The sequence below is a fragment of the Borreliella californiensis genome, from assembly GCF_014205885.1.
In the GTDB taxonomy this organism is placed as follows: Bacteria; Spirochaetota; Spirochaetia; order Borreliales; family Borreliaceae; genus Borreliella; species Borreliella californiensis.
The window spans coordinates 57,672-104,980 of the sequence record NZ_JACHFB010000003.1; the positions used below are offsets into that span (position 1 = coordinate 57,672).

The following is a 47,309-nucleotide window of genomic DNA, read 5'->3' on the forward strand; positions in this document are numbered from 1 at the left end:
AAATCAACGAATGCAAACAAAAAGAATGATTTATTCATCTTTAGATTATAAAAAAGAAAATATAGAGACATTAAAAAAAATTCTTGAAACACTTAGAGAAAATCCCGAACACCAAAACACAGCTGTAAGATTGGTTACTCTACCATGGAGCATTCAATTCAAAATAGAAAATCTTCAATTCAAAATAGAAAATCATTTAGCATCAATACAAAATAAAATAAACAATTTAAACCAAGAAAAATCCACATTATTACTAATGGAAGTAAAATATAACCTACAGCTAAAAGAAAGGTTTAAAAAAACCTTAAACGAAACTATTGAAGCTTACAATAACAATACTAACAAGATTAAAAATGATGTGAAAATGCTAGCAGAACACGTGAATAAATATTACGAAAACTCTAATTCTTTAAAACCTATCTCCTAATAATCTTAAGAAAAAAATAATATGTTGCACTTGATATTTTAAAAGAGAAGTTAATTCTTCTCTTTTTTTTTAGGCTCATAATCTAAATCTAAATAAATCTAAATAAATCCAAACAAAATACAACAATAAATTTAATCTTTAATTATTAATTAATAATGTTGTTATTTTACAATTATTGAAATATAGTTATATTATTATTTTGTACTAGAATTAATTAATAATAATTCTAATTTATAAGGAGAGTATTTTGACAATATCTAAACTAAATTTAATTAAGCTTAATACCATTGCAATGATATTAACTTTAATTTGCATCTCATGCACTGCTAATCCAATTGCCTCCAAAGCCAATGAAAACACTATATCAAAAAACAACATTAATACAAAAAAACCCAACAATCTAGAAGAAAATACCCAAAATTTTGAAGATGACCCTAGAAATCCAAAGTCTTCCTATCAAAATTTTGAAACTACAATCTCAGAATTAAAAGCAATGGGCAAGAATCTGGAAAACCAAAAAAATGAAGAAAGTACACAAATAGCTAAAATTGCTAATGAAGTTGATTTCCTAGAAACTTTTAAAGTTGGTCCCTACGACATTATTGTTGAAGATCAACAAATGCAAACAAAAAGAATAATTTATTCATCTTTAGATTACAATAAAGAAAAAATAGAGACATTAAAAGAAATTCTTGAAACACTTAGAGATAATCCCAAACACCAAAACACAGCTTTAAGATTGGTTACTCTACCATGGAGCATTCAATTCAAAATAGAAAATCATTTGGCATCAATACAAAATAGAGTAAACAATTTAAACCAAAAAGAATCCACATTATTACTAATGGAAGCAAAATCTAACCTACAGCTAAAAGAAAGGTTTAAAAAAACCTTAAACGAAACTCTTGAGATTTACAACAATACTAACAAGATTAAAAATGATGTGGAAATGCTAGCAGAACACGTGAATCAATATTACAAAGAATATTATTCTTTAAAACCTATCTCCTAATAATCTTAAGAAAAAAATAATATGTTGCACTTGATATTTTAAAAGAGAAGTTAATTCTTCTCTTTTTTTTTAGGCTCATAATCTAAATCTAAATAAATCTAAACTAAAACACAACGATATTTTTCTATTTTTATAAGAGTTTAAATTTATACTTTAAATAATTTGATATACATTTGTAATATGTAAAATAACAAGATCAAGCAGCAGAAAAATAAAAAAGAGTGAAAGACTTTGATCTTTTTTATTTATATTTATTGATTATTCTATAATTTGAACTAAGTTTTTAATAATTAATAATTAATTTTAAATTTTAATTAATTTTGATTATTAAAATTCATTAAAAAGAAATCGAGGAATTATTTTGAAAATCAAATCATTAATGCCTTTAAAGCTCCTGGGATTGTTTTTGTTTTCTTGCACAATTGATGCTAATCTAAATGAAGATTATAAAAGCAAAGTAAAAGGAATGCTCAATAGAACAACAGATGATCAAGAAACAGCAGATGTTAATACAAAATCAAATACTGCAAAAAATATACCAATAGCTGATACAGTAGCAGCGGAGCTGAAAAAACAAGAACAAGCAGCAGCACAAGCTACAGCAGCCAAAGGATTGCAAAATCAAACAGAAGCAGAACAAACTCTGCAATTACAATCCTTCGGGCTTAAAGTAGATTTATCACATCTGCCAAAACCAACAAATACAAACATAAACCTACCTCAAACAAAGGTAGTGACAACAACAGCCGCAACCGTTGCACCGCCAAAACAAATAAAACCTATTCAAGTGGTTAAAAATGTGCCCAAGAGTACAAGAACTTTTAACAACAAAAATAGCAGTATACCAACATTTGCCTTAAGTTACAGCTTTAGTCAACCAACAAATTCAAGCCTTGCTGTACAAACAACAACATCTTCTGGCAATAGCAGTAAATTACAAACATTAAAAAATGAACTTATTAGAACAGTTTCTGTAGAAAAAAATAAAACACAAAACAACTTTGGATTTAGAGAAACTTATGATCAATTTAAAATGAAAGATTCTGCATTTGAGCTACTAGATGTTATTTCAAGTGCTAAAGTTTTTGACAGAAGTTACGCACCGCAGCTTAACTCCAACACACCAGAAGCAGAAAATGAAAGAAATAAATTCTACGCACTTATGGATTTTGATCAAAACAAAACTGAACAATTTGGATCAATAATGGAAACTCTTTACAATGAGAATCAAAATCATAGCTTAATAAGAGAATTAATAATATCAGGACTTGGAATACAAATTTCTCTTGAGCTTGCACTAGAAGAAATAGATAACAAAATTAAACTCTTTAACCAGGACTACTTAAACACTAAAATTAACAGCTTTGATTTTACCTTTAAGCTAAAAGAGCTTAAATCAAAGCTAAATCAAATTTTATCTAAAAGAGACGAATGGTCAAGACAAGCTGATGGGCTTATTGCTAATGCAAACTCTAATTCAAACTTAAGCGATTCTAAATCTTTAGCAGAGTACATTCAAAACAAGTATCTAGATAACATGCAAAATGCTCGACAGTCTGTTCTTGAAACATACATTAGCATAACAGAGCTCAAATAGTTTATTTAAAAAACTAAAATAAACTATTTTACAACTATTTAATCAAAAGAAGAGATCTGGACTCTTCTTTTTTTTTTATTGTTCTATTTTAAATTTGAACTAAATTTAAATCATTAAGTATTAATTTTAAATAATTAAAATTACTTAAAATTTTTATTAAAGGATTAAATTTTGAATAAAACGAAATTATCAATATTTATAACATTAGGGATAATGACACTTTTCTCTTGCGATCTAAACAATAAAGACAATAAAACCAAAGTAGCAAGCTTTACAGAAACAAAATACGATAAATTAAATCCTCAAAAAGACGAAAAAAAAGAAACAAAAAAACAAGAACCTCAACGATCAACAAAAGAATTAAAAGTTTCAAACAAAGGAGAAGCAGATCTAATTGACAAGCTCTTTGAGATTTTAGCAAGAGAAATGACAATAATAAAAAAAGAAAAACTTCAAACGGAAATACCTAGCCAATTTGGACTAAAAAATAGTATGTTTGAATTACTTAATGTTTACAAAATTGACACCCAAAATGGCACAAGGCTTCAAGAAAAAATGAACTCAGGGCTTGCAGAATCTCAAAAAATGAGAAGACAATTTTATTCATCACTAAGCTACAACACCACTGATATTTTTAATTTAGCAGAGATTGTAAACAAGCTTTACAAAGACCCAAAAGCCCACGATACAATAAAAAAAATATCAGGGGGCATACGAATTCAGCAAGGATTTGAAGTTGCGCTTGAAGACTTGGCAATTAACATGGACAAGCTAAAAGAAAAAGATTTTAATAAAAAAACTTTAGAAAAAATTTATAATTTAATTGTTGATTTAATCTTAATAAAAAAAGAATGGCTTAGCACAATAGAAACATTGATTAAAAGCTCAAATGCTACCTTGGAGCTACAATACAATACAGAAAAGCTAAACGACCACATCGAGCAACTATATAAAGACACTATGATTTCTCTTTGTTTGAAATCCGAGCAAACATTAATTTCTTTAGATACATTATTTAAATTGAATAATAATTAAAAATTATTAAAAAATAAAACCTTTTACCCAAAGAGAGCTTGCGCTCTCTTTTTTTTTGAATTCTTATTGCACAATAACAATTTTGAATTAAAGTTATTAATTGGGTAATTAAAATTATTAATTAATAATTAATTACTTAAAATTTTTATTGAAGGGTAACATTTTGAAAAAAAATAAATTAATTGCAATATTTTTATTGCATATATTAACTGTGCTAATTTTGCTTTCTTGCTCTCTAGAGGTCAAAGACAGTAATGAAAATAAAAAGCATAAAAAAGAAAAATCAAATATCACAAAAAACGAAAATAATTCATTGAAAAATAAAAAGGTGTCTAAAAACGGCAAATCAAAAATAGACAATCTGCTTATTGCCATTAATACTTTAAAAAATCCGCCAAAAATCGCAGCAAACAATAAAAAAAACCCAAATTCAGCAGCCTTAAAGCAAAAAAACAGTCCCAATGCTAATAATACTGCTCCAAAGCAAACAGTAGATCCAGAAGCCACAGAGCTAATACAAAAAATATTAGATAGATCTGAGAATATTATTCAAATAAGCGAAATTGATTCTTACAAGGGCGAGCCTGATGACCAATTTGGAATGAAAGCAGAAATATTTAGCAAAATATTTTTCAATGCAACCTCAACAGCGCATTTTGACGAAAATGAATTTGTAAGTGAAAGAAGAATGTTTTACACATCTTTAAACTTCAACGAAGGAAAAATTGTAGATCTTGGAAAAATTTTATCAAAACTCTCTCAAGACTCAAACTACAGAAACTTGGTTAAAGAAACCATTATAAACAGAGGTTTTGGCATTCAATTAGCAATGGAAGAAATAAGTGCAAAAATACTAGATGTAAAAGACAAACTACAACAACTAAACAAAACTAATTTGAAAGCACTCTACTACGATTTTGAGAAACTTACAACACTTAAAGAAAAATGGCTAAAAGACACAGATGACCTTATTAATGAGTACAATACTAACCATGCCTTACAAACTGACATTTCAAAATTAAATGCCACCTTAAGATTAAAAAATTCAAGAGCTCAATTTGCAGACATTCACGATATAATTTTGAATTTAATAAACACAACTACCAACATTCTTGCCCCAATTCAGTAATATTGGTTTTGCATTCAAAAAGGGATAGGGGTTTTAAAGCCCTCTCTCCCCTTTTTATATTTAATTTTAATATATTATTTTAATTTTTCTAAATAACAATAATAAATAATAAATAAAAATGCTTAACTTTTATTGAAGATTAAAATCCAAAAACTTTTTTAATAAAATTTATTAAAAAAGTTTTTTAAAATAGTTACTAGTATTGTATTTAACTTATTTAAATTAATTTAAAAGCAAATATTGTTACTTTTTCATTGGCTTTGTCATCGGTTTCATGCTTTTGTCTGGCATTGACTTCATCATATTTTTGTCTGACATTGGAGCTGTAACTTTTGAATCTTCATCGCTAGTATTTTCCATCTCATCTGAAATTCTTGTAGTTTCGCAAGCAACAAATAATATTGCGCTTAAAAATATAGCGTACATTAATTTTATCATTGTTTATTCTCCTTCTTTAGAACTTATATTATATTAAAATATAATCTTGAAATAATCAATATTAATTGGTTTTTTATTCTAAATAAAAAAAGTATTAAATAATTCACAAACTATTGATAAAATCCGTATAAAATGATATCTTATATAAATAAATTTGGACTGAGGAATAATTAAATATTTATATGTATACAACTTTAAATATTTAAAAAATAATTTAAATAAATTTAATATTACAAGAGATAAATATGAATGCAGTTAAAAACAATCTAATTTACAAAAGCGAACATATAAAACCTTTAAACCCTATTCTTTGTGCACAGTTTTACATTAGAAATTACGCTGTAGATTCAAACGCAACAATTGAAATAAAATCAGAAGCTCAATATTTAGAACATTACGATAAAATTACACTAACAAAAGGCAAGCTAAAATCAATTAGTATATTAGCCCACAAAGACAGTTTGGATAAAAAAGGTTTAAAAAACCTGCTTCAATTAAAAAATCACAAAGATTTTAATTATTTTTATGAAAATAACTTCATAAGATGTTGTTTAAATTTCGAAGATAAACACAAAAGAGAAATAAATTTAATGCCCTTGTTTCATTATCACAGTTTATTAAGCATCAACAAGGCAATTCTAAACAAAGATAAATATGGCGATTTACAATTTGGAAGCTCATTTTACGTATCAACCAATCACAGCTGGAAATATCTAAGCTTTGCCAAATTTCAAAAAAGCCTAAATAAAGTTAAACTTATCTATTCCCCTTATTCTAATAAAAATTATTACATTAAAGTAAGCCAAAACATTTACAATACACTAAAAATATTAACTAATGCTTCAAATCTAAAAGAATTCATTAAATAATTTTATTTATTAAAATCAAATTAAACACTTCCCACACATGTTTCAAAGAGGCTCTCAGATGGAGTCCTCTTTGTAAATTTTAAAAACAAGTAAAATTCATATTTTAAAATGTGAGCTATACTTTAAAGTAGCTATATACTCAAAATCAAAGCGTAGCTTATTCAAGCAAGAAATAATACTGCTTTTAAACTACCTCCAAAGAAGTTCTTTTTTGCATTAGAGAACTTCTTTTTGCAAAAATCAATTTTTTATATTTTTAATATTTTTAATCAAATAAGCTTTAAAACAACTTATTAATTATTAATATTAATATATAATAAACAAGTCAAAAAGGCTAAGGAGAAATAAATGAGTAAAAGAGTAATTTTAATACTACTAGAAATTTTAATCTTGTCTTGTGATTTATTTATAAATAAAGAACAAACTCCTGAAAAACAGGAAAAACACAAAGAACAAAAACCTGCAATAAAAATAATCCCTGCGGTATCAATTCAAACAGTAGAAATAAGACAATCAAATCAAGTCCCAATAAGTACTCAAAAATACTACAAACAAGCTTATCCAATTCAAACATTCACTCTTGATTTTAGCATCAAAAGAGAAAAAGAATTCCAACAAGCAGAAGATAAAATCTTATCTGCTAAGGGGAAAGTGGTATCTTTGAGCATCTTAATAAATAAACCATTGTTGGACTTTAAAAATCCAAAAAACTCAAAAAACTCAACTTTAAAAAATCTCAAAGATATTGAAAATATTGAGAATTTTTTCCAAAATCAAGATTTATTATTTGTCTTAAACCTTAAAAATGAAAATGATGACAACATTATTAACATTATGCTCAATCCCCCAAACGATACCAAAAAACCCAAAAATTATGTTTTACAGGACCTTAAAGAAACGATTAAAAAGGGGTTAAGTGAGAAATACTTAAATCCTATCTATAGATTTCAAATAAAAAATAAAAAAGATTACCATTCAATAGATTACAACAAAGTGACTATTAGTGAAAAAATAATAGAATTAGACCTGCTACCACACAATCAAGTCTTTCAAATGAATAAAAATTTCACTCAAATTTTAGATGTGATAACAGACATAAATAATCTAAAATCAGTAATTCAAAAAGAATATATCTAAAAATTAAATTAGACTTTAAAAATAAATTACATTTATTTGATTAATATAATTTAATGATATATAATTATGTTTGAATTGCTTAGGTTAAAGGAATGATTAAATGGTTAAAAAAATAATATTTATTTCATTTTCAGTATTTATTATGTCTTGCAGCGCAATTGGACGTGGAATTTTAATAGATTCAATTCTTCGAAATGTGCATAAAGAATTAGAACAAGAAAAAAAAGATGAAAATGAAAAAAAACAAAATTCACAATCAAAGCCCGCAATAGAAGAAAATACTGAAAACAATCCTGAAGAAGATGATGATCAAAATGAAGAGATTGAGTAGGGTAATCAGATCATTTTACTTTGGAAACATTTTATTAGCTAATAGTTAAAATCTCAAGTCTACATTTAAATATATTAATATATTCAAAGGAACATCGAATTACACCCGATGTTCTCCTTTATTAGTAATCTGAAAAATTCAAAGTATGCTATACACTTAGTACAAAGCAAATCTTTTGTATAAAAATAAAATAAAGAAGAATGGTGCTGATAATTTTAGAAAAATTTATAAAATAAAAACCAGCACCACCACTTCAACACCAAATTACAAACGGACCAAAGGCGACAATTACAAATTATTAAAATTTTAATTCCTGCAAAACAGGAAGAATAAACATTTAAAAATAATAACACAAAATCTATGATACCCCCTTAAATCCCCTTAACAGGGGATTTTATATTTAAAATAAAATCAAAATCCAAAAAATGTGGTATAATGTTTCTCAATATTCTTGTTTTAAAGGAGCGTAAGGCTTTGAAAAGCAAGCTTAGAAAAGCTATAAAAATTTTAACATTTGCACCATTGCTACTAGTTATTAGCTGTAATGCAAACATGGATACAAATGATAAAAACAAAGCCTTAAACGAATATAAATTACAAAATATCTCAGAAGTCATTAAGAACAGCTTGCAGCTTGAATCAGACACTAAGTTTAAAAAAGAACTTGAATCAAAAATAAATCAAAGTACACCTCCTATTTTAGAAATTGAAAAAATTGAACCCGGGAAACAAGAGATTGCCCTACAATCTGAATTTGACAGCGAAGGCCCAATACCCCTAGAAGTACTAGAAGAAGCAAATATGGCAAAATCAGAAGAAGAAATTGCAAAAATACAAGAACAATTATTGTTAATCGGGGCTTCTGATGAAATTACAGGTCAAGAATTAGGCGAAAATATCCAAAAATCTTTACACCCAACTACAATAGAATTTAAAATTTCAACAAGCGACAATGAGGTAATACTTACCCCAATTGAAGAAGAAAAAATTAATAATGATAAAGACAAAATTTTTGATCAAAAAGAAGAAAATGACACTTTAAAAAATGACGCCTTTAACAAAAGCAAAATAAACCCTACACAAAATCAACAAAATCAATTCCAAAAACACAGCATTCACTTAAGAAACAATGACAACTTCATAACAAAAGAATACGCAAATCAAGTTAGAGACTCTCTAGATAAAGCACTAAATGCAATAAAAAATCTAGAAACATCTAAAGAATTTAAAGAGCTTGAAAATTTACCAAAGGATCTGGAAAGCTCTCTAAACAAATCAAAAAACTCAATTGAAAGCAACATTGACAACATTAATACCAAGAATATAGAAACAACAAAAAATAGATTGCTCGAGGAGTTAAAAAACAGTGAGCTTGTTTTTGAAGATACTAAAGATCCCCTAGGAACAAGCACAATAAAAAGAGTAATGGACGCTGCTAAGAAATGGGGAGAAAAAGAAAACACAAGTCAAATAGACTGGAACTTAGGCTTTAAGTTTCATCCAAACCCAAAACTTTACAATAAATTAATAGCTCAAGAATATAAAATTCTAGCCGAAAAATTTACTAAAGTAAAAAATGAATACAAAAACACAAAAGAACAACTAAAAGCTGAGTCTAAATTAACAACCAATAGCATCAGCAAAATAATTGACGCAACAAAAGAGTTTGCAAACCAAGTGAGAAACTTAATCTTATTAGTAGAAAACAATCATCAATAGACCTTTGATAGCAAAGTTATATTAAGAAAAGAAAAAGCAAAAATAAAAAAACTACTTCAAGAAATCGGGCCTGTTTTTCCGGTTGTGGTTGTTGGCGCACCACTACTATTCACATAAGTTAAAGTACCAGAACTGTGCGTATGATTTTCAAACTTAGTTCCATTAATCTTTAAATTGCCTTTAATTTCAATATTGTCTACATCAATAATCAATTTTTTTGCTTTAAATTTTATATTCTCGCTTTGTGAATCAAACTCTTGCACGCTCAATTTAAACTGATCAAGCTTAATACCAATTTTCTTGGGATTAAGAACACTTAGAATGTAAAAATAATTTTTATCAAAATGATTATTATCGTTTTCTTGGAAAATATTAAAATTACTTTGAAGTAAAACCACCTCATCTTCTGCTGCTAAATCAAGATTAAAGTTAGATATACTGCAAGTACTAATCTCTAACCCTTCGTATTCTTTAATGGCAACAACACCCGTTTGAGTTTTAAAGTCAAAGCTTTTAATAACACCTATTCTGCAAATAAAAACATTCTCAAAAAGAAACTGCTTTAACAAACCAGCAGAAGAGGCCTTTAGGCTGCCTGGCTCAAAGCTAAAATTATTATTTTGCACAATAGATTCCTTTTTTATTCTCTGAGTAAAGCTCTAGATTTAAAACACACTCTCTGGTACTGCTTAATCTGGCGCTGGTGGTTTTAACCTTGCAGTTTAAGGTATTTCCATGTCTATCTTTAAAGCTTAGATTATCTGCAATCTTAATATTGTGAGTAAACATCACTTGCGCTTGATATAAGCTTAACCCAGACTTAAAGCTTAAAGCATCTTTTTGGGGTACAAAAAAAAGCCCATAATCTTCAAGTCTTTTGTACTCACTAGAAACAAATTGTCCAAAATTCATAAAAATAAACTTTGAATCAACATCTTGCCCGGGATCTCCAATCTCAACAATGACAAAGTCAACGTATCCTTGTCGCCTTAGGTATTCTATTAATCCTTTTGGCGAGTTGCAAGCAAAGCTCTCTTTGATCACTTTTGTTTTTTCAAGTTCATTCATACAAAAGATTGCCTTGTCCTTAAACACATAGTTTATTGCATCAGCAATAGTGCTGCCTTTGAAATTTTTATACTCAAATTTTCTCTCTAAAAATGTCGCTCTGGACAAAAGATACAATTCACACTCAAAACTAAAATTCTCAAGCCCACCAATTCTCTCAACAGGCGCTCCCAAATACCCAGCCATAATAAACTCGTAATCTTGCTGATCTGAAAACTTCTTATAATAAATTTTTACAATATCTGCCGTCTTAAAATTAGAAAAATCTAAAGGTACATTAAAAATTTGAAGTTTGGCCTTTTTACTAATTATTAAATTATTCTCAGAATATGTATTTTGAATAAAAATATTCAAATCAGGCACACCATTTTGAGTAATAATAACAACTTTAGGCCTTGAGCCTGCAAGTTTGCCGTCAATGCTATTTTTAGAATCAATTGTATTGTAAAACTCAACTTTAAAATCGTACTGAAATATTAACATCTTTTTTAAATAAAACTCCTTTTTAAATTAACAAACTATTAATTGAATTAAAAATTAATTATAAATCACCATTACAGTAAACCATTAAAAGTTACATTATGCTCAATGTTTAAAATATTCTCAGATCCTATTTTATTAATTGCATTTTGAAGGCAGTAAGAATAAAGATTAAACCTTAAAAATCTTTTAAAGTAAATCAAAAAAATATTCAAATTAAAAATCAAATTAAAAAATTTAACTAAACTGACCTTCAAGAGAATCAAAAAACTCATCTTCGCTTTGATCTTCCTTAAACACATCATATTCATTCTCACTCTCATCTTGATATTCATTCTCACTCTCATCTTGATATTCATTCTCACTCTCATCTTGATATTCACTCTCGCTCTCATCTTGGTATTCACTCTCGCTCTCATCTTGGAAGCTGCTTTCTAGTTCGTCTAAGTCTTGGTCTGGATCGGCCAAAAACTCACCTTCTGCACGGTTAAGATCATGCTTGCTTAAGATTCGTCTTTTGTTACATTTTTTTTCACCTTGTGGTCTTTTGGAAGGTTTAAAGCTTGAAGCCTTTGAACCAACAAATCTTTTAGTTTTACCCTTTAAAGACTTTAAGTTGCTCTGATTATCAATTCTTTTTTTAATATTTTCAAGAGATTTTACATTTTTAAGCCTACTACTAGATTGAAAATAGTTTTCTAAAAAAAAAGCTTTTTTAATAATTCTCTCTGCAATAAGCTTTGTATATTCTGGATTTTCAATAAGGCTTTTATTTTTGTAATTTCTTGTTAAATATTTATATTTTTTAAAAATCTTAAGCAATGGTAATTCCACCTCTTTTTTAAATCTGCTTAAAGTAAGTCTTTTTTTTATTATTTTCTGCAAATTATTACAATAAGCATTTAGCGCATTAAGCTTGGTTAGTATTTCTTGCCTTTTAATGCTACCGGCTTTATCTTGAGATTTAATTAAAATTCCATTGTCGATGTCATGCATTAATACATATGCCAAATCTATGTCTCTTTTGAAATTCCACTTTTTAAAATCAAATGGTCTTGCCTCGCTTGCATATGTTGTTGAAACAATAAATAAAAAAAATATTAAAATAAACTTAAATTGTCTCATTAATATTCTCCTAATATTTAGATGTTTTTAATTAATATTTTAACCTTTATAAGTTAAAATATTAAACGTTTTGCAAATTTTTACTTGCAAACTAATTTCCACCTCCTCTAGATAGACTGTGTCCTTAAGCTTTAATGAACTAATACTTACTGCCTCGTGAAATCCTACTGAAGGGCTGTACATACTGTAGTAAACCCCTAGGTTAAACCTTTGCCTGAATTGCATTTTTATAAAATTACTATTAAATTCTAAAACACTGTTCATAAAAGGGGTTTCTCTTAAAGCTCTTAGCAAAGTTTGGTCATAAATAGAGGACAAAATTCCTTTATTAATTGTTATAATCTCAGGCCTTGGAGTAATGTTAAAGTTCACATATTCACTTTTTGTATTGGTAAAATCAATTACCGCACGGTCTGAGCTTATACTTGAGAGATTTTCTTCTATTAAATCGTGCTTTACAAAAATAAAAAACAGTTGGGGAATGTACCCAAGACCTTTAAAATCAAGCCTTGGAAAAAGTAAAACAAAATTAGAAATGCTTGCCAAACTTGAGATTTGATTTACAATATCTTTTATTAAATTACTGGCTTGCTCTTTAATCACTTGAAACCTCTTTTGCACTTAAGGCATTCTAGAATCATCATCAATTCCTCTTGAATTAAATTCACTAACACTATTTAGTAAACTTGTAATGTTCTCAACCAAAGGCAAACTTTCAAAAGCTTGCGCCAAAATAATGCCAAGATTTGAAAAAGTACTTTTTAAAGGGTCTAGCACACTACTAGTAAAATCGTAATTTTTAGCCCACTCTAAAAGTTCTAAAGTTTTTTCTAAGAGCAACTCTAATCCAGGCTCAAAAGCAGCACTTATTATTTTACTATTTAAAACCTCAGGCTCACTTGGACTTTTTAAAGAAATTGTTGGCATTTTCAAACTTAAAACTTTTTCTAAACCATTCTCACCCTTTAGGAAATCACTTACCAGACTAATGGCTTTTGAATCATTTTTAGCATGCCCTTTGTTTTTTAATTTTTGTGCAAGCTCAACCATAAAAGAGAAATCATTTGAATTTGAATTTGAATTTTGTGAATTTTGAAGAATATAAAGTTTTCTTAAAAAATCATTTCTCTCAAGCTCTGTTTCAAAAGATCTTTCTCTTTTTAGTATTTTATTTACACTTTCTTTTTGACTATCTTTGTAAAGAAAATTTTCAAGACTTAGCTTAGTCTTTTTGTCTTTTAAATTTTTAAATTCTCTTAAAGAAGAATTTAAATCATTAAACCCATTTTTTATATCAAAAAAATCAACAGGATTTGGATCTTTTAAAAACCCTCTAAAAGTCATCAAATTTTCCCCAATGATCTGACTACTGTTTTTGTTTTTAAAACCCTCCAGATTTTGTAAATCCTTAAAAGGAATCTTGTTAAAATTGGAATTTAATCTAAAGTCTTTTGGCACATTAGTTTGATTTTTACCAAAATTATTAATAAAATTTTGCTTAAAAATGTTTTTAATATTTTCAGTCTTAAAATATAAATCCTGGCTAGCACCAAGATCCAATTTATCTACCTTTGGCTTTAAATATGGACTTGGACTGCTTTTATTCTCATTTAAGAATCCAGCAGTCAAATCACTTTTGTCTTTTAAATCAAAATCAAAAACACTAAAATCTTTTAAAACACTCTTAGGAGTGTTTTCCCGAGAATCATCAAAGCTTAGAAAATCCTTAAAAGAATTACTTTTGCCAAAAACATTCAAAGATTTAAAACTTGATGATTTTTGAAGATTGTCACTTTTGGGTCTATTAAGCCCCTTAAGTCTTGAAAGACTTAAAGATAAAAAATCCTTACTACTTTTTCCACTCAAACCATAAAAACCCATTTGACTGAAAAAATTTTCCCTTTTTAGGCTTAAAAACTCTTTTTTTAAATTACTCTTAGTAGCATTCTTATCAAGAACACCTTCTAATGTAATTGTGAATTTATTCTCATTATTGTTTTCTTCGTACATAAAAACCTTTAAAACAAACTTTAACACATACTACTAAAACAAAAACCACTCGTATATTTCCTTGTTAAGCTTTAGGCTGGCTACTCGGTTAACCTCTACAAGCTCTTTGTAGCTCATTTTTTTAACGTCTTTATATGTACAAATGCCCATTACAATAGGGAAATAATACTTATTAGCTTCTCTTGTTAAATAGTCTATATATTTAAAATAATTGGTCGCAATCTCTTGCTTATTCATTGACACCTTCTTGAATTAAAGACTCAAAACCGGTTTCTAAAGAATCTTTTTGATCTAAACCTGCAAAATTGCTTGTAATTAAAAAATCATAACTCCAGCGATCATCAATGTAGTCATACTTAATGTAATCTCCGTTTTTATCTTGAAAGCTTTCAATGTAAACTAAACTGGGCTTTTTAAACCCTTCTATTGTTTCAAAAAGTGAATACTGTACTGAAAAAAGAATTGTAGGAAGAGCATACTTGTAAAGCTCTGAATATCTTCTCTCTTGGTTTAAGATTTCGTAAAATTCATCTAAAAACCCTCTTGAAATCATTAGTTTGGTTATCTCTTTTAATGTTCGCAGATCATTAAGTTTGCTAATAAGTTCGTCTCTTTCAATATCAAATCCTAAAACACTGTCCCACTCATACATGGGAATATCTTTTAAAACGTATGTGTGTATTTTGGCCTTGGTTAATATTTTTAACTTGTATCTCATTTTAAATTCTTATCCTTTAATTAAAACATTTTTAAAACATTTTTATTGTTCAATCAAATTGCTTTTAACTTGCTTTCTCAACATCACAATTGATTGCATGAATTGTAAACTTAACAGTATCATTATCAGCTGAATACTTTCTAGTTGGAATTTCTGCAAAAAAAGCACTATTTGAAATAATTTTAAGTCCCATCTGATCATTAAACACTAATCTTTTTAATTTTTTAGATTTTGGTACATTCTCGTAAAATTGTTCGTTGCTTAGCTTTGTTAAGAGTTTGTAATCAAGAGATCCTTTACTTACTTCTAAATCAAAAATATGAACAACGGTTCTTGGATCTCGAAAGCTTGGAATTGGAAAATTTCTGTCTTCTGTGCTTGCCTTAGCCATTACATTGGGCTCTGTACTGTACTCAAGAGTGCCTGTATCTATTAAATTGTCATTAAAGCTAAAAAATATTAAATCAAGTGAATAATATTCTCTCATTATGATGCTCTCCTTAAATATTCGCTTATCTCTTGTGCTGTTATTACTAAATTAACACTATTAAAGCTGTCATTGTACTTAAGTGCAACTTCTAAGCTTAAGCTTAAGCCTTTAGAAGAATTAACTTTAAGTTTAATCTGTTTATAAGAGATAATAAGACCTTTTTGTTTAAGTTCATGGAAAAAACATTCAAGCCCTGCTGTGTATTCGTTTGGCAAATTGCCGTCCAAATTTAAAGCGCCAAGCTTGCTGTTGGCTCTATTGTTTTTATTCCAAACCCTAATAAGCTCTTTTGTTGCTTCATTTTTAATGTAAAAAAGCGTAAAAGCCTCATCAATAGGATCACCCGAAAGACTAACTCCTTCTTTGAAAGCTAAAATGCCGTCATTGCTGGTTTCATTTAAAAGAGAGTAAAAATTAATATTGGATTTTCTAAGAGAATCAATTAGAAAGTCATCGTAAATAGGAGAAGAGTTTAAAATCATACCATAAGGATTAACCGCGTGAAAAATGCTTGCTTGATGTAAATAAACTGCTGCAAACTTAAGGTGCAAATCTTGACTGCCTCCGCCACCGTAAACAGCAATAACATTTTTAAGCTCACTTTTGTCTTTGCCTTTTAAAAAATTTGGTAAGTTGCCATCTTTAGTGGAAATTATAATAAAATTGCAAACTTTTCTAATCTCTTCAAAATCACTACTAATAGTATCTTCTGCTTGATTTACAAAAACTACAAACGGATGTAAATTGGATTTTAAAAAATCTTTAATCTCTTTAATCTGATTGTAAACATAAAAATCAACAGACCTAAGTCCGTCTTGCCCAAAAAAATCTTGCATTGATTTTTTTAAAACGCTTATTTGCTCTTCTGCTATTTTTTTCTTAGAAGAATCAGACTCCTGGGTCTTTTGCATCTCAAGTTTTTCAAGCAGATCCTGTAAATTTGTAACACTTAATGCCAAGTGCTTGCTTGCCAAAACATTGCTTTTGTAAATTAAAAGCGGATTGTAATAATTAATATTATTGAAATCTAATCTGTTTTGCACCAAACTAATGCTTATTGTATCTTTTGGCATTTATCCTCCTTTTTAAATTTCTTTATTTAATTTTTATTTTATTTTTTTTAAATTTTTATTTTATTTCTTTTTATTTCTTTTTATTTCCTTTTATTTTCTCAAAAAATTTACCTCTCTTGTTTTAAAACCTGTATATTTGCAACAAAAATCTGATTAAAACTAAAACACATATTGGCATGCATATTAGAAACGCCAAGTAATCCATCATTATTTAAATTGCTAATCGAGCACAGATAATAAGTTAAAAACAAAGAAGAACCATCCTCAAGCTCTTTTGTAAACTCAAACCTAAATCTATTCTCGTGTAAAAATTCTAAAAAGTGCTCATACACTTTGCAAATGTTCTCATAAGCATCTCTGTAAGCTTTAAACAAAACAAAACTTAAAAAATAAAGCGAAAACCTTAATCTAAACTCATTAAACTCTTTAAAAGAATTTCTACCCCCTAGATTTCTAGGAGTAAGCCCTTCGAAAGACTCACTTTTTAATACAAGTAAATTACTAGTATTTGTAGCAAACTTTTCCAAATATGGGTGGTTATAGGTATTTAAGATTTCTAATTCTATTTCTTTAATATCTAAATATTTTTTAAAATTTGTAAGTATTTTTATTAAAAACTGTACAGATTCATTTAGTCCTACAATCATGATTATCCTTTTCTTTTGCCTTTAAAAGACTTGGGGTTTTAATGCCATTAATAAAGCTTTTAAATTCTTTGGATTTTTTAGCCTCTTTGGCCTCTTTAGCTTTAAAAGCTTTTTTTAAGCTTGGATTTATTTGCAAGCTAAGTGAATAATTTTTATAAAAAATCTTAAACTGATCTTTTATTTCAACAAGCCCTTTTTGAATAGATTTTCTAAAAGCTGTTTTTATTCCTTTGTTTGAAAAAACATTAGAATAAAATTCTTTGTAAGCAGCTTTTGCTAGTTTAAAATCAAGCTCTCTTTTAAGTTCTTCAGATTTGATATTAATGCTATTTTCTGCATTAAAAGTACTGTCTTTAAATTTAATTCTTACACTCAACAAGAGCTCCTTAAAACCAGAGTATTGTAATTTAGGCCTTCTTTGTAGCTCTTTTGCACCCCTAAGATAGAATAAACATCATCAAAAACCTTAACCAAATCTCCGTACTCAAATTCCAAATTCTCAAGAGTATAAACCTTGGCGTAACTATTTTTGTCAAAAATATTTACACCTTCAATCTCAACTACTTCTTCTGGATTTATTAATAATAACATCCCTTTAAAAACAACAGTATCAGAACTTTTAAATCTAGTTTCATAAGATGCATTTATTGGATCTTTGATTGTTCTAAACTTACAGAAAAAAAGTTCTTGTGAATATATACTTATAATATTACTTAAACTTGTATTAATCATCTCTAAAGATTTCATTTAACTACTCCTATTAGAGCGCCCTTTGCTCTTAAATCTTTTATTAAACTATCCAAACATTTACAAAAATCCCCCCCACAGCTGCTAGAATCAACATTTGTGGGGAAATATTCTAATGATATCTCTTTGAATTTTTCGGACTTGATGTTATTTAAATTAAAACCTTTTAATCTGTTTCGTTTTTTTAGCTCGCAACCAATAAAATAATAAATTAAAACAAACATTGTAGAATCATTTAAATTTTTAATTCTTATTCTCTTAAAAATTAAAATATTCTCAAGTAAATTTAAATATAAAGAAAATTCTTTAATGCTTAGATCTTTAAAATCAAGCATTAAAAGACTAAGTATTTGCTCATACACTGTTTGCAATGACTCTGGATTTTCACTCTCTAGAGTTTTAAAATTTGCATTTAAGACCTGATTGGTATCTACTTTGTTGTCATTCATTTTTAGCTCAATTTTATTCTTAAGATTGAATTTTTTGTTGCCAAAATTGTTCCAATAGAAAAGTCAAGAAAACTTGTTCTGAAATTACTACTTGAAACTTCTGTGTATGAATTTAATATCGGCTGATGACCGTCTTTTAAAAGCAGTAGTTTGCTGCTTCTTGGATATATTAAAATTTCATCGTCTAGTAAATTTGTAGTCTCAAGCTCAATATCTGCATCATTATTAATTGCGCTTATAAAATCAAAAAGCATGTCTTTGTATGAATAATTGTTGTTTGGAAGCCTTTCAAGAAGACGACCTTTAATTTTGCTAGTTGTAAGTATTTTAAAAGGCACCTTTCTCTCGTCTTCTAAATTAATCTTTGAAAGATCATCATTTATTGATTTTATTTGATCTAATATGTTTGTCTGTTTAACTGTTTTGTCTATTTGGTTTGGGAGATTCAAAAGTCCGTACATAGTTTCATTGTTAAACTCATCAACAAGAAGAGTTCTTTTGCTGCCTCTTGAGAGTGTAAGCCCGCCTCTTAAATAGTGCACACTCATTAGCTTTTGTATCTCAATTATTGCACCTAAGAGACCTTCTCTCATGTTAATATTTGTGTTTGCCTCTACACTAACTTTTCCATCTGGTGCATAGTACGTAAATGCATACTGAAAAGGCAAATAATTAATTTTTACTATTTGTCTTTGGAACTTTATTGTTGATACTGTGTTAAAATCATTAACCTTTAATGTGGGAATGTCTGTTAAATTAGAATACCACTTGATAATTCTATCACTTCCAAGAGAAATATTACTACTTTGTATTTGCTGTGAATCTAAAAAATGATAATATTCCGGAATTGGGCACTCCTTAACCAAAACATCCCTTACTGTGTTTACATACTCTTCGTTATTTAATATGCTCTCGTCCATTTCAAATTCTCCTATTTTAAATTACATCTTTTATTTGCTTGACTAAAAAAAGAACCCTAACACCATAAACATCTCTTCTGTCTTTAAATTCTAAAGCAGGACCTAATGCTAAAGCATGAATAAATGATGCATTCTTGCTAGATTTTTCTAAAACACCTTCGCTGTTTATTATTAATTTGTCTTCTGCTTTGATAGTTTTATCTTTAGTAATCAAAACACATTCAAAACTACAAGTTATTGGAACAACCGTACCAGTTCTTGAAAAATCGTCAAAGTCTACACAAACCCCATAAAGCTCGCTACCGCCGCCTCTTGCTATTTGTAAATGTGAACCGTTAACAATAAGCTTAACCCCATATTTATAGCAAAAATCTTGCGCCTGGTAATTTTCAAACTTATCAGCAGGAGAGCTTTTAAGTCCGCCTTTTTGAGAAAAATAAAACCCTTCGTCTTGAAATTTGGAACTGCTCTCAAATACTGGGTAACTACTAGCAGCAACGCTTTGCAGCTTGTCTAAAACAATTTTTTGAGCTTGATTTTTCTTTAAACTTTCAAGCTGACTCTCAAGTTCTACTTTTGATGCTTTTAGTTTTTCTATCTCTTTTTGAAAATCAATTGAATCACTCATTAATAATCTCCTTTTTTAAATTAATTTTTTATTTAATTTTTATTTAAATTTTTCATTAAAAGCTTAAATTACAAAAATTCAAACAAATTTAATAAAATTTAAGCTAATGCTTTTTTATTACAATAAAATTCATTCTTAACCTCTTCCCATTCATTAAGCATTGCCTCTCTTAAATCATTATACGTGTTAAAAAAACCATTTCTGGATCTTAAATTATTTTTTTGATCTAGGTTTATTCTTTGAAAATTTATCACTTTGTATGAATTTTCTAAATTCTTATTCTGATCAATATTGGTCTTTGCAAGCCTTATTAGTATTGCACGAGAAGATGAGTCAATCTCATCAAGCTTGCAAGTTCCAGCTATTGCAAATATTTGGGCTGACTTTACATACTTTCTAATAAGCTCTTCGGCTTGTCCTTTTACAACCTCTTTAAAAGAATACCCTTTTGCTAAAAGATTTTCTGTATTATACTCAAAACTTAAATTATCATTTGCAAGTTTATTTATCTCAACAGATTCTCTTAAGTCATTGTGAGAAAAATTAATGGCCAAGTTATTACTTGCACTTTTGAGATTTTTATATTCTAAGAACTCCTTAACCAAAGTATCGCTTAAAACTTCATTGTTTTTGTTTCTAGACTCTTTTAAATCTTCTTGGCTGTCTTTGTCTGCATTTGATGCCATTTTTTCCATAATTACTCCTTTAAATAACCAAACTTAATTGTTCTTTTAAATTTTCTTTTGCCTTGTCGCTTAGATTTTCATTTTTAATTAGCTTTAAATATTTAAAATAAACATCAAGAAGCAAATTGTCTCTCTCAAGTCTTTGCTCATAGCTTAAAGCTTCAAGCTCATTAAACTTCATATTTAATCTATAATATTTGTTAAGCTTGAGATTACACGCATTAGCAACAGATTCTTGTACACCTTTTAAATAATCATAATAATTACTTTTGTCTCCCTTGCCACTGCTACCAAGTCCTTTGACTTGCTCATTAAAGCTTCTAGTTAAAGGCTCTTTAGTATCAGCACCAATTTTTGCTTTAACAAGTTCAAATGCGTCTTTTAAAAACTCTAAATCATATTTTATTACCTCTAGACGAGCATTCTCTGATGCTGTATAAAAAATTCCATCATTGTTTAGAGCGCTTTTAATCTTGCTAAGCTCTCTGCTAAGCTGATCAGAAACACTACTTAATTCTTGAAAACTTTTGTTTGGCCCTTGAGCTTTAAAAAAGGTAGAAAATATTTTGCCTTTACTGTTTGTTAAAGCATTAATTTCTTCTTTTGCAATTTCTAATGATTCAACAAGTCCTACTAAATGTTCGTCTTTGTAAAACAAAAAATTATAATTTCTTATTCTTTTTTCTATTTCTAAATAAATTTGTTCTAAAAGACAAATGTTAAGTAGCAAACTTTGCGTGTAAGCAGGTTCTTGCACGCCTAAAACATAATCATAATTTTCATAAATTATTACTCTGCTTTTATCTATTCTTACAACTCTTGCTTTCTCAAAACCATCCAGGTCTTTTGAATTAGAAAGGTACTCTATGTAATTAGAATCTCTTTTGTTAATAATTTTTTGAAAATCTAAATATTTAAAACCTATGGGTAATTCGCTGTTAACCTTTTTGCTTAAATCTTCATCTTCGCTTTTGGATTTTACTAAAATATAACCTGCTCCATTAAATCTATAGCTTATCATTGCTTCAAGTAGAGCTTCTTTTAGCTCTACCTTTAAACTTAAAAGAGAGTTGCTCCCCTCTTCCAAACAAGACTTTTCAAGCAAGCTTAAATTAATCCCATTCTTAAGTGCATCTTCTGCTGTACTTTCTATGTAATTCCTGAAAAAAATCGAATATCTGTAAACATCAATAGGATTAATTTTGGATTTATTGTTTTTTATTTCCATTTTAAATTCGTTAATCATTTTTTTAAATATCATTATATATTATTATATCAAAAACAGTATTTTATGCAAATTGATATTATTTAATATAAATTATCAAATAATACTGATATACAAAATGTAAATATTAAAATTCATTTAAATTTTTATAAAAAAACTAATACGTTTTAGAGTATTTATGCTAATATTAATTAAAGAATATAAGTAAAACTTATAAAATATTCTGCTTACTTTTGCTCGCTTTGTTAAAAGATAAACATTGTAAAATGATATTAAAAAGAAAATTAAATTAATACTTTATCCAATCCCAATAAATATTAAAAAGGTAGAGAGCTGTTTCTCTACCTTTTAATATTGAAATACAGAAAACCCAATTGCCTAAAACTAAACATAAAAAAATAAAATCTGCTTACCTTCTATTCCCTGTTGGGCAATAAAAGCTGACGCTAAAAGAGATGCTCTTATTGCTTTTATTAAAGCTTTGTCTGCTTGAAATGTGGATTTAATAACCAAAAGCAACCCAAAGAGAAATTCTCTTTTCTTTGAATTTTTAATACTGCTAATCTCTTCTTCAGCTGATTTTATTCCTTCTTCATCTTCATGTAAAAAATTAATTTCTTTTAACCCCACTGAGTCAATTTCACTTACTGTATGAGAATCAAAATTGACTATTGTCCAATAAAATACTTTTAAAATCTTGTCAACAATCCTTAATGTTACAGGAATATCAAAATCAGAAATTTTATCAAATTCTAAAAGCAGGTGGTTGTTTAGCTTTTTGGCTAGCCTGACTGTAGAAACAAGTCTTGACTTTAATTTTTGAACCCTTAAATGAGCATCATGTAAATTATTTGTATTTAAAATTTTATTTAAATTGGTCTCTACTTCTAGAGCAGAATTGATAATTTGAGTTGATAATTCCTTGGCAAATTCCACATTACTAAATTTAAAATCTTGAAAATTGCTCTTTGCGTTATTGTTATCACTCATGCCCCAATAAAGATCTAGCCTTAAAAGATGCTTAAAAGTCTTTTAAAGAAAATATAAAGACACGTTCACAATAGAACCTGTCTTTATAAAAAGTATATCCCAAATATTTAAACATTTCCGAAATTTTTTAAATTTTTCAATTCGTTGTTACTCTCGCTTTGGGTAAACACTCTTTTGATTACTTTAAAAATCTCTTCATTGCATTTCTCAGGCTTTTGAACGCTCTCATCAGTACCTTTTTTGTACTCATCAACACCAAACGCATCAGCTACCTTCTGGAAAAATAAACTTAAAGCCTCGCCAGTACTCTTTTTAATCTTGTAACAAACATATTCTTTAAAGCCTAAAGATTTCTGCTCAGTAGGTCTTTGCCTTTTACTTGCATCTACTGCTTTAGATACAATACCGCAAACATTGTCAAAAAAACTTACAAACTCTTTTTGTCTGTCAACATCCTTAGAAAGCCAATCAAAAAATTCTTTATAAGATTTCTCGTATTCAGCTTTTAGACTATCTTCTCTACCATTAACGTCCATCGCATCTTTTAAAAAGATTTTTAAAGTCTCTAACTTTTCAGACTCCTCGGGTGTTAAAGAAATCTCTTTAGGAATTAGATCTTTAACTACATCGCTAACAACAAGAGGAATGCCATTCTCAGATTCAATTTCTGTAAGCCCCCTAACATCGCCAAACTGTTTACAAGAAAACACCGCTAATAACAATAATAAAATACTTATTCTTTGCATCACAACCTCCGCTGAAATAAGACGTCATTATAGTTCATTTTCTAGCATTCTCAAGACATACAAATAAAGGTTTATTTTTATTTGAAAAAAACAAAGAGAGATATATACTTGTCTATTGTTATAAATCAACAATTCATTGAAAACTTCTTTAAAACTACAAATAGGGTCTCAAGGCCTTATTTGTAGTTTTAAAACAAAAAATGTACCCTTTTTTAGTTTTTTCCTTTGAATTTCCTTTGAATAAAAAATATTTAATTTATCAAATAACCAAAAAATAACAAAGCTTTAGAGTGCTAACAAAAACATAAAATATTTTAAAAAATTATATTGCAATATATTTTGCTATTAAATATTGCAAATATAAAGGAGGTGCAAAGGATATGATAATAAAAAAAAGACTATTTTTAATACTAAACATTGCTGCTATAATCTCGTGTACAATTTCTAAAGAAAAAGATGATATTATCTTTGGCGTTGGAATTGGAAAGAGCCCAACATCACTTGATCCACAATTTTCCAGCGATAAAATAGGCAATTTAATTATAAACGAACTATTTGTAGGACTTTTAAGGGGGGATCCTAAAACGGGTGGTTACAGGCCAGGACTTGCAAAAAATTGGGACATTTCTTACGATAACACTTGCTACACATTCCATTTAAGAGACGACATTTATTGGAGTGACGGCGTTAAAATAACAGCAAGTACTATTAGAGATTCCTACATAATGGCATTAGAAAATGAACTTGATGTGCCAAATATTAGCCTACTAGTATCAAAGATAAAAAATGCAAAAGAATTTCACGAAACAAAATTCAATGCAGATGAAGTTGGAATAAGGGTTATTAATGAGCAAACTTTAGAAATAACTCTCTCTCGCCCAACAATATATTTTCTTGATATGCTTACAAACCCAATATTTATGCCTATTCCTACTCACGTTGTTAAAAAGTTTGGAAATAAATGGACAAACCCTGAAAACATGGTTACAAGTGGGCCTTTTAAACTAAAAAGAAACATCTTAAACGAAGAAATATCTCTTGAAAAGAATATCAAATTTTATGATGCTAAAACCGTTGCTATTAATGAGCTTATATTTGTTACTATAAACGATGCCCGCAGAATTTACAGCATGTATGAGCACAATGAAATAGATGCTATTTTTAACAACATCCCCTTAACCCTTATTAATGAACTTATTTTAAGAGAAGATTTTTATTCAGCTGACATTAATCAAATTGGGTTTTTATCATTAAATACAAATGCTAAACCTCTTAACAATCCAAAAGTAAGAGAAGCATTGGCTCTTGCGGTTGACAGAGAAACTCTAGTCTACAGGGTGCTTGATAACAACTTTAAAGCAACAAGAAAAATAAGTCCCAATATTAACAACTATAATTATGGGAAAAAGCTAAAGCCATACAACCCACGAAAAGCAGAAAAACTTTTAGCCGAAGCTGGATATCCTGATGGAAAAAATTTTCCAACGCTTACACTAAAATACAATAAAAATGACCTTGAAAAAGAAGTTGCCAATTTTATTCAAAGCCAATGGAAAAAAGTTTTAAATATTGATGTAGAAATTGAGCCTGAGACGTGGACTAATCACATATCAAACATTCTAAAAGGTCAATATGAGATCTCAGTAAATTCCTGGCAAGGAGATTATTTAGATCCCATGACATTCTTCAACATATTTGAAACTAAAAGCTCACATTTTGTATCTTACGGATATTCAAATCCTGAACTTGATGAGCTTATAATAAAATCTGATCTTGAAGGGGATGAAAAACTTAGATTAGAAATATTAAAAAAGATAGAAGAAATAATTATTGAAAATGATTATCCAATAATTCCAATATACAGTGTTGCAGGAAACTATCTTTTTAAAAATGATAAATGGACGGGGTGGAGTACAAACAATTCAGAAAGATTTGCCTTATCAGAAATAAAACCTTTAGAGGAATAAATGCTTTTTTATAAATAGAGTCAAAAATTTTTGATTCTATTTATAAAAACTTTATTTTTGTATTAACACTAAAGAGCCTTCTTTTAAAGAAATCAAATCCTTTAAAGCCTTATCAAAGTCAACACTGTTGCTAAGAATGCAACTACATATTTCTCTTAATTTTTCATCTATATCTGAATATTTCTGATTTAAAAGTTTCAATTCTGGCTGTGGATCATGAACGGCATAACTACCCCCGCTTAACATATTAAGTTTGCTTAAGCTACTGCTACTTTTTTCCATTAGCCCATGCTGTACTTTTAAAATCTCTAATATTTTGTTTAAAAGATTAATTTTTTGTTCACTAAATTCACTAAAAAAATTACTAACTTTAATCTCATTATAATTAGTGATTCGGGAGTTTATTTTATCAGTTAAACTTTTGAATTTTCTTTGAATTTTTAAAATAGCACTTTCTCTTTCAGATAAAGAAAGCTTAGAAAAATTTAAGTCATATTTATTATTAGAATTGCTTTTTTTCATACTAGAAAAATCATTTAAATAACAAGAACTTGCTATTACTGCAAATATATATACATAAATATATCTCTTCATGTATATTCTCCTAATTAAAATTTAATTTATTTCAAAAGCACAAAATTATTTTAAATAACTAAAAAACATACATCTTTTGCATAAATTCACCATTCAATTTAAATATATTACTTAATATTAAAATTGATTTTAAATTTTTAATAAGTTTATTAAGCTTAATAAGTTTAATTCTTTATAGTTAATTTTAAGTTTTTTTGTTTCTACGATATCGCTCTCTAGCTCTTAATTTAAGTTTTTCTCTGTTTTTCTGATAATATTCTCTATTATAATCTGAAGCTTTCTGCTTATTTTTGGATAATAAACTTTTATTGCTTGATTTATTAAAAGAACTACAACTCAAAAGACACATTAAAAAAAAAAGAAAACTGGCAATTCTCATATTTCTCTCTCCTTGAAATACATTTGAATAGATAAATTTTAAAAATACCTTGCACTAGACAAATTTGGCAAACTTGGCAAATTCTTCTAATGCTAATCTAATAAAATTCAATCAAAATCTAATCAAATTTGATGTAAAATAAACTCTCTTTTTTAAAAAATCAACTTGCTTAAAATATCTTCAATTCTAAGACTCTTGAAAGAAAAATAAAAAAAATATGCTTTTCATAAAATCTCCTTTAACGTAAAAAATAATAAAAATTATATTATAAATCATATCAACAATATTTCCCAAAATAATAACCTTTAAAAATAATTTTTCAAAACTTTTAAAAGATTGAATATTAACTTTTTATTTTTTATAAAAAATTGTATTTTTTAATCAAATATTTTAATTGCTTTAAAAATTTATTTAATATTGCCTTGGCCTTTAAGGCAAAAAGGAATTTTTAACAAAATCAGCACAAAAGACAAAAACTTTTTAAATAATTATCAATCATAATAAACTTAAATTGATAAATATCAATTTAGATCAAATTATAAATATTTAAACTTGCCGAAATGAAATAATTTTTCTTTATAATTTAGCGTTAAAAGAAGATATGCATTTGCAAGAGAATCAAGTGCATCATCTTTTGTTTTGCCGTCTCCTTTGTAGCTGTAAATATCAGATACTACATTTTTATTTATTATTTTTAAAAATTCTATCTTGCGGCTTTCAAATAAAGGAACAAGAGCACATATTCTTTTAAATTTATTGCTCAAAGGCTTTATTGGTGCAACTTTAAAATAGTGAATGCTTTTGTTTCTTAAAAAAAGAATTGTTTTGGTTAAAATTCCATCCCCTTTGATACTGTCTCTCTCCTCAATGTAAACAGTATTTACATTAAAATTTTCTATTAAAACTTGAATGGAGGAAAGCATTAAACTATCACTTACTGGTTTTTGATCTTGATAAATATATGCATAAAACTTTTCAAAAGTACGCTCTAAAACACAAACAGCTGTATTGTCTCCACCTACTGAGAATGCGGGATCAATGTACATTATTGGGCTTTTAAATTCATAATCTTGATTGAAAATCATCTCATTAAATAGTGTAGATTCATTTAAAATCCACTCTCCGTAAAGCACACGAGCCTTATAAGCGGGAAAACGCCTGTAAAGTCTCTCCTGGGTTTGAATAAAATCTGCTGAATTTAAGGGGTTATCGTACGTTGTAAAATTATATGTTTTAAAAACATCTGTATTTTCAATATAGTCTGTTTTAAAATAATGCACCGGACTTTCCGGATTTGTATCAAAAATAATAATCTCTTTGCCTTTTCTAAGCCTTTTTATTACCTCAAGCAAAGTTTCTCTGTGAATTACTGTTGCTTCATTTACATAAATTATTGCACTATTGCCCCCACGAATCTTAGAAAAAGCATCTCTATTTTTACCTCCGTAAATATTAAGCTTAAGACCTGCTATTTTGCAAAAAGACTGCCCACTTTTCTTTTTCTGATAATCAATTCCTAGCAAGCTGCAAATTTTCTCTATTTGCTTTAGGGTATTTGTCATCAATAAACCAATAGAATTACCTATAATAAAATTATTGGTATCTTGCTCATAAAAAGATTTGTTTTCAATAAGCTTTTTAATAAGCAAATATGAGGCTAAAAAAGTCTTGCCACTTGAAATCCCTCCGCTAAATATTACTTTTGAATAGTTGTTACTTTCTATGTCAAAAAGAACTTCCTTTTGCTTAGCAGTTAAGTATTTGTTTTCAAAATCTTTAAAACAAATGTTGGTTGATTTTGGCTTAATATAATCCAAAATGTTAATATTAAACTTATTTTTAAACTTTTTCTGAAGATTAAAAAATATTAAGGATCTGAAAAATTTCAAATCTTACTCCAATTTTAAATTCTTACTACTTAAAACAGATTTAAGCTTAACAAGAGCATCAAAATCCTCTCTCATGCAAATAGTAATAATCTTTTTTTCAATCTCTTCTCTTTCTTGAATCCTATCGGCAAGCTCTCTCTCAAGGCTTTCTTGGCTATTAAGGCCTCTTTTTTTATTAAAACTAATCTCGCCTTGAAGTTTGCTAATTTTTAAATCCAAGATTAATGATTCCTTTTTTATTGACGCTAAACTGAGATTTTTATATTTATTGTGAGAATCAATAAAAGAACAAACTATCTCATAAAACAGTTTTTCGGATTCGTTTTTAGCATTTTCAAGCTCACAAGCCTTTTTTGTAGCAAGTAGCACTAAATTGTTAAAATTATCCTCATTGAAAGACACGTTAGCAATATTTTCTCCTGCTGAGTCGATAGGAAAAGGGTTCTTTTTGCAAACAGAATCACTAGATTTAAAATATTTGTTTCGGGCTTTTGCTACAAAAGATTCACTAACACCTAAAATTTGAGCAATGTCTAAATCTTTTAAACCTTTTTTAAATAAAAAAATATATTCTTCTTTTCTATTTTTAAATATCATTATTTTATTTTAATTAAGTTCTTTTAAAAACTCAAGAAAAATTAATGTTTTTTATTGTGAATAATTTAATTAACGAGATATATTTTTTATATAGAACAAAATTAATAAAAATAAATGGTACAAGGAGAAAGAACCGTTTAAAATAAAATATATTTTGTTGCCAGCTATGATATTGTCTTGCAATATGTACAGCAGGGTTTTACTAGAGAGCAAGAAACAAAAATCAGAAAATCGTTGTTAACGAATAAGCTGAAGGATTAAAACGCTCAATAAAGGCTGCTGGAAACAATACAACTAATGAAAGTTTACTAGACACATAATTAACGGAAAAAATAAAATAGTCTCTGGAGCAAGTAAAACAGGACAATTCTATAGGCCCAAAAGATGTTGTTATGCCCTCTAAAGCCTGCCAATCCCGTTCCTGCTCCTTAATTAAAACAGTGTCAAAATAGTCAAAATACTCAAAAGAGAAGCCAACAAATTGCGGGAGCATGGCTTCTCTTTTATTTTTAAGACCTAAATTCTTTTAGATCTTTGTTTTAATTTACAAAATATTACAAAATAACCAATTTGCAATATTTTGACAAACTGGAAATAAATCTCAAAATTACAAGCTCGCTTAAAAGGCCAACTTATAACTCCAAACAATGTTACTGCTATATTTGCATAAAACAAATTTATGCTCCCTAATAAAAATAAAATTAAAATTGGTAAGGCTTTCAAATAAAAGGTTTTGCAATTCAGTACAAATACAATAATTGTATAATTGTATTAACCTTATTGACTCATTTATTTTATTTTATTTTATTTTATTTTCAATAAACTGGGCTAAAATTTAGACTTAACTAAATTTAATATAGAAAGGAGATAACAAAAATGGAAAAATTAAATTTAATATAGAAAGGAGGTAACAAAAATGAAAAGATTAAATTTAATCGTTATAGCTTTATTTTTCACTCCATTGCTTGCATGTAATCTTGGATTAATAGAAAAAACAAAGCTCGCGCTTGAATCATCCTCTAGGGATTTAAAAAACAAAATTTTAAAAATAAAAGAAGAGGCCGCTAAAAAAGGTGTGCGTTTTGCAGCTTTTACAGACAACAAAACTGGCTCTAAAGTGTCAGATGGCGGGCTTGCTTTAAGAGAAGCAAAAGTACAAGCTATTGGTGAAACAGAAAAGTTTCTCAAGATAATAGAAGAAGAGACTTTGAAAATTAAAGAAACTGGCAAAAGTAGTCAATTCTTGGCAATGTCTGACTTAATGCTTGACGTCGTAGAATCACTAGAAGAAGTTGGAATAAAAGACGTAAAACCCCGTGTTTTAGAGGACGCTAAAAGTAATCCTATAAACACAGCCGAAAGATTGCTTGAGGTTAAAGTTCAAATAGAAACTCAACTAGAAGCAATTAAGGCAAAACAAAATATTGAAAATGAGGAGAAAAAAAATAATAAAAGCAAAAAAAAGAAATAAATATTAAAAATATTTTAATTAGAATGGACTAAAAATAAAATTTTTAGCTCGTCCTAATATTTACAATTTAACAATATTAATATTGATTTATTGCTTTTATTAAAGTTCAAAAAAAGGATATTGTTATGATTAAATATAAAAAAACTTTTAAAAATTTTAATTTTAAAAATTTATTTAAACTACCTTTACTTATTAGCTTGTTTATATCATGCGGCTTAACAGGAGAAACAAAAATTAGATTAGAACGAAGCGCTAAAGATATTACAGACGCAATAAATGAAATTAAAAAAAAGGCCGCTGCTAGCGGCGTAAAATTTGAAAACTTTAGAGAAAAACAAACAGGTAGCCAGGTATCAGAAAAACCTGAATTCATATTAAAAGCAAAGATGCAAGCTACTGACGTGGCAGAAAAATTTGTAACAGCAATCGAAGAAGAAGCTACTAAACTTAAAGAAACTGGAAGTAGCGGCGAATTCTCAGCAATGTATAACTTAATGCTTGAGGTCTCAGCCCCACTAGAAGAAATTGGAATACAAGACATGAAAAAAACAGTTACAGGTACGGCCGAAGAAAACTCTACAACTACAGCTGAAGGAATACTTGAAATCGCAAAAGCAATGAAAACAAAATTACAAAAAGTTCATAAGAAAAACAAATGCGCCCTCGAAAGGAAAACTAACACTAATAATACTTCTAACGACTGCAGCAAAACCAATTAACCGCTATTTTTATATGTAACTTAAATTATAAGACCAAACCCATTTAGGTTTGGTCTTATAATTTAAGTTTTAGCTTTGCAATGCATATCAACAAATAACAAGCTTTTTACCCAACAGCCAAAAAACAAAATAAATCACAGTTAAAACAACTGACTTAAAGGATTTAGAATTTAAAAATGGTTTAATTATTTTTAAACAAAATAATTAAATATTCTTTTTGATATTATTTGGAATTTCTTTCCTTTGGAATTTAAGTCAAGACTATCGTAAATTACCTTATTGTTATCCATTACAAGAAAATGAATAAACGCTTTATCTTTCAGCTTAACCTGTGTTATTTCAAACTCTCTGCCAGCCTTGGGTAAATAAAGCGGACTTTCATATCTAACCTTAGAAAATACTTTATAATAACCAAGAATTTCACATGGATTTAAAATATAACAATCGTTTCTAATGTAGCCTAATTTTAAAAACCGCTGATAATTAAAATTAACATCTTTTACTGTAAAATCAAAACCTGTTAAAACAAATATCCAATAGTGCAAAGATAAAAAATAACATCCAGACTTTTGAATATCTTTAAACAATTCTGCATTACTTTGTAATATTTTCTCAATAAACATTTTTAAATAAACAATTTTTAAATATAATTTTCAAATAATCAAACATTCCTGACCAATTTTTATTTAAACTTTAGAATCCAAAAGCTTAATAAGAAAACATTTAGGTTTAAAAATCTTTAATATTGTTAAAACCAAGCCACTCAAACCCATTGTTTTTAATGGCAAAAGTTTTAATTAAAAATTTGTAGTATTCTTTCCTTTTGATCTTATTAAGCCTTTTCATCTTAACTCCTAATATAAGTTTTTTACTAATAATATAGTATAAAAAAATTTATGTTTTGTAAATACTTTTCTAAATTTTTTCAAAATTATTGTTAAAAATAACGGCTTTATATTAAAAGTTAAAGGGTTTATTGGAATTTCTTTCAAAAGAATCCCCCAATAAACCCTTTAAGGTAACAGGTCCTTATATTAAGAGCGACACATTGCGTGTCAGTCTGTACCTATAAAGTATACACTAACTTTTCAAGTTTTGCAAATAAATATTTCATTTTCGTTTATTTCTTAAAGTTTCAAATTCTTTAATTATTTTTAATAAAAAATCTTTTTCCTCAAAAAAAATTTTTTCCAAAAGAAAACTTGTAAGTTTGGCATTTTTTTTATAAAAAGAATAAGATTCCTCCTTTTTAAGCTGAAATCTTAGTGGTTTTATTGGGTTTTCATTAGATTTTTTTAAACTTGAACTCTCTTTTGTTTTAAGAAGACAAATTGTATCATTGATCCCGTTTTTAACCACATACTTTTCTTCAATTAAGCCTTCTTCTATTGCTGTTGCAATTTTAAGATACTTATACGTTTGAGTTCTGGCAAGTCTATAATCTTTTGCAAAATCATCAAAACTAGAATAATTATCAAGCTTATAATATTCTTTGTCTTTAATTTCCTTTAAAACTTTCATTGCTTCTAGTTTGCAATAAATTTCTTTTTGGAAATTAATGTTTAATTTTTCTTTAAGTTTATTATAATGAACAAGAGCCTGTTCTTCTTCTATAACACTCTCAGATAAATTTCTTTTATTTATCTTTATATCCACCTATCTCCTCCTTTACAATCTGAGTACACTTAGTGTACGTAACTTGATTTATTTAAAAACGCAGTAAGCGTATTTTGGTACTCTATTATGTAATCCTTCGTCAAATCAAATCTGTCATTTTTTGCTATTCTTTTATTTAAATCTTCTCTCTCAGATATTGTGCCTAAGAAATTACTATTTTTCTCCAAAACCCTTAAAAGTTCTCTGTGAGTGTTGTTTTTTTTAAATTTAGTATTGATTAAATACGTCGGCAAAGTTAATAATAGCTTATTCATAAAAAAATTAAACAAATCTAAACTTTCAACAGCCCATTTCTCTGCTGTTATTGGTATTATTATATAATTGCTGCACACAAGAGCATTTGTTAGGGTAAAATCTAAGCTGGGATTTGTATCAAGTATTATATAATCGTAATGATTGCTTATTAGCTTTAGCTGTTCTTTTAATTTAAATTCTTTATATGGAATAGATTCTGAATTGAATTTATGTAATGTTAAATAACTTGGAATTAAATCTAAATTTTCGTTAATTGTTATTAGTGCATTGTCTATATGTAAATTTGATATTAATACCTCATATATATTTTTATTTATTAAATCTACATTATTATCTTTAATTTTACTAAAGAAATAACTTGTTGTTGAGGCTTGAGTGTCAATGTCTATTAAAAGAACCTTGTATTTGATTGAAAGCAATGTGGCAAAAATTAAACTTGTTGTGCTTTTACCAACACCACCTTTTATGCTTGCAACTGTTATTACTTTTGTCTCTTTTTTATCCATTCAGGAATAATTCCCCCTTCTGACAATTTTTTATTATAAAAAGTATGGAGTTCAGTTTCTAGTTCTAAAATGATATTTAAAAGCGTGTTGTAATAGGGGCTGTTGACTCTATCCTTTTTAAGCAAAATATGAAGACCGTTTAAATAACAAAAAACAGATCCTTTTTTATACTTAAATTCAATATATTCACATTTTCTAAGTGTATATGTTTCTTTCTTATTGAAATTCTTTACAATAAAAGCTTTATCAAGCTTTCTTATTCCGTAATAAATTCCCATAAATTCATCATCTTCTCTTAAAGAAAATAAATGAAACATGCTTATGTCTTCTATATTAAAGATTCCCCTTAAAGAAATGAAAAACTTTGTAGGTTCATTTTTACTTATCCCAAATGTATAGAAGTCATTAAAGATTTTGGTATGGTATATCTTTCTGCCTTTAACTTCCTCAATCTTAGAAAAGACATTAGCTTTTTTTCCTTTTTTGGAATTTTGTTTGTTGTCTGTGTTTAATTTTAATTCTTTTTGTTTTTGCTTTAATCGTTCAAGTAAAGCCGTCATTTTTTTCCTTTTTCCTTAATAGTAAAGCTATCCTGTACATTTTCTCTTTAGCTCAATAGCTTACTAGTTCACTAGCTCACTATTTCAATCAAATTATTATAGTAGGAATTGTCAAATACCTTGCTATATCTAAGATCAGGCTCATTTTCAATGAATTTTTTTAAAGTAGGAATTAACTTATCTTCATCTACTTTGTACCTTAACTGTTCTAATAATATACTAAAAATGTTGTTTTTTATACTTTTTAGCTTCATCATTTTGTCTTGAATTTTGGGGATTTCTGTTTTTGCTCTTTGGATTAAGTTATCTAAATCTGAATATTTTTTGTGTTCTATTATGAAATGAGGTTTTGTTTTATAAATTTCGTATGTTTTGTTAAAAAACTTTTCAAGATCTTCCTTTTTATATTGTTCATTTTCTAATTCTTTTATTTTTTTTTCAATTATTTTTTTTAAAATTTCTTTCTTAGTTTTGTATTTCTTTTCTGTCTTTTTTATTTTATCTATTATTTTTTTATATCCGCTGTTTTTGAAAAACTTACAAAGATATCCTGGATTGTTTACATTTTCTCTTATTATATTTGAAAGGTATTTTTCAATGTTTCTAGAATCTATTTCTTTAAGGTCATTTTCAATGTGTTTTAAGTTTCTTAAATGATATATTTTAATGATGTTTGTTGTTTTTAAATTCAATATTAAAGATGGAATTTTTGTTTTGAAGTTACATTTACTCAAATACTTTTTTATCATTTCGTTATTTGTTGTTTTTTTAGAATTTTTGTGTATATTTCTATACTCTTTATATTTATATATATTATTAGTATTATTAATACACTCCCATTTTACACTACTATTTATTTGATTAAATTTTTTTATTCTTTGCGTAAATTCGTCAATTTTATTGATTATTTTTTCTTTAAAGTATGTGTTAATTATTAAATAGCATTTTTCTTTTTCGTATTTAAGTTTATAGTAAGTTTCACTTCCTGAATTTCTTCCCAAATGTTTACAGTAGTTTAGAGTGACTTTAAATTTTTTATCTAGTATATATAAATAGTTTTGTAGTGTTTTTAGTTTTATGGGTTTTTGTTTATTTCTTTCAAGGTTTTTATTTAGGAAATAAAGTATGTTTTTTTGTGTGTATTTTTTAAAGTTTAAGTTGATAAAGTTAAGAGTAGAGATTAAGACAATCAAGTTGTGTTGGAAATTTATTGTAGTTTTTTTTGCCTTTTTTGTAGTGTTTGGTGATTTTTGTTTTAATGTTTTCAATTTTATACTCCTAATATAAGTAGTTTCTTTAATTATAACTTAATTAATAGTACAGTTTCTTAAAAAAGTAAAGTATTTTTATATAAAAAATATAAAAAAAGTATATTTAATTCAAATTTGTTAAATATGCTTTACAAAAGTAAGTTTTTGTAATAAAATGTAATGAGTAATAAACTTATATTAGGAGTAAATTATTTTTACGCGTTAATTTTTATTTAAAATAGTGAGCTGATTAGCGATGGGTTTAATTTTATTAAGAATTTAGATTATTTTATTATTTATCCTTCATTCAAGAGTTAGGCTTGAGTGAAGGAATTAGCCCTATTGATTTTTTTAAATTGTGGGTATTCAGGTTATTATCGTTTTTATTTTGATTTTAAAAACTTAAAGATTAAAGTTAAAGGTTGAAGACCTAAATAGTTTGACTTGTATATTGTTATGTTTTCTCTTTTTTTATAGAGAAAAAGTCTCCTAAGAGACTTTTTCTAGAAGTAACAAATTGAAAAATATATAAATTCAATTTTTAGGTTGTAATAAACCCTTCCTACATTAGCTGCTGCCTTGTAGGGTGGGGGTTTACTTATTATTTTTTATTTTAAAGCACTTTTAAGTTCTGAAAGGTCTTTAATTTCAGCTGCTGATCCTTCAAGTGCAGTGCCAGCTGTGTTATATTTTTGTACTGTAATTGTACCGTCTGTTAAGAACACTAGATCTTTAGTTTTTTTGCTGTCAGCACTAATTGTTAAGGTGTTAGTAGCTTCTTGCCAAGTAGCTGTTTTTTTAGTAGAACCACTTGCAGTGTCATTCAAAAAGACTTTTACTTTTCCATCTTTTTCAATTTCTCTTGTAAGAGTAACAGTACCTTCTACTAGCTTCAATGTTGTTTTACCGCCTACAAGATTTCCTTCGAACTTAATGCCATTTTTTAGAGTTTCTACTGCTTTTGTAGCATTGTCAGCATCTGTCATTTGTGAGTATTCAAGCACAGTGTCGTTTGATCTTGTTATTTTTTTTGAGTCTAATTTATTAGCTTTGAGAGTTTCCTCTGTTATTGACCCATGTTTTTTAGTAACTTTGCTTGAAATTTTTTGGTTGCTAGTATCAAATGTTTCTACAGTTATTGTATTTAGATCGTCAGCAACTGTTAATTTTACCTTACTCTTGTCAGATTTTACGCCTTCAAGGCTTCCAGAACCATTGTTTTTATCGGAAGTTCCTTTAAGCTCAACCTGATCAATTGTTGTTCTTAAATCATATTTACCAGAGCTGTTTTTTTCTTTGCTTACGAAAATTTCATTACCACTGAATAGAGACACTGAGTTTTCTGTCACTGTAGGAAGGTCTTGTTTAGCGTCTTTTGGTGCTTTGTTTGAGTCAATAATTTCTTGATCATTGTACTTTTGAGAAGTATTTTTTGGCTCAGCACCTTTTTGTGCACATCCTATTAAAGCTAACACTAAAGCAAATCCTATTAAATATAGTCTCATAAATTCTCCTTATTTTAAAGCGTTTTTAAGTTCATCAAGTGTTTTAATTTCGACTGCTGTGCCTTCTAAGTTGGTACCTGCTGAGTCGTATTTTTGTACTGTAATTGTGTCTTGTTTTGTAAATACAAGATCTTTAGTTTTTTTGCTGTTTACACTAACTGTTAAAGTTGAAGTGCTTGAATCCCATTTTCCAGTTTTTTTAGTAGCAGCAGTTGTTGAAGTGTCATTAAGATCAACTGTTACTTCTCCGGATTTTGAAATGTTCTTATTTAAAGTAACGGTTCCCTCTTTAACTGTCAATATTGCTTTTTCAGTAGTTAGAGTTCCTTCAAGAACAAAGTCCTTTAAAGTTTCTTTAGCTTTTCCGGATCCATCGGTTTTAATTTCTGTGTATTCAAGTCTGGTTCCGTTTGATCTTTCCATTATTTTTTCAGTTAATTCACCTTTTTCATTGAATTTTTCTTCTGTTGATGACTTATCTTTGGAAGTTTCTTTTCTTGATACTAATGTTTTTCCATCTTCTTTTAAAACTTCAAGTGTGGTTGTGCTTAGATCGTCAGAAACTGTTAATTTTACTTTACTTTTGTCATCTTTTACGCCTTCAAGTACTCCAGATCCATTGTTTTTGTCGGAAGTTCCTTTAAGCTCAAGCTTGTCTACTGTTGCCATTAGACTGTACTTGCCGTCTTTGTCTTTTTCTTTGCTTACAAGAACTTTCATTTCACCAGGTAAATCTACTGAAACGCTGTTTTTCTCATCAAGGCCGCTAACATTTTGCTTACATGCTATTAAGGCTAATATTAGACCTATTCCCAATAAATATTTTTTCATAATATATTCTCCTTTTATATTAATATAACTTAATACAACTATAATTATAGTATAAGATTAATAAATAACAAATAGAAAATTGAAAAAAAATAAAATGATAATAATTTTAAAATAGTTTCAATATCAAATAGTTTTAATATTAATTAAGTTTAAATTAAATGTAGACTTTTATTTTTTTTAAAAAAAAAGTCCCACAATTGGGACTTTCAGGAAAAAGAAAAATTAAATGTCTTTAAGGTATTAAGGTATATTTTTTGAGTATTTTTTGTAAATTTGCATTGCAATTGGTTTTATTTTGTCAATATGATTCTTTAAAGCAGTAATGTTTGTTTTGATTGATTTTAGAGTTTGATCTTTTTCTAATTTACTTGTGTCAAAAAGCTTAAACTCAGGATAATTTTTGTTATTTACTTTTTGTTTAGTCTTCACAAGAAATGTTTGTAAATACATAATATAGCTTGAAAGATGCGCTTCATATAAACTTAAAGCCTTTAATGTTGATTCTTTTGGGGATGATGGCTCTTCTGGAAGGCTTGCTATTGTAGAGCATGAAAAGATTATAAGAATGTTTAATAAAAACAAAAAATGGAAATTTTTAATTTGCAATTTTATCTCCTTTATCTTCTTTTAAGTTTTGGGTTTTGTTACTAGTAGTGTTTGGATTTTCTGAGAACTCTTTTATTTGTTCTTGGAGTGCTTGGGTTTTGATTGTCATTAGTTCATTTCTCTCTTCTCTTAAATGTTCAATAATACTTAAATCTCTCTCATCATTAATGCTTGATATAAGTTGAGTAATTTTATTGTTAACATTTTCAATTTCATTTAATATTTTTATTGATTCTTCCTTCTCAAGGGTTGTGATTTTATCTTTATAGATGCTCATTATTAGGTTGTAAAGATTAAGCCCTAAATATATACCTTTTTCCACTTTGACTTCTGTTGGAGAATCGCTGCTTTTTAGAAAATCATATAAATTATTTAAAGCCTCAATGCCAGAGTTGATATTCATTTTACTGTTCATTTTATGTCCTTTTTATTTATATTTTTTAAAAGTTTTTTGATAAGAGAATTTAAATTTTCTCTAAACTGTGGTTTTATTGCCAAAATCATTGGCAATATTGCCAGCAAAATAAATCCCCCCAATATAATTAGTTTTGTATTGTCAATTGTTGACAAAAAAATAAGTATTGTATCCATAAATATCTCCTTTTATTTATTTTTTATGCTTTGTTTAGTATTGGCATTTCTTCTCCCCTGCCTAGTTTGCCTGATCCAACGTAGTACCAGCCATTATAAATTGGTGTTTTAAGCGTGGGCATGTTTTGAGAAGAAAATGAAGCTATTAGAATTTTTTCAGAGCTTTTTTCAAATTGAAGGTAAAATTGTTTATTGTGATCATCTGTTGAGCTTGAATACCTAATTTCTGCATCTATTTGTAAGTAAATGTAATTATCTTTATATGATTCGTTTATTACAATTGATGTGCTATTTCTGTTTTTAAGTACAACAGTTGTAGCTTTATTTTTATATTGGAATTCTAATATTCTAGCATCATCAACTATTGTGTGAAGTCCCCCAAAGCCGTGTGGTTTTCCTTGCCACCAAATAGGAATGTCTACAATTTGTGGAATTCCGTTTTGATAACAGCTTACAAGATGTTCATTTTTTGTATCAAGAGTTTGTTTGGGTATTGATTTAAAAGAGTTTTGAAATGTATCTGTAAAATCGTTTATTTGCAAGCAACTTGTTAGGTCGCTTTTAAGTTGATTTACTTCAGATTTTTCTGCAAGAACTTCTTTTAAACTTTCAACCAAGAGTTCAAATTGAATAAGTTCAATGTCTTTTGTGTCTGAGTTATAAATTGAAATTTTTTTTGAAGATGGTTTTGTGTTTGTGTGCTTTAAACTCTCAATAAACGTAGATTTAACTTTTCTAAAAACAGTATCAAAATCTATGTTTTCAAATGGTGTGCTTAGTTCTAAAAGCTTTGAGATTACTTTGATATAAATGCTTTTTATATATTCTTTGTTTTCTAAAAGTTCCTTACTAATTACGTCTTTTATTGCTTTTTTAAAGCATCCAAATTCGTTGTTATAAAATGTATCGTTTTGTATTTGTTCTAGGAGATGTTGATATGTAATTGCGCAAGTGTCTTCTACTATGTCATCAATAGGAATAAGATCGCTTGGATTAACTTTTGTTTTTCTGTTTAAGTCTTTTATTTGCACACTCTCTTGTGGTTCGTTGGTATTCATAAATTCTCCTTTTTAATTTTTTAAGTTTTAACTTTTTATTTACAATTTAGTAGGCGGCAAATCAAAAAAAATGCTCTTTTGTGCTAAAGTTTTTTATTCTTGTGCCTTTTATTTCTATTTGTTTTTTGTCTATGATTTTAACTATCCTGCCTGTAGGAATTAATATTTTGATAAATTCATATACTGAGTTTTTGTAATCTTTGGGCATATAGTTAGAAGTTAGAGCTTTCTTAAATCCAGAGTGCTTTGCTGTTATTTTTTTTAGTTTGTTTTGATTTTTTGCTGCAATATTAAATTCAATCGGGGACTTAATGTTTCCAAGCAATTTTATTATTATTTCGCCTGGAGCGTTTTCGTTTGAGCTGACTTCTACATTTGCGTGTAAAAAGGCTTTAAAGAGTACAATAAAGCTCTCGTCAGTGCCAATAGACTTGATTGCAAAAATAATGGCATCTAGAGAGGTAACAAGATTTTTATCTAGCTCTTTTTTAAAGTGAAATGCGTTAAATATTGAAAGCATTAGTAATACAATGTATTTAGAGTTAATGCTCTTTTTAACGTTGATTGTGTTAAAGTTTTCAAGCAGTTCTTTTAGTTCTTTTAATATCTCTTTTTTGTAATCAAGCTCATTGTAAATGAATTTTTCAATTTGGGTATTTTCTAAAAATTTTGGTATTTCTTTGTTCATTTTTATTCTCTGTTAATAAGCAGTCTTTTGTTTGTATCAAAAATAATAATTTCATCCTCTTTGGTGTTTTCGTCTTTATTAAATGTGAAATCACTGTCACTAAGTTGGGTGATTTTTGTTGTCTTGTCATTTTTAATACAAGCCCCGATTTTAAGCTCTTTTATTCCCTTGATAATACTAACTGGTGCAAGAAAGTCTTGATATCTAAGAGATGTTCCCATTTCAATGTATTTATCGGCTAATATTTTGTTGTAAATGTCTCTAATTTGAGCATCGATATCTTTGTAGATTGCGTCTTTTGCTTCTGTTTTGTAGGCTACTTTAAGATATGCATATTTCTTTTTACCTAAGCTGAATTTGTATGTTTTTTTTTGGTTGTGTTTGTTTAAAAACTCAATCCCAATGTCACCTTTAAAAACTGTTCCGCTTGGTGCTGTATAGTAAATTGCTTGCCAGATATTTTGTTTAGTTTCAATTTTGATTTGCTTTTTTTCTTGGTCTTGAAAGCAATCGTCTTGTAGTATTAAGTAGAGATTAATTGTTCCAGGCCCACTTAAAATGTTTATGTGCTTAACCCCTTCAACATTTAGTAGAGCTTTTCTTATTGCTTCATAAGTTGAGCTTTTGGGTGTGCTTAGGTCTTCTTTGAGTGCATTAAAATAGCTTCCATTTTCTTTAATTTTGGAAAAAAGTTCTTTTAAGACTTCTGATATTTGCTTGTCAATACTTGAGCTTGGAAAGTTTATTATGTCGTAAATTGAATTATCTTTAATGTTTATGCCGTATTTTGTTCTAAGTATATGTTTTTTTTCATTTTGAATTTCTTCTATTGTTTTTTCCAATATTCCTAAGTTTTTATCAAAAATTATACTCATATTTTAAAATCCATTTTTAAAGTGTCTTTTCCTAAAAAGAAAAAATTTATTGTTATCGTTTTATTTTTAATGCTTGGTTTTACGTTAATAAGGTCTATTTTAAGCTCTCTTGAAAGGTTTAAAAAAAAGGTTTTAATAGATTCTAGTTTATTAGCTTTGCAAAGCTTAAAGTAAAAGCCGTAGTCAAGCCCATAATTTGGATTTTCTTTTAAGCTGCCTTTTGGGGTCTTAAGGTAAAAAAACAAACGCTGTTTTTGCTCTTCAATGTTTTCTATTAATTTAAGATCGTTGTTAAATACTATATTAAATTTTTCATCAATTTTAATTTCCATTTTTAACTACCAAAATAATTTTAACATATTTTATTTGATATTTCTATAAAGTTTTACAAAATGTTTATTATTTTAAATGTTGAGATATATTATAATTTATATTTTTTTTAAAAAAGGTTATTTAATTTTTTAATTTAAATATTTGCGTAATCGCAGTGTGGGAGACTGTATGAAAAATATTTTATTATTTATTATTTTATTATTCTTTTCTTGTAAAGAATTTAATTATTCTGATATTAGGAGAAGGTCTTCAAAGCTTTTAAATTCTTCTAATAGCATAGCAAATCAAGAACTTAAAATGTCTTTTGTAGATTCTTTAAATGATGACCAAAAAGAAGCTTTGTTTTTTCTTGAGCAGGTAGTTCTTGATAGTAATCCAGGTAAGTTTAATCAAATTTTTAATTTAAATGAAAAGAAAATAAAAGAAATGCTTGCTACTGTTGTTAAGTGTTTACAGGCCAAAAGAAAGGCCAAAATGGATCTTGAGAAATCAAATGATCCAAATGTTGCCAATGCTAAGCATCAGCTGTTACAGGTTGAAAAAACTTACATAGATAATTTGCGACAATCTTTTATGACTACTAAAAACATTGAAGAGGCTTGTAATCTTGTTAAAAATTACGATGCATCTGCTTCGTTTTAACTTTTTTATATTTTAATTAACCCTAGATTAGCTCTTATGTTAAGAGTTAATCTTTTTGTTTATGTTTATTTATTTTGTTGCAAATATATCTGGATTTGAAAATTTAAATTTCTGTGATTTAGGCCGATGTTAATAATTTTAATTTATATGTGTAATTTATATATTGTTAAATAACTCAGATTATTAATACTTTTTGCTTTAAAAGGCATTGGTTTGGTTAATTTATGCTTAATAACTTATTTAAGTTATTTTAACTAGGTTTTTTGTTTTAAAAAATAAATTATTAAAACAACATCAAGCCTAATTCTTTTTGTAATAAGAAATAATGTAATGTATACATTTAGTGTATGTAAAGTGAGCTATATTTTTATTTAAACCAATAATTAAATAGGGGAAATTTAATTTATGAATAAAATAGGAATTGCATTTATTAGCTTTATGTTAATTGTTAATTGTAATAGCAAATCTTTAGAAGAAGATTTAAAAAGTACCAATTCTGGCAATAAGCAAAATTTAATAAGCAATGAAAAAAAATCTTTAGATTCTAGTAACAATAGACTTAAAGATTCTAGTTTAAGTAATTTAAAAAGCAAAAAGAATGTTCAAATAAGCTTAAGAGAATCTAAGGGCACCAAAAAGGATTTGCAAACTTTAAAGAATTCTGAAAATTTAATGTCTAAAAATCCGGATCAGTCGAGTAATAATTTTGACAATTTAGATAATTCAGGGTCTTTGCAAAAACCCTCTTCAAATCAGAATATTAACAAGTCAAAATACGGCAAAGCTTTGCTGAAAAATACTCATGATGAGATTTGGATTTCCCATTTAAATTTGGAAGAGGTCAAAAATTTTGAGTTTTTCAAGAAATCTTTGCAAAATGATGAGAATAGATATGCTCTTGGTGGGTGGCTTTTAAATAATGATGAAGTGCTGGCAAAATATAGGTACAGCGAAAAAGACGTTAATCATTTTTTGATTGATATAGGGAAAAAGCGGTGGGGAGATTTGTCTTCTAAAATGAGCACTTTAGTGCGATTGATTGAAAATTATTCTGATAAAAGTGATAGAGAAGATGAAATTTCTCTTCTAGATATGAATCTGTGTCAACAATTTTATCTAACCAAAATTAATGCTGGTGGTTCAAGCACAGACATTCTTGTGGCCCTTGAAAAAACAATCGATCAACAAATTAGTAGTGTTAGTAAAGAGCTTCTTGAATTTAAAAATTTTTCTCTTACTACAAAGTCAGAGCTTGATTGGTATTTGAATTGGAAGCGAAATTTAACAGACGAAGAAGAAGAAACTTTGCAATGTTGTAGGGTTTTGTTAGATGGAGAATTAGATTTTGAGAATCTTGACGATTTATTTAAAAGGCTTGGAAAGGAATATTCTAGGTTGATATTGAGAAAGCTAGAAGAAATAATATTAAATTACGATGTTAATAGGGTTTTAAAAGAAATGGAAAAAACAGGCAAATCTTTTAAACAAGCATTAAGTTCTATTAGTAATAAAAATAAAAGAGTTTTGATTTTTAAAGTTAGAAATTCTCTTTTAGAAATTTTTAAGCTTTATTACAACAATATTGGCAAGAATAAAAAACTTTATGATTATATAAATCGCATGTTAAACAGTTTGATAAAAGAGATTAGCAGACGTTAAAGTTTTTATTTTGATTTTTTTGTTAATTGATCTACATTTGCTTCTAATACTCTAATTTAAAAACTTTAAATATTAGATAAAAGTTTAAAACTTTAAAACTTTAAAGGGGGAGCATTTTGAAAAGAGTCATTATATCTGTTGTGGTTTTAATTCTAGGGTGTAATTTAGATGATAATTCAAAAATGGAGGGAGAGGGTAGTAGTAGGCTTATTAGAGAAAGTGGATTAAATAGGCTGGATCAAGAAAAAAGAGCTTTAGGAGAGGTGAATTTTGGACTTTTTTCTGGAGATTCTGGTGTAGTTGATGATTTTCAAGAATATAAGACTTTAAAAGCTCTTGAGAATAAAAATAAATTTATTGATTACTCTAAAATAGAGTTTTTAGAAGGAACAAAATCAATAAATTTTTTTCTTTTGCCGGTTTATATTCGTTGGATGAAAATTAAAGCCAGAGATTTGTTTGGGGAGCGCGGAGATTTTATTAATGAGCTTAAGGGGATTAAGTATTCTTATCTTGTTTCTCCTATTGATGGGAGCTATATTTCTTATGCTATGCCCTTAATAATTTTTGAAACTACTAGCGAGAGTGATCCGCTTTATTCTGTTTCTGGGTTTAAATTAATAAGCAAGGGAAATGATATAAATTTTAATGAAAATAAAGGTGGGTTTTTTGGGGGAGGACTTCCAATGTCTGAAAAATCAGTTGAATCTGGGCTTGTAACCGCATATCCTTTTGGTTCTAGCGATGCTAAAAAAGTGATTGAGGCTTTTGTTTCTCTTTATAATAATGGAATTTGGAGTGATATGATTGCCGAGATTACCATTAAGTCTAAGAAACATCCAAAAAGTGAAAAGGTGTACAGAATTTCACTTGATTCTCAGCTTTTTAATGTTGCTATGAAAAAAATAATTGAAAAATATCCTAAGATAAAAAGAGCAAGTTTTGCATTTAATTCGTTGATTAACTAAAAAATTATTTTAAAAGCTAGCAGTTTAAAACCACTAGCTTTTTTAAATTAATTATAAATTTCACTTGGTTTGGCTATATAGTATCTTTAAGAGTATTAAGTGTGGTTTTGAAATCTGCTTGATTAAAAATTCCATCAAATCCACTAGCAAGTATGCTTTTATAAGTATTTAACTCTTCAGGATCTTTTTCTTTTTTATCTTTATTTTCTTTAATTTTTGCAAGCAGTTCTTTTATTTCATTTTCTTTTAGATCTGATAGAAATTTTTGTACAGTCTCTTCTATTTTACTTTCATCTCCACCAGTATTTTTAAAATGTAAGCCAATATTTGGGTCTACTAATTTTTCTTTTAATAGGTTTATTAAAAATGTTAGCGTTTCTTTTTCAGTATTGTTTAAGTTTAATGTGCCTACTAATTTTTCCAAAGGTGTTGTTTTGCTAAATTCAATCCTATCTTCATCAACTAGATTTGATTTAGATTGAGATTTTTCATCTAGATCGTTGGCTGGTTCAGCATTATTACTTTTGTTTTTGCAATTAAGCATAAATGCTAATATTATAAATACAATAATTGTTTTTTTCAAAATAGTCTCCTTAAAAAGTATTTTAATTATTAATAATAATTAGTAATTATAGCATTTTAATAATATGTTTAGAACATTTTAATTAATAATTGTTATTATTAGTTTTTAAAAATATTGTACCAATTTGGCATTAAGAATAATTTCTTAATTAGGTTGAATATTACGGTATTAAGATTGAAAGAGTTTATAGTATTCAGGGTGTGGTTTAAGGATATTTTAAGTGCAATTAATAAGCCAACAGAGAGAATATTAATTAACACTTTCTTTGTTGGCAAATTTATTTTTAATTTTAAATTAAATCGTAAAAATTGTTATCCAATATTTATTTAGTAACTTTTTTTAAACGATAATTGGAATCCATTTATTCCAATATCAAAATTGGGTTCAAAGCCCACAAGCTCAGTGCTGAGTCTTTTTTTAAGATTTTCATTGTGCCTATTTGCAAATGTAAATGGAATAATAAGTGAAGTTGTGTAGGATGTTAAAATCATGCTTGCTCCTACCCCTATTAGTATGTATCCGGTCAATTGTGTTTCACGATAGTTAAGAATCATTCCAGTTCCCCAGAGGATTGCTCCCAATAAATTAAACCCAAGCACTGAGCCTCCACCAATATAATCTTCTTGGATAAATGATCCTATTCCAAAAGGTAAAAATAAATTTAAAAGGAATGGCCCGATTGGATTTTTTTTCTCTTTATCATATGTATTAAAACTTTCAATACCTTTTTCAATTCTATTTTTTTTATCTTCTTTATCATTTTTATTGGAACTTTCAATATCTTTTTCAATGCCTTTTTCAATTTTATTTTGTGTGTCTTTTGTGGCAAAGATTTGTATTGTTAGCCCAAAAATTAATATTAATGTAAAAATTTTTTTCATATTTTTATTATCTCCTAATAGCAAATTTTGACAAGTAAAATATTAGCGCAATTTATAATAAATTAATATCAGCGTGTTTACTTAGTAATAAATTTTTTAAAAATCTCGAAGCTTAAGAAGATAAATATTAAAGTAAAAGAAGACTTTTTAAAAGCTCAATCTAAGTTTAAAAAGCAAGTTTTTAAATATGTATCCCCATTAATTGGATTATTGTTTTTATGTTCATGTGATTTTTAATTATTAATTCAAATTAATGTTTATATTCATTTTTTTATTAAAAAAATGAATATTTTTAAAATTATTAAAAAATAAAAGTTTGAGATTTTATTAAGAAGTTTTGTTAATATTCCGATATTTATATAGATCAACATACTTTAAATTATATATATTATACTAATATCATGTGCATTAAAATTCTTTAATACTTTATAAAGATACTTTATTAGTATACTAATAAATTATCTTTATAAAGATAATTTATTAGTATACTAATAAATTATCTTTATAAAGTATTAAAGAATTTTAATAC

56 protein-coding genes (1 of these 56 only partly in view) are annotated in these 47,309 nt (G+C 27.5%); 15 read left to right on the forward strand and 41 right to left on the reverse strand.

Annotated elements, in window-relative coordinates:
* The 5 genes from HNP67_RS04525 to HNP67_RS04505 all read left to right on the forward strand — a co-directional run.
* Positions 1 to 427, forward strand: the 3' portion of a protein-coding gene (locus HNP67_RS04525) for a complement regulator-acquiring protein (RefSeq protein WP_184125378.1). The gene continues 305 nt to the left of window position 1, outside the view; the window shows 427 of its 732 coding nt (coding positions 306-732); its start codon lies off the left edge, out of view; the stop codon is at positions 425 to 427.
* Between the two features lie 247 nt (positions 428 to 674).
* The gene (locus tag HNP67_RS04520) at positions 675 to 1,439 is read left to right on the forward strand and encodes a complement regulator-acquiring protein (RefSeq protein WP_184125376.1); all 765 of its coding nucleotides are present in this window, start codon (positions 675 to 677) and stop codon (positions 1,437 to 1,439) included.
* A 361-nt stretch (positions 1,440 to 1,800) separates the two neighbouring features.
* Positions 1,801 to 3,036, forward strand: coding sequence for a complement regulator-acquiring protein (locus HNP67_RS04515; protein WP_184125374.1), 1,236 nt, complete (start codon positions 1,801 to 1,803; stop codon positions 3,034 to 3,036).
* Between the two features lie 171 nt (positions 3,037 to 3,207).
* Positions 3,208 to 4,071 (forward strand): complement regulator-acquiring protein, encoded by an 864-nt coding sequence (locus HNP67_RS04510; protein WP_184125372.1) that lies wholly within the window; start codon positions 3,208 to 3,210, stop codon positions 4,069 to 4,071.
* 163 nt (positions 4,072 to 4,234) lie between these two features.
* Positions 4,235 to 5,200, forward strand: coding sequence for a complement regulator-acquiring protein (locus tag HNP67_RS04505; protein WP_184125370.1), 966 nt, complete (start codon positions 4,235 to 4,237; stop codon positions 5,198 to 5,200).
* A 243-nt stretch (positions 5,201 to 5,443) separates the two neighbouring features.
* Here the strand turns inward: HNP67_RS04505 and HNP67_RS04500 are convergent, their stop codons facing one another.
* Entirely contained in the window at positions 5,444 to 5,638 is a 195-nt protein-coding gene (locus HNP67_RS04500; protein ID WP_184125368.1) for an Lp6.6 family lipoprotein, read from the reverse strand.
* A 245-nt stretch (positions 5,639 to 5,883) separates the two neighbouring features.
* Here HNP67_RS04500 and HNP67_RS04495 point away from each other — a divergent pair, with 245 nt between their 5' ends.
* The 4 genes from HNP67_RS04495 (at position 5,884) to HNP67_RS04480 (ending at position 9,694) form a co-directional block, all read left to right on the forward strand.
* Positions 5,884 to 6,507, forward strand: coding sequence for a hypothetical protein (locus HNP67_RS04495; protein WP_184125366.1), 624 nt, complete (start codon positions 5,884 to 5,886; stop codon positions 6,505 to 6,507).
* Between the two features lie 348 nt (positions 6,508 to 6,855).
* Entirely contained in the window at positions 6,856 to 7,644 is a 789-nt protein-coding gene (locus HNP67_RS04490; RefSeq protein WP_184125364.1) for a hypothetical protein, read from the forward strand.
* A gap of 100 nt (positions 7,645 to 7,744) precedes the next feature.
* Positions 7,745 to 7,975 (forward strand): hypothetical protein, encoded by a 231-nt coding sequence (locus HNP67_RS04485; RefSeq protein ID WP_184125362.1) that lies wholly within the window; start codon positions 7,745 to 7,747, stop codon positions 7,973 to 7,975.
* A gap of 474 nt (positions 7,976 to 8,449) precedes the next feature.
* A complete protein-coding gene (locus HNP67_RS04480; protein WP_184125394.1) occupies positions 8,450 to 9,694 on the forward strand; it encodes a hypothetical protein in 1,245 nt (414 codons plus the stop codon).
* Between the two features lie 56 nt (positions 9,695 to 9,750).
* Here HNP67_RS04480 and HNP67_RS04475 read toward each other — a convergent pair whose 3' ends face one another.
* From HNP67_RS04475 to HNP67_RS04385, 19 genes are all read right to left on the reverse strand, one after another.
* Positions 9,751 to 10,320 (reverse strand): DUF777 family protein, encoded by a 570-nt coding sequence (locus HNP67_RS04475; protein WP_184125360.1) that lies wholly within the window; start codon positions 10,318 to 10,320, stop codon positions 9,751 to 9,753.
* On the reverse strand, positions 10,310 to 11,245 hold the full coding sequence (locus tag HNP67_RS04470; protein WP_184125358.1) for a DUF693 family protein: 936 nt from the start codon (positions 11,243 to 11,245) through the stop codon (positions 10,310 to 10,312). Before HNP67_RS04470 ends, HNP67_RS04475 begins: the two co-directional genes overlap by 11 nt.
* Before the next feature lie 234 nt (positions 11,246 to 11,479).
* Positions 11,480 to 12,367 (reverse strand): hypothetical protein, encoded by an 888-nt coding sequence (locus tag HNP67_RS04465; RefSeq protein ID WP_184125356.1) that lies wholly within the window; start codon positions 12,365 to 12,367, stop codon positions 11,480 to 11,482.
* Between the two features lie 39 nt (positions 12,368 to 12,406).
* Positions 12,407 to 12,988, reverse strand: coding sequence for a DUF792 family protein (locus HNP67_RS04460; protein ID WP_336509675.1), 582 nt, complete (start codon positions 12,986 to 12,988; stop codon positions 12,407 to 12,409).
* The gene (locus tag HNP67_RS04455; protein ID WP_301366274.1) at positions 12,989 to 14,404 is read right to left on the reverse strand and encodes a hypothetical protein; all 1,416 of its coding nucleotides are present in this window, start codon (positions 14,402 to 14,404) and stop codon (positions 12,989 to 12,991) included.
* A 6-nt stretch (positions 14,405 to 14,410) separates the two neighbouring features.
* A complete protein-coding gene (locus tag HNP67_RS04450) occupies positions 14,411 to 14,614 on the reverse strand; it encodes a DUF1322 family protein (RefSeq protein WP_184125354.1) in 204 nt (67 codons plus the stop codon).
* The gene (locus HNP67_RS04445) at positions 14,607 to 15,095 is read right to left on the reverse strand and encodes a DUF1473 family protein (protein ID WP_184125352.1); all 489 of its coding nucleotides are present in this window, start codon (positions 15,093 to 15,095) and stop codon (positions 14,607 to 14,609) included. The genes HNP67_RS04450 and HNP67_RS04445 overlap by 8 nt, the downstream gene beginning before the upstream one ends.
* A 64-nt stretch (positions 15,096 to 15,159) precedes the next feature.
* A complete protein-coding gene (locus tag HNP67_RS04440; protein WP_010257097.1) occupies positions 15,160 to 15,582 on the reverse strand; it encodes a DUF1463 domain-containing protein in 423 nt (140 codons plus the stop codon).
* The gene (locus HNP67_RS04435) at positions 15,582 to 16,658 is read right to left on the reverse strand and encodes a DUF787 family protein (RefSeq protein WP_184125350.1); all 1,077 of its coding nucleotides are present in this window, start codon (positions 16,656 to 16,658) and stop codon (positions 15,582 to 15,584) included. The genes HNP67_RS04440 and HNP67_RS04435 overlap by 1 nt, the downstream gene beginning before the upstream one ends.
* A gap of 107 nt (positions 16,659 to 16,765) precedes the next feature.
* Positions 16,766 to 17,305, reverse strand: coding sequence for a DUF764 family protein (locus HNP67_RS04430; RefSeq protein ID WP_184125348.1), 540 nt, complete (start codon positions 17,303 to 17,305; stop codon positions 16,766 to 16,768).
* Positions 17,286 to 17,681, reverse strand: coding sequence for a hypothetical protein (locus HNP67_RS04425; RefSeq protein ID WP_184125346.1), 396 nt, complete (start codon positions 17,679 to 17,681; stop codon positions 17,286 to 17,288). Before HNP67_RS04425 ends, HNP67_RS04430 begins: the two co-directional genes overlap by 20 nt.
* Positions 17,678 to 18,052: a DUF1506 family protein gene (locus tag HNP67_RS04420; protein ID WP_184125345.1), complete on the reverse strand. Its 375-nt coding sequence runs from the start codon at positions 18,050 to 18,052 to the stop codon at positions 17,678 to 17,680. The genes HNP67_RS04425 and HNP67_RS04420 overlap by 4 nt, the downstream gene beginning before the upstream one ends.
* Positions 18,049 to 18,501, reverse strand: coding sequence for a DUF3890 domain-containing protein (locus HNP67_RS04415; protein ID WP_184125344.1), 453 nt, complete (start codon positions 18,499 to 18,501; stop codon positions 18,049 to 18,051). Before HNP67_RS04415 ends, HNP67_RS04420 begins: the two co-directional genes overlap by 4 nt.
* A 2-nt stretch (positions 18,502 to 18,503) precedes the next feature.
* Positions 18,504 to 19,421 carry a hypothetical protein gene (locus HNP67_RS04410; protein ID WP_184125343.1) on the reverse strand — a complete coding sequence of 306 codons (918 nt, stop codon included), beginning with the start codon at positions 19,419 to 19,421 and terminating at the stop codon, positions 18,504 to 18,506.
* A 16-nt stretch (positions 19,422 to 19,437) separates the two neighbouring features.
* Positions 19,438 to 20,049: a DUF228 domain-containing protein gene (locus HNP67_RS04405; protein ID WP_184125342.1), complete on the reverse strand. Its 612-nt coding sequence runs from the start codon at positions 20,047 to 20,049 to the stop codon at positions 19,438 to 19,440.
* Positions 20,050 to 20,147: 98 nt separating this feature from the next.
* Complete coding sequence (locus tag HNP67_RS04400; RefSeq protein WP_184125341.1) at positions 20,148 to 20,744, reverse strand: DUF1357 family protein; 597 nt, start codon at positions 20,742 to 20,744, stop codon at positions 20,148 to 20,150.
* A 10-nt stretch (positions 20,745 to 20,754) separates the two neighbouring features.
* A complete protein-coding gene (locus HNP67_RS04395; RefSeq protein WP_236845729.1) occupies positions 20,755 to 21,996 on the reverse strand; it encodes an anti-CBASS protein Acb1 family protein in 1,242 nt (413 codons plus the stop codon).
* Positions 21,997 to 22,344: 348 nt separating this feature from the next.
* Complete coding sequence (locus HNP67_RS04390; RefSeq protein WP_184125340.1) at positions 22,345 to 22,950, reverse strand: hypothetical protein; 606 nt, start codon at positions 22,948 to 22,950, stop codon at positions 22,345 to 22,347.
* Positions 22,951 to 23,057: 107 nt separating this feature from the next.
* On the reverse strand, positions 23,058 to 23,696 hold the full coding sequence (locus tag HNP67_RS04385) for a hypothetical protein (RefSeq protein WP_184125339.1): 639 nt from the start codon (positions 23,694 to 23,696) through the stop codon (positions 23,058 to 23,060).
* Positions 23,697 to 24,076: 380 nt separating this feature from the next.
* On the opposite strand from HNP67_RS04385, the gene HNP67_RS04380 reads away from it, so the two are divergent.
* On the forward strand, positions 24,077 to 25,663 hold the full coding sequence (locus HNP67_RS04380; RefSeq protein ID WP_184125338.1) for a peptide ABC transporter substrate-binding protein: 1,587 nt from the start codon (positions 24,077 to 24,079) through the stop codon (positions 25,661 to 25,663).
* Between the two features lie 51 nt (positions 25,664 to 25,714).
* Here HNP67_RS04380 and HNP67_RS04375 read toward each other — a convergent pair whose 3' ends face one another.
* From HNP67_RS04375 to HNP67_RS04355, 5 genes are all read right to left on the reverse strand, one after another.
* Positions 25,715 to 26,257, reverse strand: coding sequence for a hypothetical protein (locus HNP67_RS04375; protein ID WP_184125337.1), 543 nt, complete (start codon positions 26,255 to 26,257; stop codon positions 25,715 to 25,717).
* Between the two features lie 184 nt (positions 26,258 to 26,441).
* The gene (locus tag HNP67_RS04370) at positions 26,442 to 26,636 is read right to left on the reverse strand and encodes a hypothetical protein (protein WP_184125335.1); all 195 of its coding nucleotides are present in this window, start codon (positions 26,634 to 26,636) and stop codon (positions 26,442 to 26,444) included.
* Between the two features lie 536 nt (positions 26,637 to 27,172).
* Positions 27,173 to 28,525 (reverse strand): PBSX family phage terminase large subunit, encoded by a 1,353-nt coding sequence (locus tag HNP67_RS04365; protein ID WP_184125334.1) that lies wholly within the window; start codon positions 28,523 to 28,525, stop codon positions 27,173 to 27,175.
* Positions 28,526 to 28,528: 3 nt separating this feature from the next.
* Positions 28,529 to 29,122, reverse strand: coding sequence for a hypothetical protein (locus tag HNP67_RS04360; RefSeq protein ID WP_184125332.1), 594 nt, complete (start codon positions 29,120 to 29,122; stop codon positions 28,529 to 28,531).
* Positions 29,123 to 29,345: 223 nt separating this feature from the next.
* Positions 29,346 to 29,615: a hypothetical protein gene (locus HNP67_RS04355; RefSeq protein WP_184125330.1), complete on the reverse strand. Its 270-nt coding sequence runs from the start codon at positions 29,613 to 29,615 to the stop codon at positions 29,346 to 29,348.
* Positions 29,616 to 30,038: 423 nt separating this feature from the next.
* On the opposite strand from HNP67_RS04355, the gene dbpB reads away from it, so the two are divergent.
* Both dbpB and dbpA read left to right on the forward strand, forming a co-directional pair.
* Positions 30,039 to 30,593, forward strand: coding sequence for a decorin-binding protein DbpB (gene dbpB / locus HNP67_RS04350; RefSeq protein ID WP_184125328.1), 555 nt, complete (start codon positions 30,039 to 30,041; stop codon positions 30,591 to 30,593).
* A 125-nt stretch (positions 30,594 to 30,718) separates the two neighbouring features.
* Positions 30,719 to 31,312: a decorin-binding protein DbpA gene (gene dbpA, locus HNP67_RS04345; RefSeq protein ID WP_184125326.1), complete on the forward strand. Its 594-nt coding sequence runs from the start codon at positions 30,719 to 30,721 to the stop codon at positions 31,310 to 31,312.
* A gap of 191 nt (positions 31,313 to 31,503) precedes the next feature.
* Here the strand turns inward: dbpA and HNP67_RS04340 are convergent, their stop codons facing one another.
* The 14 genes from HNP67_RS04340 to HNP67_RS04275 form a co-directional block, all read right to left on the reverse strand.
* Positions 31,504 to 31,935 carry a DUF261 domain-containing protein gene (locus tag HNP67_RS04340; RefSeq protein WP_184125324.1) on the reverse strand — a complete coding sequence of 144 codons (432 nt, stop codon included), beginning with the start codon at positions 31,933 to 31,935 and terminating at the stop codon, positions 31,504 to 31,506.
* Positions 31,936 to 32,422: 487 nt separating this feature from the next.
* Positions 32,423 to 32,968, reverse strand: a complete 546-nt coding sequence (locus tag HNP67_RS04335; protein WP_184125322.1) for a chromosome replication/partitioning protein — start codon at positions 32,966 to 32,968, stop codon at positions 32,423 to 32,425.
* A gap of 29 nt (positions 32,969 to 32,997) precedes the next feature.
* Positions 32,998 to 33,750 carry a ParA family protein gene (locus HNP67_RS04330; protein WP_184125320.1) on the reverse strand — a complete coding sequence of 251 codons (753 nt, stop codon included), beginning with the start codon at positions 33,748 to 33,750 and terminating at the stop codon, positions 32,998 to 33,000.
* On the reverse strand, positions 33,726 to 34,310 hold the full coding sequence (locus tag HNP67_RS04325) for a DUF226 domain-containing protein (protein WP_184125318.1): 585 nt from the start codon (positions 34,308 to 34,310) through the stop codon (positions 33,726 to 33,728). Before HNP67_RS04325 ends, HNP67_RS04330 begins: the two co-directional genes overlap by 25 nt.
* Before the next feature lie 71 nt (positions 34,311 to 34,381).
* On the reverse strand, positions 34,382 to 35,578 hold the full coding sequence (locus HNP67_RS04320; protein WP_184125316.1) for a plasmid maintenance protein: 1,197 nt from the start codon (positions 35,576 to 35,578) through the stop codon (positions 34,382 to 34,384).
* Between the two features lie 590 nt (positions 35,579 to 36,168).
* Positions 36,169 to 37,065: an outer surface lipoprotein OspB gene (gene ospB, locus HNP67_RS04315; RefSeq protein ID WP_184125314.1), complete on the reverse strand. Its 897-nt coding sequence runs from the start codon at positions 37,063 to 37,065 to the stop codon at positions 36,169 to 36,171.
* 9 nt (positions 37,066 to 37,074) lie between these two features.
* A complete protein-coding gene (ospA, locus tag HNP67_RS04310) occupies positions 37,075 to 37,896 on the reverse strand; it encodes an outer surface lipoprotein OspA (RefSeq protein ID WP_184125312.1) in 822 nt (273 codons plus the stop codon).
* Positions 37,897 to 38,136: 240 nt separating this feature from the next.
* Positions 38,137 to 38,502 carry a BBA14 family lipoprotein gene (locus HNP67_RS04305; RefSeq protein ID WP_184125310.1) on the reverse strand — a complete coding sequence of 122 codons (366 nt, stop codon included), beginning with the start codon at positions 38,500 to 38,502 and terminating at the stop codon, positions 38,137 to 38,139.
* Entirely contained in the window at positions 38,492 to 38,917 is a 426-nt protein-coding gene (locus HNP67_RS04300; protein ID WP_184125308.1) for a BlyB family putative holin accessory protein, read from the reverse strand. The genes HNP67_RS04305 and HNP67_RS04300 overlap by 11 nt, the downstream gene beginning before the upstream one ends.
* Positions 38,914 to 39,093, reverse strand: coding sequence for a BlyA family holin (locus tag HNP67_RS04295; RefSeq protein WP_184125306.1), 180 nt, complete (start codon positions 39,091 to 39,093; stop codon positions 38,914 to 38,916). The genes HNP67_RS04300 and HNP67_RS04295 overlap by 4 nt, the downstream gene beginning before the upstream one ends.
* 23 nt (positions 39,094 to 39,116) lie before the next feature.
* Complete coding sequence (locus HNP67_RS04290; protein WP_184125304.1) at positions 39,117 to 40,151, reverse strand: DUF685 domain-containing protein; 1,035 nt, start codon at positions 40,149 to 40,151, stop codon at positions 39,117 to 39,119.
* Between the two features lie 61 nt (positions 40,152 to 40,212).
* A complete protein-coding gene (locus HNP67_RS04285) occupies positions 40,213 to 40,839 on the reverse strand; it encodes a DUF735 family protein (protein ID WP_184125303.1) in 627 nt (208 codons plus the stop codon).
* A gap of 2 nt (positions 40,840 to 40,841) precedes the next feature.
* Positions 40,842 to 41,714 (reverse strand): DUF276 domain-containing protein, encoded by an 873-nt coding sequence (locus tag HNP67_RS04280; RefSeq protein WP_184125301.1) that lies wholly within the window; start codon positions 41,712 to 41,714, stop codon positions 40,842 to 40,844.
* Positions 41,711 to 42,046 (reverse strand): DUF2634 domain-containing protein, encoded by a 336-nt coding sequence (locus HNP67_RS04275; protein WP_184125299.1) that lies wholly within the window; start codon positions 42,044 to 42,046, stop codon positions 41,711 to 41,713. The genes HNP67_RS04280 and HNP67_RS04275 overlap by 4 nt, the downstream gene beginning before the upstream one ends.
* A gap of 169 nt (positions 42,047 to 42,215) precedes the next feature.
* On the opposite strand from HNP67_RS04275, the gene HNP67_RS04270 reads away from it, so the two are divergent.
* The 3 genes from HNP67_RS04270 to HNP67_RS04260 all read left to right on the forward strand — a co-directional run bounded on the left by HNP67_RS04270 (position 42,216) and on the right by HNP67_RS04260 (position 45,316).
* Entirely contained in the window at positions 42,216 to 42,689 is a 474-nt protein-coding gene (locus tag HNP67_RS04270) for a BBA07 family lipoprotein (RefSeq protein WP_184125297.1), read from the forward strand.
* Positions 42,690 to 43,094: 405 nt separating this feature from the next.
* A complete protein-coding gene (locus HNP67_RS04265) occupies positions 43,095 to 44,348 on the forward strand; it encodes a hypothetical protein (protein WP_184125295.1) in 1,254 nt (417 codons plus the stop codon).
* Positions 44,349 to 44,464: 116 nt separating this feature from the next.
* Positions 44,465 to 45,316 (forward strand): S2/P23 family protein, encoded by an 852-nt coding sequence (locus tag HNP67_RS04260; RefSeq protein WP_184125293.1) that lies wholly within the window; start codon positions 44,465 to 44,467, stop codon positions 45,314 to 45,316.
* Between the two features lie 73 nt (positions 45,317 to 45,389).
* On the opposite strand, the gene HNP67_RS04255 is transcribed toward HNP67_RS04260, so the two are convergent.
* On the reverse strand, positions 45,390 to 45,899 hold the full coding sequence (locus tag HNP67_RS04255) for a BBA03 family outer surface lipoprotein (protein ID WP_184125291.1): 510 nt from the start codon (positions 45,897 to 45,899) through the stop codon (positions 45,390 to 45,392).
* A 326-nt stretch (positions 45,900 to 46,225) separates the two neighbouring features.
* Positions 46,226 to 46,780: a P13 family porin gene (locus tag HNP67_RS04250; protein ID WP_184125289.1), complete on the reverse strand. Its 555-nt coding sequence runs from the start codon at positions 46,778 to 46,780 to the stop codon at positions 46,226 to 46,228.
* Positions 46,781 to 47,309: the final 529 nt, after the last annotated feature.

Coding starts and splice junctions, on each gene's coding strand:
- HNP67_RS04500 (WP_184125368.1), bottom strand. CDS start 5,638: ATGATAAAATTAATGTACGCTATATTTTTAAGCGCAATATTATTTGTT.
- HNP67_RS04495 (WP_184125366.1), top strand. CDS start 5,884: ATGAATGCAGTTAAAAACAATCTAATTTACAAAAGCGAACATATAAAA.
- HNP67_RS04490 (WP_184125364.1), top strand. CDS start 6,856: ATGAGTAAAAGAGTAATTTTAATACTACTAGAAATTTTAATCTTGTCT.
- HNP67_RS04485 (WP_184125362.1), top strand. CDS start 7,745: ATGGTTAAAAAAATAATATTTATTTCATTTTCAGTATTTATTATGTCT.
- HNP67_RS04470 (WP_184125358.1), bottom strand. CDS start 11,245: ATGTTAATATTTCAGTACGATTTTAAAGTTGAGTTTTACAATACAATT.
- HNP67_RS04465 (WP_184125356.1), bottom strand. CDS start 12,367: ATGAGACAATTTAAGTTTATTTTAATATTTTTTTTATTTATTGTTTCA.
- HNP67_RS04450 (WP_184125354.1), bottom strand. CDS start 14,614: ATGAATAAGCAAGAGATTGCGACCAATTATTTTAAATATATAGACTAT.
- HNP67_RS04445 (WP_184125352.1), bottom strand. CDS start 15,095: ATGAGATACAAGTTAAAAATATTAACCAAGGCCAAAATACACACATAC.
- HNP67_RS04440 (WP_010257097.1), bottom strand. CDS start 15,582: ATGAGAGAATATTATTCACTTGATTTAATATTTTTTAGCTTTAATGAC.
- HNP67_RS04435 (WP_184125350.1), bottom strand. CDS start 16,658: ATGCCAAAAGATACAATAAGCATTAGTTTGGTGCAAAACAGATTAGAT.
- HNP67_RS04430 (WP_184125348.1), bottom strand. CDS start 17,305: ATGATTGTAGGACTAAATGAATCTGTACAGTTTTTAATAAAAATACTT.
- HNP67_RS04420 (WP_184125345.1), bottom strand. CDS start 18,052: ATGAAATCTTTAGAGATGATTAATACAAGTTTAAGTAATATTATAAGT.
- HNP67_RS04415 (WP_184125344.1), bottom strand. CDS start 18,501: ATGAATGACAACAAAGTAGATACCAATCAGGTCTTAAATGCAAATTTT.
- HNP67_RS04410 (WP_184125343.1), bottom strand. CDS start 19,421: ATGGACGAGAGCATATTAAATAACGAAGAGTATGTAAACACAGTAAGG.
- HNP67_RS04405 (WP_184125342.1), bottom strand. CDS start 20,049: ATGAGTGATTCAATTGATTTTCAAAAAGAGATAGAAAAACTAAAAGCA.
- HNP67_RS04400 (WP_184125341.1), bottom strand. CDS start 20,744: ATGGAAAAAATGGCATCAAATGCAGACAAAGACAGCCAAGAAGATTTA.
- HNP67_RS04395 (WP_236845729.1), bottom strand. CDS start 21,996: ATGATATTTAAAAAAATGATTAACGAATTTAAAATGGAAATAAAAAAC.
- HNP67_RS04390 (WP_184125340.1), bottom strand. CDS start 22,950: ATGAGTGATAACAATAACGCAAAGAGCAATTTTCAAGATTTTAAATTT.
- HNP67_RS04385 (WP_184125339.1), bottom strand. CDS start 23,696: ATGCAAAGAATAAGTATTTTATTATTGTTATTAGCGGTGTTTTCTTGT.
- HNP67_RS04380 (WP_184125338.1), top strand. CDS start 24,077: ATGATAATAAAAAAAAGACTATTTTTAATACTAAACATTGCTGCTATA.
- HNP67_RS04375 (WP_184125337.1), bottom strand. CDS start 26,257: ATGAAGAGATATATTTATGTATATATATTTGCAGTAATAGCAAGTTCT.
- HNP67_RS04370 (WP_184125335.1), bottom strand. CDS start 26,636: ATGAGAATTGCCAGTTTTCTTTTTTTTTTAATGTGTCTTTTGAGTTGT.
- HNP67_RS04360 (WP_184125332.1), bottom strand. CDS start 29,122: ATGATATTTAAAAATAGAAAAGAAGAATATATTTTTTTATTTAAAAAA.
- HNP67_RS04355 (WP_184125330.1), bottom strand. CDS start 29,615: ATGCTCCCGCAATTTGTTGGCTTCTCTTTTGAGTATTTTGACTATTTT.
- dbpB (WP_184125328.1), top strand. CDS start 30,039: ATGAAAAGATTAAATTTAATCGTTATAGCTTTATTTTTCACTCCATTG.
- dbpA (WP_184125326.1), top strand. CDS start 30,719: ATGATTAAATATAAAAAAACTTTTAAAAATTTTAATTTTAAAAATTTA.
- HNP67_RS04340 (WP_184125324.1), bottom strand. CDS start 31,935: ATGTTTATTGAGAAAATATTACAAAGTAATGCAGAATTGTTTAAAGAT.
- HNP67_RS04330 (WP_184125320.1), bottom strand. CDS start 33,750: ATGGATAAAAAAGAGACAAAAGTAATAACAGTTGCAAGCATAAAAGGT.
- HNP67_RS04325 (WP_184125318.1), bottom strand. CDS start 34,310: ATGACGGCTTTACTTGAACGATTAAAGCAAAAACAAAAAGAATTAAAA.
- ospB (WP_184125314.1), bottom strand. CDS start 37,065: ATGAGACTATATTTAATAGGATTTGCTTTAGTGTTAGCTTTAATAGGA.
- ospA (WP_184125312.1), bottom strand. CDS start 37,896: ATGAAAAAATATTTATTGGGAATAGGTCTAATATTAGCCTTAATAGCA.
- HNP67_RS04300 (WP_184125308.1), bottom strand. CDS start 38,917: ATGAACAGTAAAATGAATATCAACTCTGGCATTGAGGCTTTAAATAAT.
- HNP67_RS04295 (WP_184125306.1), bottom strand. CDS start 39,093: ATGGATACAATACTTATTTTTTTGTCAACAATTGACAATACAAAACTA.
- HNP67_RS04290 (WP_184125304.1), bottom strand. CDS start 40,151: ATGAATACCAACGAACCACAAGAGAGTGTGCAAATAAAAGACTTAAAC.
- HNP67_RS04285 (WP_184125303.1), bottom strand. CDS start 40,839: ATGAACAAAGAAATACCAAAATTTTTAGAAAATACCCAAATTGAAAAA.
- HNP67_RS04280 (WP_184125301.1), bottom strand. CDS start 41,714: ATGAGTATAATTTTTGATAAAAACTTAGGAATATTGGAAAAAACAATA.
- HNP67_RS04275 (WP_184125299.1), bottom strand. CDS start 42,046: ATGGAAATTAAAATTGATGAAAAATTTAATATAGTATTTAACAACGAT.
- HNP67_RS04270 (WP_184125297.1), top strand. CDS start 42,216: ATGAAAAATATTTTATTATTTATTATTTTATTATTCTTTTCTTGTAAA.
- HNP67_RS04265 (WP_184125295.1), top strand. CDS start 43,095: ATGAATAAAATAGGAATTGCATTTATTAGCTTTATGTTAATTGTTAAT.
- HNP67_RS04250 (WP_184125289.1), bottom strand. CDS start 46,780: ATGAAAAAAATTTTTACATTAATATTAATTTTTGGGCTAACAATACAA.